The sequence below is a fragment of the Candidatus Methylomirabilota bacterium genome (genome assembly GCA_035315345.1).
Lineage (GTDB): Bacteria > Methylomirabilota > Methylomirabilia > Rokubacteriales > CSP1-6 > CAMLFJ01.
This window is the reverse complement of sequence record DATFYA010000104.1, coordinates 1-54,811: the sequence shown is the minus strand read 5'-3', so window position 1 is coordinate 54,811 and position 54,811 is coordinate 1. Positions and strand designations below refer to the sequence as shown.

Here is a 54,811-nt window from a genome sequence, read left to right as displayed (position 1 = left end):
CTCGATCGTGAAGGTTCCCGTCATCAAGAGGCCCGAGGACATCGACGACGAGACCTTGATCCTCGCCGACGTGGCCGCGAAGGCGCGGACCCAGGTCGGCGCGTTCGTGGCCGAGGTGCTGGCCAAGCACCTGCCGAAGCCGAAGGCGACCGCCCTGGCCACCACGCTGTCCGACGGGCGGTGGACGCACGATTTCCCGATCACGGTGGAGATGGCCAAGAGCCTCGGGCTGCCCGTCACCACCGACATGCCGCGGACCGTGTACGACCTCATGGATCTCTACCCGCAGGGCGGCCGCGGCCGTCCGTCGGTGCTGTACGTGCCGCTCCGGCCGAGCCTGCCCGAGCGGGGCGAATCCACGCCGCCGGCGCCGGTCAATCCGCCGTCCGGGACGAAGTAATCCGACAGGAGGCAAGGCGAGGATCATGGCGAAGCGACGCGTGGTGGTGACCGGGGCGGCCGGCTACGTCGCCCAGCGGATGTTCCCGGAGCTCGGCGAGCGGTGGGACCTCGTGCCGATCGACGTGCGGCCCACCACGCGCGACGGGCGCGCGGTGCCCGGCCTGGTGGTGTCGGATCTGACCCGGCCCGATCGCGACGCGTATCGCCGGCATTTCCGCGGCGCCGACGCGGTCATCCACTGCGGCTTCGTCAGCGCGCCCAGCCTCGACGCCACCACCTGGCAGGACAACAGCGACGCGAAGTTCTGGGCCGAGCACACCAACGTGGCCCTCTGCTACAACGTCTGCCGGGTCGCGCTCGAGGAGGGCGTGCGCCGGGTGGTGGTGTGCAGCTCGAACCACGCGGCCGACTACTACGAGCGGCTGGTGTGGGAAGGCCGGCTCGACATGGTGACCCCGGAGATGCCGCCGCGCTCCGACAACTGGTACGGCTGGGCCAAGGCGGCCTACGAGCTGCTGGCCTTCGTGTTCGCCACCGGCAAGGTGGACGGGCGCGCGCTGGAGATCGTGCAGTGGCGCATCGGCGGGCCGCGCGACGACGACATCGACCAGGTGAAGCCGGGCGACATCCCGGTGATGCACCGCGCGCTCGGCGCCTATCTCTCGCGACGCGACCAGGTGCAGCAGGCGATCCGCATGGTCGAGACCGAGGACATCCGCGACGCGCGGGGCATCCCGTTCCAGATCATCTACGGCATCAGCGGCAACAGCCACCGGTTCTGGTCGATCGCCAATGCGCGCGAGGTGATCGGCTATGCGCCGCAGGACGACAGCCAGGTGAGCTTCGCCGACAAGATCGCCACCATCGCGCGGGCGGCGAAGAAGGACCGCGCATGACCGCGGCGGAGGAGCTGCAGGAGATCGAGCGCACCCTGGCGTCGTACCGGGAATCGCTGAAGGAAGTGAACCGGCTGGGCGGCGACGGCATGGTGGCGGTGCGGGCGGAGTGGCTGCTGCGGATCAAGGAGCTGGAGCAGCAGCGGGAGCATCTCGCGCACGTCGTGCGGAAGAGTCGGTCGCGGGTCGGCTAGTCAACGGCCCGGGGGTGGGGGGCGGCGGGCGGCCTCGCTGGAACACGCTGAGTCGCGGGCGGCTGATGCGCGGCGATCGGCCACGAGATGGGACGGCGCGCCTTCGACTATCCGCAGAAGACACGGTTCCAGCGAGGCCGCCCGCCGCCCCCCACCCCCGGGCCTTCGCTCGCGGTGCCGCACGCGCCCGAGCGCGCGCCGTACACGATCGCTTCGAAGACGGAGGAGAGGGCGTGAGGGAGTGGAGGTTCGTGCAGGTGGATGTGTTCACGGAGCGGGTGTTCGGGGGGAATCCGCTGGCGGTGGTGTTCGAGGCGGAGGGACTGGCGGATGCCGAGATGCAGGGGATCGCGCGGGAGATGAATTGCTCGGAGACGACGTTCTTGCTGCCGCCGACGCGGAGCGATTGTGCGGCGCGGGTGCGGATCTTCACGCCGGCGCGCGAGATCCCGTTCGCCGGGCATCCGACGATCGGGACCGGGTGGGTGCTGGCGACCGAGAAGCTGCTGCCCGCCGGGACGACGCGGTTCAATCTCGAGGAAGGCATCGGGCCGGTGGAGGTGACGCTGGAGGGCGATCCGGCGCGCCCGAGCTTCCTCTGGATGAAGCACGGGGCGGCGAAATTCGGGCCCGAGCTGACCGATCGCGCCGGCTTCGCGCGGGCCCTCGGGCTGGCCGAGGCGGACCTGCTGGCCGGCCATCCGGTCTGCACCGGCTCGACCGGCAACGCCTTCCTCTATATTCCGCTCGAGGACCGGGCCGCGGTGGACCGCGCCCGTCTCGACGTCCCCGCGCTGATGGCCGCGCAGGGCGAGGGGCCGAACCTCGGCGTGTTCGTCTTCGCTCCCGACCGGCCGGGCGCAACCCCGGGCGCGGCCACCGTCTACGCGCGGATGTTCGCTCCGCACACCTCCGGGATCCCCGAGGATCCGGCCACCGGGTCGGCCAGCGGGCCGCTCGGCGCGTATCTGGTCGAGCGCGGGCTGGTGGCGCCGGCCGCGACGGTCGACATCGTGAGCGAGCAGGGCACGCGCATGGGCCGCCCGAGCTTCCTGCACATCCGCGTCGGCACCAGCGGCGGGCGCGTCGCCGGCATCGAGGTCGGCGGCCGCGTGGTCCCGGTCATCGACGGTCGCCTGCGCCTCCCCTGAGGCCCGGGAGGGATCATGTACGTTCCTCGCCACTTCGAGGTCACCGACACCGTCTGGTGTCACGCGCTGATGCGGGCGCAGAGCTTCGCGATGATGGTCACCGCGGATGACGCGGGCGCGCCGTTCGTCACCCACCTGCCGATGCTGGTGGACGCCGGTCGCGGCGCCCTCGGCACCCTCCGCGGCCACGTGGCGCGGGCCAATCCGCACTGGCGCTACCTGGCCGCCGGCCGTCCGACCCTCGTGGTCTTCGCCGGCGCGCACGCCTACGTCTCGCCGTCGTGGTACGCGACGCATCCGAGCGTGCCGACCTGGAACTACGTCGCGGTGCACGCCTCCGGTACGGGCTCGCTCGTCGAGGACGCGTCGCGGGTGAAGGCGCTGCTGGCCGATCTGGTCCACGTCTACGAGGGCGCGGGCGGGACGGCATGGTCGTTCGAGTCGCTCCCCGACGACTACGTGGCGGGCATGCAGCGAGGCATCGTCGCCTTCGAGATCCCGATCGATCGCCTCGAGGGCAAGGCCAAGCTCAGCCAGAACCGCGACGCGGTGGACCAGGGGCGCACGCGCGCGGCGCTGGCCGCCGCCGACGATCCGCTCGCGCGCGCGGTCGCCGCGATGATGGCGGGCGGTCCACCGCGCTAGAAGGCCCTACGATACAAGGGGGCCGTCGAGGCCCCTCCGCCCTTCTACTCGCCCCTGAACTGCGGCTTCCGCTTCTCCAGCATCGCGCGACGCCCTTCCTGGGCGTCGCCGCTCGTCCGGGCCCGGGTCGCGGCCGCGTCCAGGTCGTCGTGCCGGATACTCTCGCGCAGCGACGTGGCCCGCAGGATGCTCGCCTTGATGCCGGCGAGCGAGAACGGGGCGTTGTCGGCGATGCGCCGGGCAAGCGCCTGCACCGCCGCGTCCAGCTCGCCGGGCGTCACCACCTGGTGCACCATGCCGATCTCGTAGGCCCGGCGCGCGTCGACCGGCTGGCCGGTGAACAGCAGGTGACGGGTGTGCGCGGGGCCGATGATCTCCACCAGCTTCTGGCCCAGCGGGAACGGGATGACGAGCCCGATGCGCGCCAGCGGCATGCCGAGGCGCGCGGGCTCGGCGGCCACGCGCAGGTCGCAGTGGAGCGCCAGCTCGCAGCCGCCCGCGATGGCATCGCCGTGCAGCGCCGCGATGGTGGGATGCCGCGAGCGCTCCACCCGCTGCAGCACCTCGACCACGTTGCCCTCCGGATCGGCCTCCCCGCGCCGCTGCTGCATCTCCTTGAGGTCCATGCCCGCGCAGAACGCGGGGCCGGCGCCTTTGATCACCACCACCCGGACGTCGCGCCGCTCGTCGAGGCCGTCGAACGCGGCGCGCAGGCCCTGGAGCAGCGCGGTGCTCATCGCGTTGCGCTGATCCGGCCGGTTCAGGGTGACGGTGGCGATGCCGGCGTCGACGGTCAGCAGCACCTCATCGGCCATGTGTAGCCCCCCTGACGTCTTTTTTGTATTCGCTCGGCTGGATCGTCGTATTCGCTCGGCTCGCCGTCGGCTGCACCTCGCCCGACCGCGGCCGCACCTCGCCCTTCACTTGCGGCCGGGGGCGAGGGCGCGCAGGGCGTCGAGCATCAGGTCGCGCTTCTTCTGCGGATCGGGCTCCGAGGTCATGAGCGAGAGAAAAGCGGTGTCGATGCCGCGGTCCAGATAGCGCTGGATGTGCGCCTTGAGCTGGCTCAGATCGCCGCGCGGCATCAGGTCGCTCATCACCTGCTCGGGGATCGCGGCCACCGCGGCCTTGCGATCGCCCGCGCTCCACGCGCTCCACATCGGGCCGAGCGCCTCGCGGCGGCCGAGCCATTCCTGGAAGGCGCGGTACACCGGCACGTTCAGATAGCCGGCGATGTGACGGCGCACCACCAGGTCCGACTCCGGCCCCGGCGGATCCAGGTTGACGAAGAGCCGCGCGGTGACCTCGATCGCGTCGGCGTCGCGTCCGGCTCGCCGGGCCGCCTCGCGCACCACCCCGACCGAGCGCGGCACGTCGTCGGGGGAGAGCCAGTTCAAGATCACGCCGTCCCCTACCTGGCCCGCGACCCGCAGCATGCCCTCGCGGAGGGCCGCGACGTGGATGGGCACCGGCTCCTTCGGCACGCGGCTGAGCCGAAAGCCGTCCACCGTGATGGTCTCGCCCTTGAAGACCACCCGCTCGCCCGCCAGCGCGGCGCGCAGGAACTGGGCGGTCTCGCGCACGCGGGTGGCCGGCTTGCTGAACCGGCCGCCGTTCCACGACTCCACGATGGGCTGCGAGCCCGCGCCGATGCCGAGCACGAAGCGGCCGGGGGCCACGTCGGCGAGACCGGCCGCGGTGGAGGCCAGCGTGGCCGGGCCGCGGGTGAACACGTTCGCGATGGCGATGCCGATGCGCATGTCCGTGGCCAGTCCGATGACGGCGAGCGGGGTGAAGCCGTCGACGCCGTCCACCTCGAACGACCAGGCGTCGGTGTAGCCGAGCCGCTCCGCGTCCCGAGCGACGTCGCCCAGCTCTGGCAGGGCGAATCCCTCCATCGGGACCGACAGCGACCATCGCTTCTTCATGTCGAGCGTCTCTCCTCGGGCGTGGGGATTCGGCCCGGCCGGGCCGCCCCCGAGTGTACATGAGACCAAGGTCCCATGGACCACGGTCGGACGATCGCGCACACTGCCGCTCCACAAGGAGGAACCCATGACGAATCGGTCCGTGCTGACCATCGCGCTGTTCCTGCTGGCCCTGTCGCTGGCCGCGTGCGCCTCTTCTTCTTCCCGGGAGATTCCGCCGGCGGCACAGCAGGTGCATCCGGACTGGCTGACGGGAACCTGGCGCGGCAGCGCGGTCCAGGTCGCCACCGCCATGGAGCGGGCCAAGGAGATGGAGGTATGGATCACCTTCTCGGCGGACGGCGCCTGGAAGGCCATGACCGGTGCCACCGGCAGCAGCTGGTTCGCGGATGATCGCGTCCAGCTCGAGGGCACGTCTCCCCGCCAGTCGCGCCCGGTCCGCTACACGCTCAAGCAGCGGACGAACGCCGACGGCTCGCGCGAGCTGTGGGGCGTCGCGGACGCGGATTTCGGCGCTGCCGCGGTGAGCCTGAAGAAGGCCCAGTAGTTCCCGCGTCCAGAACTGCGGGGACGCCGCTCGGGCGGTGGCCGGGGTGGTATCATCCCCCCACCATGACGGTGTTCCCCGGCTTCACGCTTCCGGAAGAGCTGCGCCTGCTCGGCGATCAGGTCCGGCGCTTCGTCCAGGACGAGATCGTCCCGCTCGAGCAGACGCTCGATCCGGACGCGCCGGACCTGCCGCGTGAGGAGTTCCAGCGGCTGGCCGCCAAGACCAAGGCGGCGGGCCTCTGGACGCTCGCGGCTCCGGAGCAGTACGGCGGCGGCGGGCTCGATACCTTCAGCATGTGCGTGGTGCTGGAGGCGATGTCCCAGCACCGCATGGGCCTGTACAATCCCGGCGGCGGTGTCTTCGGCCGCTATCCTCCGCCCGCGATCTGGGCGGGCAGCAAGGCGCAGATCGAGAAGTACGCGGTGCCGACGCTGCGCGACGGCAACGAGACCTTCTTCGCGATCACCGAGCCCTCGGGCGGCTCCGATCCGGCCGGCGCGATCCAGACCCGCGCCGAGCGTCGCGGCGACCGGTGGGTGCTCAACGGAAGAAAGGTCTTCATCTCGCGCGCGCACGACGCGCCGTGGGGCATCGTCTTCGCGCGCACCGACAAGGGGAAGGGCCGCGGCGGCATCTCCTGCTTCATCGTGGAGCACGGCACCCCGGGGTTCCACGCCAGGCCGATCCGGGTGATCCGCACCTCGGCGATTCCCAACGACGTCTCGTTCGAGGACTGCGAGATCCCGGCCGAGAACCTGATCGGCCAGGAGGGGCAGGGGCTCGACCTCGCCTTCGACCTGCTGGTGAAGAACCGCTTCCCGTACTCGGCGTGCAACCTGGGGGTGGCGGTGGCCGCGCACCGCATGGCCATCGCCCACGCCAAGCAGCGCTCGACCTTCGGCGCCCCGCTCAGTCAGCGCCAGGCCATCCAGTGGATGCTGGCCGACGCAGAGGTGGAGTTGCGCGCGTGCCGGTGGATCATCTGGGAGGGCGCCTGGAAGGCCGACCGCGGCGAGGACGCGCGGGTGGAGGCCTCCATCGCCAAGCTCTACTCCAGCGAGGTCCTGGGCCGCGTGATCGACGCGGCGGTGCAGATCCACGGCGGCTACGGGGTGTCGAAGGAATTCCCGCTGGAGCGCTGGTATCGCGAGGCCCGCGTGCGCCGCATCGGCGAGGGGCCCTCGGAAGTGCATCGGATGGTCATCGCCCGATCTCTGTTCAGGTAGTAGCTTGGCGAGGTGCAGCCGAAGGCGAGCCGAGCGGATATAAGGAGAGGGGTCACGATCATGGCGACATTCAACTTCGAGCTGTCCACGCTGCCGCCCGAGGCGGAGGCGCTGCGCGACGAGGTGCGCACCTTCCTCAAGCAGGAGCTGGCCCAGTACCGGGGCGCCGATCGCGCGCGGTCGTGGGGCGGGTTCAATCGCGACTTCTCGCGCCGCATGGGCGAGCGCGGCTGGATCGGCATGACGTGGCCCAAGAAGTACGGCGGCCACGAGCGCTCCGCGCTGGAGCGCTACGTGGTGCTCGAGGAGACGCTGGCCGCCGGCGCGCCGGTGAGCGCGCACTGGGTGGCCGACCGCCAGAGCGGGCCGCTCCTGCTGCGCTTCGGCACCGAGGAGCAGCGTCAGCGCTTCCTGCCCCGCATCGCGCGGGGCGAGCTCGCCTTCGCCATCGGCATGAGCGAGCCGGACTCGGGCTCGGACCTGGCCTCGATCCGCACGCGGGCCGAGAAGGTGGCGGGCGGCTACCGGGTCAGCGGCACCAAGATCTGGACCAGCAACGCGCACCTGTCCGACTACGCCATCGCCCTCTTCCGCACCAAGGTGGTGCCGGACAAGAAGCACGAGGGACTCTCGCAGTTCCTGGTCGATCTGAAATCGCCCGGCATCTCGATCCGCCCGATCATCGACCTGGCCGGCGGCCACCACTTCAACGAGGTGCACTTCCAGGACTGCCTCGTGCCCGACGACATGCGGGTGGGCCAGGAGGGTGACGGCTGGAAGCAGGTGACGACCGAGCTGGGCTTCGAGCGGAGCGGACCGGAGCGCTATCTCTCGTCGCTGCAGCTCGTGATCGAGCTGATCCGCGAGGCGGGCCAGGAGCCGGGCGAGCGCGCCGCGGCCCTTATCGGCCACTTCACCGCGCACCTGGTGACGCTGCGTCAGATGTCGCTGTCGATCGCCACCATGCTGCAGGCCGGCAAGTCCACCAACCTGGAGGCCGCGGTGGTCAAGGACATCGGCACCACCTTCGAGCAGGAGATCCCGGAGGCGGTGCACGCGCTGACCGGCGCCGAGCCCCGGCTGGGCAGCGGGAGCGACTTCGAGAAGACGCTGGGCTACCTGGTCCAGCATGCGCCATCTTTCTCGCTGCGCGGCGGCACCCGCGAAGTCCTCCGCGGCATCATCGCCCGCGGGCTGGGCCTACGGTAGGGCGAGGTGCAGCCGAAGGCGAGCCGAGCGGATACAAGAGTCCGGTCGAGCGGAGCGAGACCATGAACGAGCTGCAGACGATCCTGAACGAGACGTGCACGCGCCTGTTCACCGATCACGCCACCACCGCCGTCCTCGAGGGCGCCGAGAAGGGCGAGTGGCCCGCCGCGCTCTGGCAGGCGCTGGAGGAGAACGGCCTCACCCTGCCGCAGGTGCCGGAGGCGCGCGGGGGCGCCGGCGGCTCGTGGAACGACGCCTTCGTGGTGTTGATGTCCGCCGGGCGCTTCGCGGCCCCGGTGCCGCTGGCCGAGACCATGCTGGCCGCGTCGATCCTGGCCGAGGCCGGCCTCGACGCGCCGATGGGGCCGATGACGGTGGCCCCGGTGCATGACCCAGAGCAATCAGACGAAGCGTTGAGCCTCGGCCGGCACGGCGGCGGGTGGACGCTGAGCGGCCGCGCCACGCGCGTGCCGTGGGGGGCCCGCGCCGAGCACGTGCTGGTCGTGGCCGGCGGCGGCGGGTCACCGATGGTGGCGCTGGTGGCCGGGGGCCACGCCAAGGCCGAGGCCGACGCGAGCCTCGCGCGCGAGCCGCGCGACACGCTCGTCTGGTCCGGCGCGCCGGTGGTGGCCGCGGCGCCGCTGCGCGGCCGCCTGGGTCCCCGACCGGTGTGGACGGGCGGGGCGCTGGTGCGCGCGGCGCAGATGGCGGGCGGTCTCGAGTTCCTGCTCGCCCAGTCGGTGAAGTACGTGACCGAGCGCAAGCAGTTCGGCCGGCCGCTGGCCGCCTTCCAGGCCATCCAGCAGAACCTCGCGCTGCTCGCCGGTCACACCGCGGCGGCGGCGATGGCCGCGCAACAGGCGTTCCACGTGGTCGACCGCACCGGTGAGGGCGGCGACCCGTCGTTCGAGATCGCGGTGGCCAAGGTGCGCACCGGGGAGGCGGCCGGCCTCGGCGCGGGCATCGCGCACCAGGCCCACGGGGCCATCGGCTTCACCTACGAGCACTCGCTGCACTTCGTCACCCGCCGCCTCTGGTCGTGGCGCGCGGAGTTCGGGGCCGAGAGCCACTGGTCGGTGGCCCTCGGCCGCGCGGTCGCGGCGCGCGGCCCCGACGCGCTCTGGCCGCACATGACGGCACGCTAGCCACCGCACGCCAGGAGACGGTCATGCACACGCTCACGCTCGGGGAAGTCTCGATCTCGCGCATCGTCGAGATCGGCCGGTCCGCGTTCCCCACCGCCCAGATGCTGCCGGAGTCCGACGCCGGCCGCGTCGCGCAGCACCACCGGTGGATGAAGCCGCACTTCTGGGACGACGTCACCGGCGATCTCGGCTCGCGCATCCAGACCTGGATCGTGCGCACCCCGCAGCACACCGTGCTGGTGGACACCGGGGTCGGCAACGACAAGGAGCGCCACGAGACCACGCTGTGGAACCAGCGCAGTGGCGGCTATCTCGACGATCTGGGCGCGGCCGGCGTCACCCCCGAGCAGGTGGACCTGGTCCTGTGCACGCATCTGCACGTGGACCACGTGGGCTGGAACACGCGGCTGGTGAAGGGCCGGTGGGTGCCCACGTTCCCGAAGGCGAAGTACGTCGTCCCGGGCGGCGAGTGGGAGTTCTGGAAGCACGAGCACGAAGCGGGACGCGAGAAGTCCGGCTGCATCGCGGACAGCGTGGTGCCGGTGGTGGAGGCGGGGCAGGCGGTGATGGTGAACGGGACCTACCGGATCGACCCGTGGCTCTCCTACGAGCCGTGGATCGGCCACACCCCGGAGCACGTCGGCGTGCGCGTGCACACCAGCGCGGGCGACGCGGTCTTCTCCGGCGACCTGATGCACCGGGTGGTGCAGGTGGCCGAGCCGCAGTGGAGCAGCATCTTCTGCTACGACGCCCGGCAGGCCGCCGCGACCCGCAAGGCGTTCGTCGAGCGCCACGCCGCTTCCGGCGAGCTGGTGCTGCCCTCCCACTTCCCGCATCCCGGACGGATCGTGCGCGACGGCGACGGCCATCGCTTCGAGCCGGTGATGCTCGATCCGATCGCGGCGAACGCATGAGCGCGGCGCCGATGCTGCCGCTCGAGGGCATCCGCGTCGTCGAGGTCGCGCAGAATCTGGCCGGGCCGATGGCCGCCGAGATCCTGGCCCACATGGGCGCCGACGTCATCAAGGTGGAGCGCCCGGAGGGCGACGACGCGCGGAAGTGGGGGCCGCCGTTCTGGAAGGGCGTGTCGCCCGGGTTCCTCGCGGTCAACGCCAACAAGCGCGGGATCAGCCTCGACCTGAAAGACCCCGCTGCGGTGGCCTGGCTGCTCGAGTTTCTCGGCAGCGCCGACGTGCTGGTCCAGAATCTGCGGCCGGGCTCGCTCGAGGAGATGGGCCTCGGCCCCGACACGCTGCTGGCGCGGCATCCGCGACTCATCTACTGCTCGGTGTGGGCGTTCGGACGCACCGGGCCGCTCAGGCTGAAGCCGGGATTCGAGCCGATGGTGCAGGCCTTCTCCGGCCTCATGATGATGAACGGGGACGAGGGCGGGCCGCCGACGCGGATCGGCACGTCGATCCTCGACTACGGCACCGGCATGTGGACGGCGATGGGCGCGCTCGCCGCGCTCGTGCAGCGTCAGCGCACCGGGCGCGGCTGCGTGGTCGACGCCTCGCTCTACGAGACCGGGCTCGCGTGGCTCAAGGGGCACTTCGCGAGCTATCGCGCCTCCGGCGAGGTGCCGGAGCGGCATCGCACCGGCAGCCAGCGCGTGGTGCCCTTCCAGGGCTTCGAGACCAAGACCGGCACCATGATCGTGGCCGCCGGCAACGATCGCCTGTTCGCCAAGCTGGCCGCCGTCGTCGGCCATCCCGAGTGGGCCAAGGAGGAGCGCTTCGCCACCAACGCGGCCCGGGTGGCCAACAAGCCCGCCCTGCTGGCCGAGCTGGAGGCGATCTTCCGCACGCGTACGAAGGGCGAGTGGATCGACCTGCTGGAGGCCGGCGGCGTGCCCTGTGGCCCCATCCACTCGCTGCCCGAGGCGGTGGCCCAGCCGCAGGCCGAAGCCATCGGCATCATCCAGCGCCTGCCCGGTGACGACTACGACGTGGTCGCGCTGCCGCTGTCCTTCGACGGCCAGCGCCCGCCCATCCGCCGCGCCCCTCCCCGCATCGGCGAGCACAACGCCGAGCTCGAGTAGCGGGGTCAGGTCTTGCATTACGACATTTCTTCGCCCGAGCCGAAGCGGCTGACTGCGGGGTCAGGTCTTGCATTACGACATTTCTTCGCCACAGCCGAAGCGACGCGTGAGGCGGAAATGTCGTAATGCAAGACCTGACCCCATCATCTGAATGCGGTCCAGAGCATGGTGAGGCCGGAGAGGAGCATCAGGCCGTCCATCAGCAGGCGAAAGCGGTCGGGGTGGAGGCGGAGCACGAAGCCCTTGGCGATCCAGGCGCCGACCATGAGCGCGGCGCCGGTGATGAGCCCCTGCGTGATCACCTCGAGGGGCAGGGCGCCGAAGCGGCGGAACACCGCGGCCTTGCTCAGATAGACCGCGAGCGAGCCCGCGGCCTCGGAGGCGATGAACGCGCCCTTCACGAGGCCATAGGCCAGGAAGATCGGCGCGGTGATCGGCCCGGTGGTGACGACGATGCCGGTGAGAAAGCCCACCACCGCGCCGATGATCACGAGGTGCCAGAGCCGCAGCGCGAATCCGCGGGCGGCGAGCCAGCGCCGCGCCGGGATCATCGCGAGGAAGAAGAAGCCGAGCGCGCCCTCGATGAGCCGCGGCGGCAGCACGAGCAGGGTGCGCGCGCCGAGCGCGGCCGCCGGCACGCCGGTGATGGAGTAGGCGGCCACCGCGCGCCAGTCCACCTGGCGCCACCAGATGACCACGCGCGAGCAGTTGGCCAGGATCGCCGCGATGGCCATGATCGGCACCGCGTGGAGCGGGCCGAACACGATCACGAGCACCGGCATCAGCATGATCGAGGAGCCGAAGCCCACGATGCCGCTGATGGTGCCGGCGGCGAGGCCGACGCCCAGAACGAACAGCAGCTCCACGCGGTCGCGCGCGGCGCTAGGGCAGCAGGCGGACCAGCGGGTCGAGGTTGCGGAGATCGGGCCGCAGCGCGCCCACCGCGTGCGCGTGGAAGGCGGCCACCACCGCGTCGTTGAACGGGGTGGGCACGCCGGCTCCGCGGCCCTCCGCGGCGACGAGGCCGTTCAGGTAGTCGATCTCGGTGCGCCGGCCCTTCATCACGTCCTGGAGCATCGAGGGCCGGCCGCCGGTCCGGCTCATCGCGTCGGCCGCGATGTCCTTGCCCAGGATGTCGATGGCGCCGGAGTCGGTCGCCGCCGCGAAGCGCTCGACCGCGATGCCCAGGATGGGCTCGATGCGGTGCCCGAGCGCGTGGCCCACCCGCACCACCTCGGCTCCGAGGTGCGCGGCCAGCCGCCGGGTCAGCGGCTCGGAGCGGACCTCGGCGGTGCCGAGGCCGCTGAGCCCGGCGAGCGGGTTGAGCATGCAGTTGAGCGCGAGCTTGGACCAGCGCTCGCCCCAGAGGTTGGTCGTCACCACCGCCGGCGCGACCTCGCTCATGAGCGCGGCGATGCGCCGGGCCCGCGGCGTGTCGCGGCCGTCGTGCTCGCCGATCTTGAAGGCGGCGCTGCCCCGATCGGTGCGGATGGCGTGAGCCGGCTCGTACATGCCGGCGCTGATCAGGATCACGCAGCCGAGCGTGCGGTCGCGGCCGGCCACCGCGGCCACGCGATGATCGTTGATGCCGTTCTGGAAATCCACCACCACGCCGTCGGGTCGTCGCAGGTGATCCACCGCGATCTGGGTGGCCCACTCGGTGTCGTACGACTTCACCGCCACGAGGACGACCTCGAACGGCTCGCGCACCGTGGCCAGCTCGTGCAGGTGGAGCGCGGGCATCGGCACCAGATGCTCGCCGCAGCTGCCGGAGAGCCGGAGCCCCGCCGTCTTGATCTGCTCCACGTGCTCGGGCCACGGATCAACCAGGGTCACATCGTGGCCGGCCCGCGCGAGCAATCCGCCCACCACACAGCCGATGGCGCCCGCTCCGATGATGCCGATTCGCGTCGTGTCGCTCCCCATGCGGTCTCCTTGGCGTGTGTCCTGGTGGCCGCGGGTAGGCTACCGGCGCACGCCGCGCCGCGCAAGGCGCAAGCGGCGTCGCGGGGCTCCGCCGTCGCCCCAGGTCTCAGCGCCGCCGGCGGCGCTTCATCACCCAGCGCTCCCGGGCCACCCAGCCCACGACCGCCAGTGCCCCGGCCACCACCGCGACCACGAGCCAGACGAGATCACGCACGGCGGTCCACACGTCTGGACGCGGAAGCGGTTACCGGGTCAGAACGACCAGCCGTGGCCGTCCCGCGCGGTCCTCGCGGCGCAAACCAGCCCGAATCCCCGCGAATCCCCGTGTCGAAAGCGCCCGGCATGCGCATTGCTCTTGAGCGATCCTCCGGGCATCATACGCCCACCGCACGTGCCGACTTCACGATCGAAGGCTGTCTGGTCGTACGGCGCCGCCGTCCTGGCGGTCGCCATCGCCCTCACCATCACCTTGTACGTCCTGCCGCTGGCCGAGCGCTCCCAGCTGTTCCTCCTCCTCGCCGCGGTGGTGCTCGGCGCCTGGTACGGGGGACTCGGTCCGGGCCTCGTCGCCACTGCGGTGGCCGCGGCGGGCCAGTCGGCCTTCTTCGAGCCGCCGTACCAGGACGACATCGTGCGGGTGCTGCTCTTCGCGGTGGTGGCGGTCGCGGTCGCGATGCTGGCCGCGGGTCAGCGACGCGCCGACGAGCGGGTGCGGGATCAGCGCGAGGAGCTGGCGGTCACCCTGGCCAGCATCGGCGACGGCGTCATCGTGACCGATCGGGCCGGCCGCGTCACGTTCATGAACTCGGCGGCGCAGCGTCTGACCGCCTGCGCGGAGGCGGCGGTCCGCGGGCGGGCGCTGGCCGACGTGGTCTCGCTGCTGGACGAGCAGACGCGCGAGCCGGTGGCGAGTCCGATGCGGCGGGTCGTCCGCGAGAACACGGTCGTCGCGCTGCCCGCGGGCACGGTGCTGCGCCGCCCCGACGGGCAGGACCGACTCGTGGACGGCAGCGTCGCTCCGGTGCGCCACCACGACGGCGAGACCATCGGCGCGGTGCTGGTCCTGCGCGATCTCACCGACCGGCGTGCCATCGAGCGCGAGCAGGCCCAGGTCGTGGCGAGCGAGCAGGCGGCGCGCCGCGACGCGGACGCGCTCTCCGCGGTGGGCCAGGCTCTCGTGCAGTCGCTCGACGTCGAGGGCGTCGGCCGCTACATCGTCGAGAACATCCGCGCATTGCTGGGCGGAAGGCTGGCGGTGCTGTGGGAGCGCGAGTCCTCCGGTCGACTGGTGGCGGTGGCGGCCACCGGCTCCGGCGACTCCTTCGCGCCCGGCACCAGCATCTCCGGCGACGAGTCGGTCGCCGGTCTCGCGGTGCGCGAAGGGGCCGCGGTGGCGAGCCCGGACATCCTGGCCGATCCGCGCCTCACCCTCGGGCCGGAGATGCGCGAGCGGATCCAGCGCGCCGGGCACGGCTCGGTGCTGGCGGTGCCGCTGCGGATCGGCGGCCGCATCACCGGGGTGCTCGCGGTGGGCGACGTCACCGGGCGCACCTTCCGTGAGGAGGAGATCCGGCGGCTGCAGGACTTCGGCAATCAGGCCGCCATCGCCCTGGAGAACGCGCGGCTGTTCGCGCTGGAGACGTCGCGCCGCGAGCAGCTCGAGAGCCTGTCCGCGGTCCAGCGCGATGTGAGCGCGGAGCTGGACCTCGATCGGCTGCTCGCCACGATCGTCCAGCGCGCGGGCCGCCTGTTCGGCGGGCAGGCCTTCGCGTATCTGGTCGACGAGGAGAGCCAGGCCCCGGACCATCGCGCGTGGAGCCGGACCGAGCCGGCGAGCCAGGCCCCGTTTCCCCTGGAGGGCGGGCTGGTGGCGAGCTGCGCGGCGGCGCGCCGGGGGCTCCTGGCCAACGACTATCCGCGGTCCAGCTACGCGCTCCGCCCCGTAGTGGAGATGGGCGTGCATCACGCGATGGCCCAGCCGCTCACCAGCCGCGAGCGCGTGCTCGGGGTGATCGTGGTGGTCCGCGGGGCGGACGGCGCGCCGTTCACCCTCGACGACCTGGCCGCCCTCGAGAGCCTGGCGATCCAGTCGACCGTCGCGGTGGACAACGCGGCCCTCTTCGTCGAGGCGGGCCGCCGCCGCCGCGAGGCCGAGGTGCTCGCCGAGCTGGCCCGCTCGATCAACGCGGCCAGCGACGTGTCCACCGTGCTCCAGCGCGTGGTGGACGGAGCCAAGGAGCTGTGCGGCTGTGACCTGACGGGCGTGGCCCTGCGCGAGCCGGAGAGCGGAGCCATGGTGATGCGCCACCGGGCCGGTGAATACCGCGGTGCGCCGGAGCGGATGGTCGTCGACCCGGGCAAGGGCGCGGGCGGGCTCGTGCTCGAGTCGGGCGAATCGTTCCGCAGCGAGAACATGGCCAGGGACCCGCGCAGCGTCGAGGACGCGGCGATGATCGAGACCGAGGGCCTGGTGGCGACCATGATCGTGCCGATCATGGTGGACGGCCGGGTGGAGGGGCTGCTCTACGTGCACCGCCGCACCCCGCGGCCGTTCACCGATCGCAGCGAGACCATCCTCCGCCAGCTCGCCGAGTACGTCTCGATCGCGATCCACAACATGCAGATGCTCGCCCACGAGCACCAGATGCGCGCGGAGGCCGAGGGGGCGAGCCGCATGAAGGACGAGTTCCTCGCGACCCTGTCGCACGAGCTGCGCAGCCCGCTCCAGCCCCTGCTCAACTGGGCGTACCTCCTGCGGTCGCCGAATCTCGATCCGGCCAGCGCGGAGCGCGCCCTCGACGCCATCGAGCGGTCCACCAAGACCCTCGGCCAGCTCATCGAGGATCTGCTCGACGTCTCCCGCATCGTCACCGGCAAGCTCCGCCTGCAGGCGCGACCGGTGCGGCTGCCCGGGGTGATCCGGGCCGCGATGGAGGCGGTGGAGGCGGCCGCGCTCGCCAAGGGCGTGAGCCTCGACACGCGGATCGATCCGGAGGTGGCGGCGGTGCTCGGCGATCCCGACCGGATGCAGCAGGTGCTCTGGAACCTGCTCTCCAACGCGATCAAGTTCACCCCGCGCGGGGGCCGGGTGACGGTGGGCCTGATGGCCCGGAACTCCGACGTGCTGATCACGGTGGCCGACACCGGGGTGGGCATCAAGCGCGAGTTCCTGCCGCACGTCTTCGAGCGGTTCCGCCAGGCCGAGAGCAGCACGAATCGCGGGTACGGCGGGCTCGGGCTCGGGCTGGCGATCGTGCGGCACCTGGTCGAGCTGCACGGTGGCAGCGTGGTGGTGGAGAGCGACGGTGAGGGCCAGGGCGCGACCTTCATCGTGCGCCTGCCGGTGGCGGTGGCCGCCCGCGCGCCGGTGGAGCGGCCGGTCGCGGTGCACACCGACGCTCCGGTGGACGGTAGCCTCTCCGGCCTGCGGATCCTGGTGGTCGACGACGAGGCCGACGCCCGCGAGGTCATGCGGTTCATGCTCGAGCGCGGCGGCGCGCACGTGCGCACCGCCGACTCGGCGGCCCAGGCCCTGGACGCGCTGCGCGACGAGCGGCCCGACGTGCTGATCAGCGACATCGGCATGCCGATCGAGGACGGCTACGTGATGGTGCGCCGGCTCCGCGCGATGGAGGAGAGCCTCGGCTGCCGGACCCCCGCGATCGCCTTGACCGCCTACGCCAGCGACGAGGACGCGCGGCGCGCGCACACCGCCGGCTTCGACGCGCACCTGTCCAAGCCGGTGGATCCCGCCCGCCTCATCGAGACCGCCGCCGCGCTGGCCGGCGGCCGTCGCGGCGCCGTCTGACCCGACGGGAATGCGTGATCAGCGGCGCGCGGGCGGGCGCGGGCTGACCGTCTCGACCCGCCAGATGGGGCCACCGCCGTAGAGCGGCCCGTCGATGTTCACGAAGGCGGGTACGTCGCCGGTGACGATCCAGCAGTGGTAGGGCGGGGGATTCTTGCCGATGATCCGGGCGATGGTGCCGCGCACCAGGCCGAGCTTCGGCGTCAGCACGTAGTGGGTGGCGGTGACGCGGCGCTCGCCCGCCATGACGGGCTCCTCGCCGACCGGCGCGATCTCGACCAGGACCAGGACCGGCTTCGGGGTGAAGGCGAGCACCTGCACGGTCTCGGTGGTCCCCTTGGCGACGTTCTTGACGAGCATGGTGAGCATGCCGCTGTAGACGTCGGCGGGCAGGTCGACCTCCCCGCTCGCCTGCGTCTCGTCCTCGCGCTCCTGGCGCGAGCGCACCTGGTAGCGGCCCTTCTCCCCCGCGCGGCTCAGCGAGACGTCCATCTCCATGGGAAAGCTCGGGCCCTTCTGGCGGAGCTTGTAGCCGAGCAAGGTGAAGACCCGCTGCTGCGAGAACAGCGCCGTCTCCTCGTAGGTCGAGCCGTCGCGGAAGCGGAACACCAGGCGTGACTCCACCCCCTCGGGGCGGATGACCTGCAGCAGATCGCCCTCGGCGATGACGTCGCCGGCCGGCGAGCGGACCACCAGGAAGCCGTGGGTCACGCCCTCGGCGTGGCGGACCGCGATCGGCGCCGCCGCCGACGGCGCCGCCCCGAGGACGACCAGCAGCGCCGCGATCAGGCCGAGCGGCGCGCGCCTCCGCACGGTCAGCGCCTCACCACGATCTCGGCGCCCCCGTGCCGCTCCAGGACCTCGACCGCGGCGCCCTCGCGCCCGCGCGTGACCACCACGTCGAGGCGCGACTGGCCCACGCGCAGCCCGCGCACCTCCACCCACGGCAGCCACTCGGGCAGCACCGGGTTGCGGAACGTCAGCCGATTCTGCGGCGCGTCGGGCTCGAGCCCGAGCATCTCGCCCAGCAGCTGGGACACGACGCCGGCGGCCCAGGCCTGGGGCGAGCAGGCCACCGGGTAGGGCGTGGGCCCGTAGCCGGGCACGCGGGGAAAGCCGCAGAACAGCTCGGGCAGCCGCCGGCCGTCGCAGTACTGCGCCGCCTCGAAGAGCCCGGTGGCGAGCGTCATGAACTCGTCGGTGAAGCCGTAGCGTCGCAGGCCCGCCGCCGCGATCGCGGTGTCGTGCGGCCAGACCGAGCCGTCGTGATAGCTCATGGGGTTGTAGCGACGCATGCGAACGCCGAGGGTGCGCACGCCCCAGCCCGAGAACATCGCGGTCCCGAGCAGGCGCTTGGCGACGGGCTCCGCCCGATCGGGAGGGAGCAGACCGGTCCACAGCGCGTGCGCGGGATTGGACGAGATCACCCGGCACGGCGCGCCGGCGCCGTCGAGGGCGAGGGCGCAATAGCCCTCGTCCTCCATCCAGAAGTCGCGCAGGAACTTCTCGCGCAGGCGATCCGCGGAGGCGCGGAGAGGCCGGGCGTCGTCGGCGCGGCCTTGCGTGTCGAGGACGTCGGCGATCCCGCGCAGGGCCGCGTACTTGTAGCCCTGCACCTCGACCAGCGCGATCGGACCGGTGGCGAGCTCGCCGTCCTCGTGCATGATCGCGTCGTGGGAATCCTTCCAGCCCTGGTTGACGAGCCCGCGGGCCGAGCGCGAGGCGTACGTCACGTACTCGGAGCGCTCGAGCCAGCCCAGCGCGGCGTCGATCGCCGGCTGCAGCTCGGCGATCAGGGCGCGGTCGTCCGTCCAGCGCAGGTACTCGGCCACCAGCATCAGGAAGAGCGGCGTCGCGTCCACCGACCCGTAGTAGGGGATGAACACGATCTCGCGGCAGGCCGCCATCTCCCCGCGGCGGTACTCGTGCAGGATCTTGCCCGGCTTCTGGTCGGTGAACTCGTCGTCCTCGCGCCCCTGGTACGCGGCGAGGAAGCGCAGCGTGCCGCGCGCGAGATCGGGATCGAACGGCAGGTGCTGGAGCGCGGCGATGAGGCTGTCGCGGCCGAACGGAGCCACGAACCACGGGATGCCCGCGTAGGCGATACGCCCGTACGAGGTCCGGGTGGTGAGCATGCGCAGGTCGGCCCAGGCGCGCGCCACCCACTCGTCGAAGCTGGCGCTCGCGGTGGCCACGCGCACCGGCGGGCCCGCCTCGTCCTCGGACGCGTGCCGCGCGGCCGAGGACGCGTACCGCGCGGCCGCCGGCGCATCTCCCTCCGCGGTGTCCACGGTGAGCCGGATCTCGACCGACTCCCCGGGGGGGATGAAGAGCCGATGGCGCGCGAAGCCGGCGGTCACCTTCTCCGGCCGCGGATCGAAGGTCAGGGTGGTGGTGCGCACCACCCGATCGAGTCCGCGGTAGGCGAGGCGGGCCGTCGCGCCCTCCACCGTCGGCGGCAGCAGGTCGCCGCGCTGCTCGCGCACCATCCCGCGCACCTCGAACACGTCGACGAAATCGGCCACGAAGTGCCAGGTGAGGACCAGCTCGTGCGGGTCCGGGCTGAAGCTCTCGACGGTGAGCAGCTCGCTGAGCCCGGTGGGCGCGAGGGTGAGACGGCGGGCCAGCCGGAGGAGCCGGCCTTTCAGCACGACGATCTCGCCGTGGCTCAGATCGGGATTGGTGAGATCGACCGAGACCTGGCGGCCGTCGTCCGACACCGCCGCGTTCAGGGGCAGCGGCCGCTGACCGTGCACCCACAGCTCGAGGCTGCGGAGGTAGCGGGTGCCGCCCACGTAGAAGCCGAACTCGCTGTCCGGCAGCTCCGGGAAGTCGCCGTGATGATCCGCGACGAAGAAGGCGTCGTCGCACTTGACCACCAGCCGCGGCAGGTCCGTGGCGACCGGCGAGGTGCGGATGTAGTACGGATCGCGCGCGCCTTCCTCGTCGAAGGTCTCGGACATGATGGGGTCGTGCCGAGTCGGCGCTCAGGAGAGCCGAGCGCCCGCCTCGAGGGTCTGGTAGATGGCCTCGTAGCCGTCGACCATGCGCTCGACGCTGAACCGGGCCTCGACCTCCCGCCGGCACGCGTCGCGGTCGATGCGGTCGAGATGGCGCGCCGCCTCGGCGATCTCCTCCACCGAGTCCGCGATGAAGCCGGAGCGGCCGGGCACGATGATCTCGGGCACCGAGCCGAAGGGGCGCGCGATCACCGGGGTGCCGCAGGCGAGCGCCTCGATCATCACCAGCCCGAACGGCTCCGGCCAGTCGATCGGGAAGAGCAGGCCGACCGCGTTGCCCAGGAACGCGGCCTTGTCGCGCTCGCCGATCTCGCCGAGATACTCGATCAGCGGATGGGCGAGCATCGGCTCGATCTCCTCCTTGAAGTACACGCGGTCCACCGGGTCCACCTTGGCCGCGATCTTCAGCGGCAGGCCGGCGCGCTTGGCGGCCTCGATGGCCAGGTCCGGCCGCTTCTCCGGCGAGAGACGCCCGAGGAAGGCCAGGTAGCCGCCCCGTCCGGCTCCGAGCGGATAGCCGTCGAGCGGCAACCCGTGGTGCACCGTGCCGGCCCAGGCCAGGTCGAGGTCCTCGAGGGGCCGGCGCTGCGCGTCGCTGATCGAGACGAGCGGCACCGTGTCGAAATGGCTCATCACCAGGCGCAGGTGCGGTACGTCCAGCCGGCCGTGAAGGGTGTGGACGGTGGGAGTGGACACCAGCCGCGAGAACGGGAAGGCGAGGTAGTCGACGTGGCAGTGGATCAGGTCGAACTCGTCGGCGCGCTCGAACACTTGCGCCATCTGCACGATGTGCGGCGCCAGGGGATCGGCCAGCCCGTGGTCGAGCCGGAGCGCGCGCGGCACCACCGCGGACAGCGTGCCGCTGGTGCTCGAGTCGCCGCTGGCGAACAGGGTGACCTCGTGGCCGCGGCGCACCTGCCCCTCCACGAGGTTATAGACGACGCGTTCGGTGCCGCCGTAGAGCCGCGGCGGCACACGCTCGTAGAGCGGGGAGACGTGAGCGATTCGCATGAGACCAGGGAACTGCAATCGCGTTGCCACTGCGCCCCCCACGCTCCGCCGCGATTCACCGACGAAACCGCTCGGCCGTCGCGAGGCCGGGCCACCCCCTGAACCGAAGTACCCGGTAAAGACTTCCGGCGCGTGTCGGCGTCGCGAGACAAGCCGCCGATTCACGTCGGATTTCCGTCGCGTCGCCCGGGCACAGGGGTTGCACTTCGAGCGTTGTCCATGACCGAGCCCCGATCCCGCTCGATTCGCGTGGCCGCCGTCGGCGATCTGCACTGCACGAAGACCTCGGAGGGCGCCTTCCAGCCGCTGTTCGCGAAGATCGCGGAGAGCGCCGACGTGATGGTTCTCTGCGGTGATCTCACCGACTACGGCACCGCCGAGGAGGCGCGCGTGCTGGCGCGCGAGGTGGCCACCGTGAAGCTGCCGAAGCTCGCGGTGCTCGGCAACCACGACTTCGAGTCCAGCGTGCCCGACGAGGTCGTGCACATTCTCTCCGAGACCGCCGGGGTCACCGTGCTCGACGGCACCGCCATCGAGGTGCTCGGCGTGGGCTTCGCGGGGGTCAAGGGCTTCGCGGGCGGCTTCGGGGAGCGGGCGCTGCAGTCCTGGGGCGAAGAGCCGATCAAGGCCTTCGTGCGAGCGGCGCTGGACGAGTCGCTCAAGCTCGAGTCCGCGCTGGCCCGGCTGCGCACGCCCGGGCGCGTGGCGCTCCTGCACTACGCGCCGATCGCCGCCACCGTCGAGAGCGAGCCGGTGGAGATCTATCCGTTCCTCGGCTCGAGCCGCCTCGAGGAGCCGTTGAATCGCTACGCCCCGAGCGTGGTCTTTCACGGGCACGCCCACCGCGGGCAGCCGGTCGGTGCCACCGCCGCCGGCGTGCCGGTCTACAACGTGGCGCTGCCGCTGCTGCGGCGGTGCTTCCCCGACCAGCCGCCGTTCCGCGTGGTGGAGGTGCCGGCGGCCGAGACGACCGGCACCGGCGCCACGCTGGCCAGCGCGCAGAGTGCGCCCGCGCGCCCGGTGGCGGCGGCCCCGTGAGCCCGGCGATGGCGCCCGCCCGTCGGCCCGCACTGCGCTCGCGCCGGCCTTCCGCGGCGACCCAGCGCTTCCATGCCTCGGTCCTGGCCGAGCTGAACGCGGCGGGCTGCGAGTTCCTGGTGGGGGGTGGGCACGCGCTCGAGCGCTATCTGGGGATCGGTCGGTCGGTGAAGGACCTCGACCTCTTCATGCGGGAGCGCGACGTGCCGGCCGCGCTGTCCCACGTCGAGCAGCGCCTCGGCTACGCGTGGGAGATGACGTTCCCGCACTGGCTCGCCAAGATCAAGCGGGACGACCGCGAGCACATCGACGTCATCTTCAACTCGGGCAACGCGGTGTGCGCGGTGGACGACGAATGGTTCCAGCACGCGGTGCCCTCCACCGTGATGGGCCAGTCCGCCCGCCTCTGCCCGGCCGAAGAGACCATCTGGTCGAAGGCCTTCGTGATGGAGCGCGAACGCTACGACGGCGCGGACATCGCCCATCTCATTCACGCCCGCGCGGAGGCGCTCGACTGGACCCGGCTGGCCCGGCGATTCGGCCGCCACTGGCGCGTGCTGCTGAGCCACCTGATCCTCTTCGGCTTCATCTATCCGTCCGAGCGAGCGCGGGTGCCGGAAGCGCTGATGCGGCGCTGCCTGCGCGCCCTCGAGCACGAGATGGAGCGGCCCTCCCCGCGGCGCGTCTGCCGCGGGCCGATCACCTCGCGCGCGCAGTACCTGGTGGACGTGCAGCTCTGGGGCTACGAGGACGCGCGCCTCCTGCCGCACGGGAGCATGAGCGAGGCGGATGCCTCCATCTGGACGGCGGCGATCGACCAGGGCGAGAGCCGGCCGGTCGGAGCCGAGGCCCTCGCCGACGCGACGCCGGAGCCCTGAGATGTCGGCGTCCCCGGCCGGGCTGGCGGCGGCGCGCCGGCTTCCCGTCGCGCGGCGGCGGAGCTGGTGGCCCTTCGTCGTCTTCGCCGCCTTCCTCGTGGCCGTGGTGGTGGCGAGCCGCGCCGTCGACCTCGGCCGCCACGTCGAGACCGCGCGGGCCTGGACCGCGGCGCTCGGCATCCTCGCCCCGGCCGCCTTCGTCGTCGTGTACGTCGCGGCCACCCTCATCGGTGTGCCGGGCACGCCGTTCACCCTGCTGTCTCCCCTGCTGTTCGGGCCGCTGATCGCCTTCGTGGTGATGGTGGTGGCGAGCGGCGCGTCCGCGGCCGGCGGCTTTCTGATCGCACGCTACCTGGCGCGCGACGCCTTGACCGCGCGGCTGAGCGAGACCGACGGCTTCGCCCGGCTGTCGCGACTGGTCGAGGCGCACGACTGGGTGGTGATCCCGTTCCTCCGCATCGTCCCGATCGCGCCGTTCGCGGTGGTCAACTACGGCTTCGGGCTCACCGGCATCCCGTTCTGGCGCTACGTCCTCTGGACCGAGGCGGCCATGATCCCGGTGAACGCGGTGCTGATCCTCGGCACCGACGCGTTCTACCTGGTCGCGATGCGCGGGACGGTCTCCTGGCCGCTGATCGCGGCGGCGGTGGCCGCGGCGGCGCTGGTGGCCGGGCTCGCCGCGATCGGCCTGCGGAAGCTCGGCCGGGCCTGACGCATGGAGGCGCTCGTCCTCCGGATCCAGCGCCTGGTGGACCGATGGAGCCGATGGATGCGCCTGGTGCCGCCGGCCGCGCGGCCGCCGCGCCGCCGCTTCCTGATCATCCAGATCGACGGCCTCTCGCGCGAGATGTTCGACCGGGCCCTGCAGGGCGACGGCCTGCGCAACGTCCGACGGCTCCTGGTGACGGGTCAGCTGGCCCGGCGCGACCTGTCGGTGGGGCTGCCGTCCTCCACGCCCGCATTCCAGGCCTCGCTCATGTACGGGGAGCACCCCGACATTCCCGGATTCCACTTCTACGACAAGCGGGAGCGGCGGGAGCTGCACTTTCCCAAGCACGGCGTGGCGGACCTGGTCGAGCAGCGGCACTCGCGCGGCCGGACCGGCATCCTCGAGGGCGGGTCGTGCTACGGCTGCGTCTTCACCGGCGGCGCCGCCAACGACCTGTGGACGTTCGCGCGCCTGCGCAGCCTGGCCAGCGCGGGACGAGGGCTGCGCCGCGCCGCCCTCTCGGGGCTGCTGCTGGCCTGGGTCGCGCTCAAGTGCTTCGGCCTGACCATGGTGACGCTCGGCCGGTTCGCGGCCCGCACGGCATCCGCGACCGCGGCCGGCCGCGTGGAGATTCGCCGCTCGCTGGAGGCGCTGGTGGTCGACATCGGCATCTCGATCTGGGCGCGCCAGCTCTTCACCCTGCTGGTCTCGGCCGATCTCTATCGCGGTGTGCCCGCGATCTACGTCAACTTCCTCGACTACGACGTGCTCTCACACGCGTTCGGGCCGGCCGATCGGCTGGCCTTCCGCGGGCTCGGACGGGTGGACCGCTCGATCCAGCAGCTGGCCCGCATCGTGCGCCGCCTGCCCGAGATGGGCTACGACCTCTACGTGCTGTCCGATCACGGGCAGTCGCCCACGCGGACGTTCCGGCGCGTCGCGCGCGGTGCCTCGCTGGACGACGTGGTCCGCGACGCGCTGGGCGGCGAGGCGCCGCCCGAGATGAAGATCATCGCCGCGGGCCCGAACGCCTTCGTCTACTTCACCGACCGGGAGACGCCGCTCCTCGCCGCCGAGATCGAGGCCCGCCATCCCCACGCGCTCGCCCGGCTCTCCCGGCATCCCGGAATCGGGCTGGTGCTGGCCCGCGGCGGCTCGGGGCCGGTCTGCTGGTATCGCGGCCAGCGGGTGCCGCTGACGCGGCGTCCCGCCCCGGCGGTGCGCGATCCCTTCGCGCGGCGGGCCGATCGCGAAGTGGTGGTGGCCGGCCTGCGCGACCTCATGGCGATGCCGAGCGCGGGCGACATCGTGCTGTACGGCACCGGCGCGCCCGGGGGCGACGTGAGCTTCATCGACGAGCGCGGCGCCCACGCGGGGCCGTCGTCCGCCGAGCTCCACACGTTCATCCTGCATCCGCCGTCGGTGGCGTTGCCCGCGACGCCGCTGACGCATCCGGTGCAGCTCTATCCGCACTTCATGGCCTATCAGGAGGATTCGTCATGGCGAAGCGCACTCGACGCGCCGGCTCCGCCGGGGCCCGCGGCATCCGGCTCGGCTACAAGCTATCCAGCGAAGAGCAAGGTCCGCGTGAGCTCGTCCGCCTCGCGCGTCTCGCCGAGGACGCCGGCTTCTCGTTCGCGCTGATCTCCGACCACTTCCATCCGTGGACGGATCGGCAGGGGCAGAGCCCCTTCGTGTGGAGCGTGATCGGCGCCATCGCGGCCACGACCCGTCGGCTGGAGCTGGGCACCGCGGTGACCTGTCCCACCATGCGGATCCATCCCGCGCTGGTCGCGCAGGCGGCGGCCACCTGCGCGCTCCTGATGGAGGGCCGCTTCTTCCTCGGGCTCGGCACCGGCGAGAATCTCAACGAGCACATCGTGGGGCAGGGGTGGCCGGAGACCGAGGTGCGGCAGGAGCGCCTGCTGGAGGCGGTGCAGGTGATCCGGCTCCTGTGGGAAGGCGAGAACCGGAGCCATCGCGGCCGGCACTTCACGGTGGAGAACGCGCGGCTGTATTCGCGCCCCGCCACGCCGCCCCCGCTCCTCCTCGCGGTGGGCGGCCCGGCCAGCGCCGATTTCGCCGGCCGCCTCGCCGACGGCATGATCGGCACCGATCCCTCGCGCGAGCTGGTCGGCCGCTTCGATCGCGCGGGCGGCGCGGGCAAGCCGCGCTACGCGGAGCTGACCGTGTGCTGGAACCGGAGCGAGGCGGCCGCCCGGCGCATTGCGTGCGAGGTCTGGCCGACCGCGGCGATGGAGTCGAGCCTGTCGTGGGAGCTGCCCCTGCCGAAGCATTTCGAGGCGGTCGCGGAGCTGGTCACCGAGGACCACGTGGCCGAATCGATCGTCTGCGGGCCGGATCCCGAGCGGCACCGGGCCGCCGTCGCGAAGTACGCCGACGCCGGCTACGACCACATCTGCATTCACCAGGTCGGACCCGATCAGGCCGGATTCATGCGGTTCTACGAGCGGGAGATCCTGCCGAAGATCGGCGCGAGCGCCGCGGCCTGACGCGCCGACCTTACCGGGTAAACCGTTCCGCTGCGCCGCAGGTACCGGGGGCGCATCCGGCGCGGCGACAGGAGAGACGGCCGTCTTGCCACGCGTCAGGCCGGGCACAGAAGTTGCTGCCTTGACACGCAGGGAGGCAGGGACATGGCAACTGGCGTGCGAGTGGAGGAAGTCACCACCGTGACCTACGGGGACGGAACCATGACGAACCATCCGTGGCCGGTCTCGTGGAGCGCGGTGTGGGTCGGCACATTGTCGGCCATCGCGCTGGCGCTGATCTTCGGTCTGGTCGGCACGGCGGTCGGCGCGCATCGGGTCGGCCATCCCTTCGCGACGTGGAAGGACGTCGGTTTCTGGACGCTCGTCTGGAGCGTCTTCGGCGCGTTCCTGTCGTTCGCGCTGGGCGGCTGGGTGGCGGCGAAAGTGGGCGGCTTCCGCCGGTCGGAGAGCGCGATGCTGCACGGTGCGATCGTCTGGCTGGTCGCGGTACCTCTCCTGCTCGCCTTGCTGTCGCTGGGCGCGGCCACCGCGCTCGGCGGCTGGTACGGGGGGCTTTCCGGCACGCCCGCGTGGGTGGTGCCGCCGCCCGCCGCCGCTCAGGATCCGATCGCGGCGGCCAACGCGGCGCGCAACACTGCGACCGCCGCGGTGACCGCGCTGCTGCTGGGGCTGGTGGGCGGCGTGATCGGCGGCTGGATGGGATCGGGCGAACCGATGACGTTCACGCACTACCGGACGCGGCCAATCCGCTCCGGAACGGGAGGCTGGTGATGGCGCTGATTCTGCTCTGGCTACTGGGTCTTCCGCTGAGCTTGATCATCATTCTGTTCCTGCTGGGCGTCGGGCGCTGAGCCCCCCGCCACGGAAGCGACGTCGAGGATGACCGATCTGGCCGGCGACGTGGTGAGGCTCGGCCTGCTCCTCACCCTGCTGGCGTTCGGTCTCTGGATCGGCGGCGCCTCCGTGGCGGCCTGGGTGGGCTGGGAGAAGGGCCGTGATCCGATCGCCTGGTTCGTCGTGGCCTTCTTCCTGTCCCCGCTGGTGGCGCTGATCGCTCTCGGCGCGGTGCCGGCCCGCCGGCCCGCGAGGGCGGCGCGCGGGGCGTCGCGCTCGACGGCGGCCGCGGCCCCAGTCGAGGATCCCGGGGTCGCGGCGGCCCGGCTGGTGAATCAAGCACGACACGACATTCCTCGACACGACGATCGATGGGGGGAGGCCACGCGATGGGACGTTGCGACGTTTGCGGCAACGAGTACGAGAAGACCATGGTGATCACGGCCGCCGGGCGACAGGGCACCTTCGATTCATTCGAGTGCGCGCTGCACGCAATGGCGCCCAGCTGCGGACACTGTGGCTGCCGCATCGTCGGCCATGGCGTCGAGGCGTCGGACGGCCGCTACTTCTGCTGCGCCCACTGCGCGGAGATGGCGGGCGTGCCCGCCCGCCAGATCAACGCGTAGCGATGCGCGGCGCGACCGGGCCGTGGGCGATCGTGCTCTCCGGCGGCGAAGGTGGCGCCCTGCGGCCGTTCGTCCGGCGGGTCCTCGGCCTGGACCGGCCGACGCAGTACGTCCCGCTGCTCGGATCGCGTAGCCCCCTCCGGCAAACGCTCGATCGGCTGGCCCTCGCGGTCTCGGCCGACCGCACGGTGGTGTCGACGGTGCGCTCGCACACCGCATACATCACCGAGGCGCTCCAGGGCTGCGCCTCGCCGCCCTACGTGCTGGTCCAGCCGGAGGATCGCGGCACCGCCGCCGGCGCGCTTCATCCGGCGCACTGGATCGGGCGCCGCGATCCGGGCGCCACCGTGGTGATCGTGCCGTCGGACCACTTCATCCTGGGCGAGGCCACGCTCATGGCCCAGGTGCTCGACGCGGCGCGCGCGCTCGATCAGCATCCCGGACGGGTCATCCTGCTCGGCGCGCCCGCCACCGCGCCCGAGGGCGAGGACGGATGGCTGGAGCCGGGCGCCCCGCTCGACGACGACGGCGTGCTCACCACGGTGCGTCGGCTGTGGCCCCGGCCACCGGATGCGCCGGTCCTGGCCCCGGACGGGCTGTGGAACACCGCGATCGTGGTGGCGCGCGTGGCCGCGCTCGTGCGGCTCGGCGAGATCGCGCAGCCCGAGATGAGCGCCCGGCTGGCCCGGGTCGGCGGCTTCGCCGGCTCCGACGACGAGCCGGCCGCCGTCCACCAGGCCTACGCGCTGATGCCCCGCGCCCGCCTCTTCGACGACCTGCTGGCCCGGCATCCGGAGCATCTCGCGGTGTGGCCGCTGCAGCGCGTGACGTGGTCCGGACTGGGCACCGCCCGCCGCGTGGCCGATGTGCTCACCCGCCTGCGCGTCCGCCCGGCCTGGTCGGAGCCGGTGGACCCGTCGGCGATCGCGGTCTGAAGGAGCCACGATGGCCTCCCGACTCTGGACCGGCAGTATCTCGTTCGGCCTCGTCAACATCCCGGTCTCGCTGGTGACCGCCGAGGCGCACGACGAGCTGGACTTCACCCTGCTCGACGAGCGCGACGATTCCCCCATCGGCTATCAGAAGATCAACAAGCGTACCGGCAAGCCGGTGCCGAGCGACCGCATCGTGCGGGGCTTCGAGTACCAGGACGGCCGCTACGTCATCGTGAGCGACGCCGATCTCAAGCGGGCGAGCCCGGAGCGCACCCAGCGGATCGACATCCTCTCGTTCGTGGAAGCCGGTGAGATTCCGCCCACGTACTTCGACCGGCCGTACTACCTCGAGCCGGGACGCGGCGGCGATCGCGGCTATGCGCTGTTCCGGGAGGCGCTGCGGCGGAGCGGGAAAGTGGCGGTCGCCAGCGTGGTGGTGAAGACACGCCAGCACCTGGCCGCGGTGGTCGCGCAGGACGACGTGCTGGTCCTCGATCTCCTCCGCTACGCCGCGGAGCTGCGCGAGCCATCGAAGCTGCGGGTGCCCGGCGGGCTGAAGTCGCTGAAGATCACCGACCGCGAGGTCTCGATGGCCGAGCGGCTGATCGCGGAGATGACGGAGCCCTGGAAGCCCGAGCGTTACCACGACGAGTACCGGGACGAGCTGCTCGCCTTCATCAAGAAGCGCGGGCGGGCCGGCCAGCTCGCCGCCTCGCCCGAGCCCGAGGAGGAGGCCGCGCCCCGCGCCCGCCGCGCCGAGGTGATCGACATCGCGGACCTGCTCCAGAAGAGTCTGGCCAAAGCGGAGCCGCGCCGGAAGCGCGAGGAGCACCACCGGTCGCGCCGCAAGAAGACCGCCTGACCCGTGAGCCTCGCGACCTATCGTCGCAAGCGGGACTTCGCGGCCACGCCCGAGCCGCGCGGCGGGCGGCGCCGCGCGGCGCGGCGACTCTCCTTCGTCATCCAGCGGCACGCGGCCACCCGCCTGCACTACGATTTCCGCCTGGAGCTGGACGGGGTGCTCAAGAGCTGGGCGGTGCCCAAGGAGCCCAGGCCGGTGCCGGGCGAGAAGCGGCTCGCGGTGCACGTCGAGGATCATCCGCTCGAGTACGGACGCTTCCAGGGGGTGATCCCGGAAGGCCACTACGGGGCCGGGCGCGTCGCGATCTGGGACCGCGGCTGGTGGGAGGCCGACGGCGACCCGCGCGCCGGCTACCGGAAGGGCTCGCTGAAGTTCACCCTGCACGGCCGCCGGCTGCGCGGCGGCTGGGCGCTGGTCCGCATGCGGCCGCGCGACGAGGAGCCTCGCGCGAAGGAGAACTGGCTCCTGATCAAGGAGCGCGACGCGGGCACGACGCCCCCCACCCGGAAGCCTCCGTCCCGGAAGCGCGCCTCACGCCCCGCGCGATGACCCTGCCCGCGTGGGTCGCGCCGCAGCTGGCCACGCTGGTGTCGGCGCCGCCGGTGGGGGACGAGTGGGTGCACGAGGTCAAGCTCGACGGCTATCGCATGCTCACGCGGATCGACCGCGGGCGTGCCCGGCTCCTGACCCGCAACCGCCAGGACTGGACCGATCACTTCACCTCGGTCGCCGAGGCGGCCGCCGCGCTCCCGGTGAAGGAGGCCCTGCTCGACGGCGAGATCGTGGTGTTCGACGCGGCGGGCGTCTCGAGCTTCCAGGCGCTGCAGCAGGCCGCCGAGTCCGGCCGCGCGCTGACCTACGTGGCCTTCGACCTGCTCTTCGTCGACGGCCGCGACCTGCGCGGCGAGCCACTCATCGCGCGGAAGAAGGCCCTGGCCCGTCTCCTCCGGGGCCGCCGTGGGCGCCTGCGTTACTCGGAGCACTTCGACGCCCCGGGGCAGTCGGTCTACGAGCGCGCGTGCAAGATGGCGCTCGAAGGCATCGTGTGCAAGCGCAAGGACGCGCCCTACGTCTCCGGGCGCGGGTCATCGTGGCTCAAGGTCAAGTGCATGGCCCGGCAGGAGTTCGTCATCGGCGGCTTCACGGATCCCGAGGGGGCGCGCGCCGACTTCGGCTCGCTGCTGCTGGGCGTGCACGAACCGGACGGCCGACTGGTCTACGCCGGCAAGGTCGGCACCGGGTTCACCAACGCCACCCTCGCCACGCTCGGTCAGCGGCTGCGCCGGCTCGAGCAGCGGACCTCTCCGTTCGCCCCGGACGGGCCGCGGCCGCCCGCGCGCGGCGCCCACTGGGTGAAGCCCACGCTGGTCGGGGAGGTGACCTTCACCGAATGGACCCGCGACGGCCTGCTGCGCCATCCCTCGTTCCAGGGCTTGCGGGACGACAAGCCCGCGGGGCAGGTGGTGCGCGAGCGCAGCCATGCGCCGAGTCCGCCTGCCGGGCGACGGATCGCGGGCGGCAGCGACGCGCCGGTCCAGGTGGCGGGCGTGCGCCTCACCCATCCCGATCGGGTGCTCTACCCCGAGCAGGCCGTCACCAAGCTGGCGCTGGCCCGCTACTACGAGGCCATCGCGGATTGGATCCTGCCCCACGTGACCGGCCGGCCCCTGAGCCTGGTGCGCTGTCCGGAAGGCCAGCGCGGGCAGTGCTTCTACCAGAAGCACGTCGGGGCCGGCATGCCGGAGGACGTCGCGCGCGTCCGGATCCGCGAGGGCGGCGGCGCCACCGCGTGGTACCCCTACGTGGAGGATCTGGCCGGGCTGGTCGCGCTGAGCCAGATCGGCGTGCTCGAGATCCATCCGTGGGGCGCACGGGTGGGCCGTCTGGAGCGTCCCGATCGTCTCGTGCTCGATCTCGATCCGGCGCCGGGGGTGGCCTGGGCGCGGGTGGTGGAGGGCGCGCTGGCGGTGCGCGCGCTGCTCGGCGACCTGGGGCTGGTCTCGTTCGTGAAGACCACCGGCGGCAAGGGCCTGCACGTCGTGGCGCCGCTGCGCCCGGCGGCGGGCTGGGACGCGCTACGGAGGCTGGGCGAGCGCATCGGGGCCGAGCTGGTCCGCCGCGCACCGGATCGCTACACGATCAACCCGCTGAAGGCCGCGCGGCGCGGGCGCATCTTCGTCGACTACCTCCGGAACCTCCGCGGGGCGACCGCGGTGGCCACCTACTCGCCCCGCGCCCGGCCGGACGCGCCCGTCTCGATGCCGCTCGGCTGGAGCGACGTCACGGGCAAGGTCCGGCCCGAGGATTTCACGCTGGTGACGGTGCCGAAGCAGCTGCGCGCGGTGCGGAAGGATCCCTGGAGCGACTTCTTCTCGGTGGATCAGGCGATCACGGCTCGGACGGCCGCGGCGCTCAGCCCTGCGGCCGGGCCGTCACCAGCTCTTCCACGGCGTGGCCGTGCACCGTCCCGTCCTGGGCGCAGCGGATCACGTGCTGGCCGCACGTGATCGTCTGCCAGTCGACGAAGGCCTCGTGCAGCTCGCCCGCGGTGAAATATTCCACGACCTCTCCCTTTTCCTCGTGCACCAGGTCGTTGGTGAACACGAGATGCGCCTGGTGGCCGTCGGGCCGCGTGGCGGTCTTGAGCCGCGCGAATAACGCGCCGCGGTCGGCCCGCGGCACGTAGTGGATGCTGCCGCACGAGTAGATCAGATCGAAGGGACCGGACGGGAGCATGCCGGTGATGGAGCCCTGCCACCAGCCCACCCGCACCCCGCGCATCCGGGCCAGGCGCCTCGCCTTGGCGAGGCCCTCCGCGGAGACGTCCACCCCGGTGACGATGGCGCCGAGGCTCGCGAAGAACACGCTGTCACGGCCCTCGCCACACCCGAGATCGAGCGCGTAGTCGCCCGGCCTGATCAGCCGGGCGACCTCGAGCGCGAAGTCCGATGGGGCCGTGCCAAACACGTAGCGCTCGGGAGTGCGCGCATACTCGCGCGCCCAAGGACTCCAGGTCGGCTTCGACCGTTGCGATGTGCTTGGCACTGCCGGACGCATGACGCAAGGCCGGTGCCAGCGCTCCCTACCGGTCGAGCCGCCACGGAAACGCGTGCTTGGGTAACGATTCGCGGCTCCGCGTCCGCTCGGCGGCCCGGCTCCGCGTAATCGTTACCCGGTCATTGCGGACATCGAACGCGGTGGCTAGGCTACCCCGAGGGAGGAACGACCCGTGGCCCTGATCGACAAGAGCGAGTTCGTCGGACTCGATGGCGTGGCGCACCTCTGCACCGGCGGCGAGGCCCCGTGGCTTCGCTCGCACGACGGCGCGTGCGCCCGCTTCGGCGCGCTCAAGAGCGCGGGCATGGCCGGCCGCGAGCAGATGTTCGTCACCGCCGAGCGGGTGCGCGGCCGCGCGGCCCGGCTGCTGGGCGTCACCACCGCCGAGGTGGCGCTCCTGGCCCACGCCTCGGAGGGCCTCAACCAGGCGGTGCGCTCGGTGGACTGGCGGGCCGGGGACAACGTGGTCTTCGCCGACCTCGAGTACCCGTCGCTGATCTACCCGGCCGCCCTGCTGCGGGAGCGTGGCGTCGAGCCGCGCGTGGTCCGCACCCGCGACCACTACCTGGGGCTCGACGACCTGGCCGCCCGGGTCGATCGGCGAACCCGGCTCGTGCTGGTGAGCCAGGTGAGCTATCTCACCGGTCAGCGCCTCGACCTGGCGCGCTGCGCGGACATCGCCCGCGGCGCCGGCGCCTGGCTTGCGGTGGACGCGACGCACGCCGCCGGGGTGGTGCCGGTGCCGGGCGCGATCTGCGACTTCGTGGTGTCGAGCTGCTACAAGTGGCTGCTCGCGACCCACGGCGTCGGGCTGTTCGCCTACAGCGCGCGCCGCGTCGGCACGCTCGCCCCGCACACCGTGGGCTGGCACAGCGTCGGCCATCGGGGCGGGACGTCGGACCCGCTGGCGATGCCCTGGCGCGCCGACGCCTCGCGCCTCGAGGCCGGCAACCCGAGCCTGCTGGGCCTCGCGGTCCTGGACAATGCGCTGCAGCGCCTCGAGGCGCTCGTACCCGCCGACGTCGAGCGTCACGCCCGGGATCTGGGCCGCCCGCTCATCGAGGGCCTGCGGCGCCGCGGGTTCCCGGTCATCACGCCGGAGCCGGTGGCGGAGCGGGCCGGGAACATCTGTTTCCTGGCCGACGATGCCGCCGGCCTGGCCGCGCGGCTCGCCGAGCGGGGCGTGCTCGTGTGGGGCGGGGAAGGCCGCATCCGGGTCTCGCCGCACGTGCACTGCGACGCGGCCGACATCGACCGCTTCTTCGACGCGCTCGACCACGTCGGCGCGGCCCGCCGCCCGCAGATCGCCGCGCGCTGAGCCGGCAGCGGGGCCCGTCCGGCCTCCGCCCGGCCTGGCCATTCGGCGGATACCCGCCGGATCTCGCCTCCGGCATGCTGGGGCCAGACTCACCCGTGAGGAGGACGCGAATGGACGCTCTGCTGTCGCTCTCCAACGACCTGGCCGCCGCCGTCGCCCGGACGGCGCCGTCGATCCTGGCCGTGCACGGCCGCCATCGGCTGCCGTCGACCGGCATCCACTGGCGCCCGGGCATCGTCGTCACCGCCGAGCACACCGTGCGCGCCGAGGACGGCATCACCGTGACCGACGCGGACGGCCGCTCCCTCGCGGCCATCCTGGCCGGCCGCGATCGCGGCACCGACCTGGCGGTGCTCCGCGTGCCCGAGCTGGGCAACGCCGCCGCGGCGCTCGGCGACGACTCGACGCTGCGGGTCGGCCACATGGTATTGGCGCTCGGCCACGGGCCGCGCGCGAGCTGGGGCGTGGTCAGCGTGCTCGGGCCGCGCTGGCGGAGCTGGAGCGGCGGCGACGTGGATCGCCTCATCCGCCTGGATCTCGTCATGTATCCCGGCTTCTCCGGCGGGCCGCTGGTGGATGCCTCGGGCCGCGTGGTCGGGCTCAACACGTCCGGACTCGCGCGCGAGAGCCGGCTGACCGTGCCGGTCACGACGGTGGCCCGCGTGACCGACGACCTGCTGCGCCAGGGGCACGTGTCGCGCGGCTACCTGGGGCTCGGCATGCAGACGGTGGGGCTTCCGGAGGCGCTGCGCACCCGGCTCGGCCTGCCCGGCGAGATGGGGCTGATCGTGGTGACGGTGCAGGCGGGCGGCCCGGCGGAGCAGGCCGGGATCCTGCTGGGCGACGTGCTGGTCGCGCTCGACGGCGCGCCGGTGGCCGAGCTGGAGGACGTGCAGGAACGGCTCGGCGGAGACCGGATCGGCACGACGGTGACCGCGCTCGTGATCCGCGCGGGCGCGCGCGTCGAGGCGCGCATCACGGTGGGCGAGCAGCCGCGGCGGCGGGCATGAGCGCGGTCCCGGCCGCCGAGGCGGCCGCGGCGTCGCTCGACATGGCCGCGGCGGCGACCGCGGCGGCGCTGGCACGGGTCACGGTGGAGGTGCGGAGCGGGCCGCGCGCGGTGGCCCGGGGGGGCGCCGCGGGAGTGCCGGTGGGCGCGGGCGTCATCTGGCATCCCGACGGGCTGATCCTCACCAACGCGCACGTGGCGCGGGGCGACGTCCCGGTCGTGCTGTGGGACGGCCGCGCGCGCCCGGCCCGGCTGGTGGCGCGCGATCCGGAGCGCGATCTGGCCGCGCTGGTCGTGGAGGCCAGCGGGCTCCCCGCGGCCGAGATCGGCGCGTCCGCCGCCCTGCGGGTGGGCGAGGTGGTGCTCGCGGTCGGCAACCCGTTCGGGCTGGCGCGCGCGCTCTCGGCCGGCCTCGTGCACGCCGTCGACGGCCGCGTCATCCGCGCGGACCTGCGGCTGGCGCCCGGCAACTCGGGCGGCCCGCTGGCCGACGCGCGCGGCCGGGTGGTGGGCCTCAACGCCATGATCGTGGGCGGCCTGGCCCTCGCGGTGCCGAGCGAGGTGGCGCGCGCCTTCGTCATGGACGTGGTGCGGGCGCGCGAGCCTCGGCGCGGGTGACCGCGTGATCGCGGTGCTGCTGGTGTCGCGCGATCCCGCGATGCGGGCGCGCCTCGAGGGCGTGGTGGCCGGCGCCCGCGGGCGGCTGCGGCTCGTCGCGGGCCCGTCCGGCGCATCGCTGGCCCGACAGGTGGCGGCGGCGCAGCCCGACGTGGCGCTGCTGGACCTCGGGGCCGGGCGCGTGACGGCGGTCATCGACGCGCTGGCCGACGCTGCCCGCGCGGCCCTGATCGTGCTGACCGAGGCCCCGGCCCGCGTCCTGCGCGAGGCGGCCGCCGCGCGCGAGCTCGTGCGCGCGGTGCTGCCCCGCGACGCCACGGCGGGGGAGATCCGCGCCGCCATCGACGCGGTGGTGGCCGGACTGCTCGCGCTCCATCCGGATGCGCTCGGCGACGCGCACCCCACGCGGCGGCCCGCGGCGGCCCGCGTGGCGCCGGATCAGCCGCTGACCGGTCGCGAGATCGAGGTGCTCGGGATGATGGCCGACGGGCTCGGCAACAAGATCATCGCGGCGCGGCTCGGCATCTCGACCCACACCGCCAAGTTCCACGTGGCGTCCATCCTGGACAAGCTGGGCGCGGGCAGCCGCACCGAGGCGGTGGCCATCGGCCTGCGCCGGGGGCTCGTGGCGATCTAGCCGAGCGGGCCACCGCCGGCATCACGGCGCCGGCGCTACCCCCGACAGCCCGCCGGCCTGTGCACGCGCACGGTGGAGGCCGGATACTTCGCGAGCTTGTCGGCGGGCCGGCGCGGGCGCGGCTGAAGCTCGCCGCCGCAGTTCGGGCAGCGCCCGCGCAGCACCGTCTCGGCGCACGCGCGGCAGAACGTGCACTCGAACGAGCACACCCGCGCCTCGTCGGAATCGGGCGGCAGATCGCGGTCGCAGCACTCGCAGCCCGGACGCAGCTCCAGCATCAGATGGCTCCTCCCTGGCGCGACAGCGTATCATCGGGAGCGCGAGGAGGACACCAATGGCCAGCAGCGTCGTGAATGCGGACCGATTCGACAAGGGCATGACGTTCGAGCAGTACGCGGCGTACGCGGGCAGCCCAGAGAACCTCGCGCGCGAGGCGTTCGGCAGCTACTACCCGGACGGGGGCGCGATCGGGATCGCGCGCAAGGACAACAGCGGCGTCCTGCGGGATCGGTACGCGCGGGCACGGCTCGCCGACTACCAGGTGGCGGCCATCAAGTGGCTCGCCGCCCAGTCCGGAGGGCCCGCCAACATCCTGGTCCTCTCCGAGGACTGGTCGTCGGACTGCCGGCGCGACGTCCCGATGATGGCGCGCCTGGCCGAGGCGGGCGGGCTGACCTTGCGCATCTTCAACCGCGACGGCCAGAAGATCCTCGGCAAGCGCCGTCCGGACCCGGCCGCCTATCCCGGCGGCAACCACGACATCATGCTCGAGTTCCTCAACGCCAAGGACGGGGCCGAGTGGGCCTCGGTGCCGGTGGTGGTCGTCTACACCAAGGACTTCGCGGAGCTGCACCGCTACATCGAGTACCCGGCCATCTACCACAAGGACCGCATCCGCGGCCACCAGCAGGCCGCCCGGTCCGGCGAGAGCGCCGACCAGGCGAGGGACCGCGGGATGCGCGAGTTCGCCGCGATGCAGGCCTCGCCCTTCTTCGACGTGTGGGCGAGCGCGGCGGTGGACGAGATCCTCAGCGCGCTCTACGAGAAGCGGGTGGTGTCATGACCGGAGGTGCCGGCGCAGGAAGCCGATGACGCGCTCGCGATAGCCGTCGGGATCCTTGGCGAGGAAGTCCTGATGGTGCGCGCCGGCGACGATCCACAGCTCCTTCGGGGCCGCGGCGGCCGCGAAGAGGGCGTTCGACTCGGCGAGCGTCGTATGTCGGTCCAGCTCTCCCGCCACCACCAGAACCGGCGCGCCGAGGCGGGCGATGCCGTCGATCGGGCGGAGATCCTCGGGTCCGGCGCCGAGCCTGGGGCGCAGCTGTGCGACCAGGAGTGGAGCGAGGACCGGCGCGAGCGGGCCGAGGCGGAGGCGGACGCGGTTCTGGAGCGCGATCCGGATGTCGGGGTAGACCGCCTCGACGACGACCGCGTCGACGCCGACCGGCTGCGGCCCCAGCAGCACCGCCGCGCCGCCGAGTGACGTGCCGATCACGCCGACGCGAACGTTCGGCCGCCGATGCTTCAACCAGGCGAGCGCGGCGCGGGCGTTGCCCGACTCGCGGAAGCCCAGGGTGATCCGCTCGCCCGGGCTCTCGCCGTGCGCCTGCAGGTCGACCAGGAGTACCGAGAGCCCTTCGCGCAGCAGCAGGCGGGCGCGCGGCAGCATGCTGCGCCGATCGACCCGGATCGAGTGCAGCAGGACCACCGCGCCGCGCTCGGGATTCGCTTCCATCCACCACGCGGCCAGTCCGGCCGCGCTCGCCTCGGGAATACGCACCGACTCGACCGCGAGGTCGGCGGGCACCGGCACCGGTCGGTTCGCGGGCGCGGTGAGACGAGTGCCCATCCACCACGAGCCCGCGGCGACTACCACCACGCCCAGCAGCCCGGCCGCGGCGAGCCATCGCGCCGGCGTGCTCAGCGAGGCGTGTCTCCGAGCCGACGCACGATCTCGGCCACGAAGTCGTCCTTGCCCGCGGTGTAGGCCTCGCGGCCGTCGTGCGAGACCGACGTCAGGGCCGCGGCTCCATCAGCTCGAGGCGGTTGCCGAAGGGGTCGTTGACGTACACGCGCTGGTAGCCGGCCAGCGGCTCGTCGTCGAGGACCGCGTGGCCGGCCGCCCGCAGGCGCTCGACGAGGGCGTCGAGCCCGCTGACCAGGAGGCCCGCGTGCGCCTTCCGGGCCGGGCGGAAGTCGCGGTCCACGCCCAGATGGATCTTGAGCGTCCCGCGCTCGAACCAGGCCCCGCCCCGCGCGGCGAGCGCCGGCGGCTTCGGGATCTCGGGGATCCCGAGCAAATCGCCGTAGAAGGCGCGGGCCTCGGCCTCGCCCCCGGCCGGCATCGCGATCTGCACGTGGTCGACGCCGACCACCGGCATCAGCGGGCCGCCCTCACGTGGAGTCCGCGGCGGACAGGCGGTCCGCGAGGCTGCGCGCGGTCTCGGCCGAGGTGCGCACCGGGATGATCTCGAAGTGGCAGAGATCGGCCCACGCTTTCGTCCACGTGTCGAAGAGCGAGCGGTCCTCGGTGCGCATCAGCTGGAAGCAGCGGACGTAGTCGAGGTCGACCCAGCTGTCCACGTACTCGAGGCCGGGCGGCAGCTGGCGGCCCAGGTCGCGCGCCCGCCGGTAGATGTCGGGCGCCGCGCCGGCGTTGAAGTACTCGATCACCATGTAGAGCATCACTCGTCTCCCGGGCGGCCGTCCCGCACCATGCCCGTGCTTGGCTTCATCACAGATCGATTCGCCGGCAAGACTCGCCGGCCAGGCGGTGGGCCTCGGCGTCCCAGTCGATCACGAAGATGGCCGAGCGCTCCGAGCGCAGCGACAGGAGCTTCCGCCCGCCCGCGACGACCACGCTCTCCGCCGCGGCGAAGCTCATGGTCTGGTCGGGGCCGGTGCGGTTGCAGACCACGAGCGGCAGGCCGGTGTCGAGCGTGCAGTGCTCCCACTCCCCGTTGGGACCGTGCATCCCGGGTGCCCACGCGGCGGAGGAGACGAGCAGCCGCGCTCCCTGGGCCGCGAGGCTCTTGGCGATCCAGGGCGAGCAGGCGTCGGCGCAGACCAGCACGCCCACGCGTCCCAGCGGCGCCGCCTCGATCGCGGCCACCTCGTCGCCCGGCGTCGACCAGGCCTCGGAGCCGACGCGCAGCGTGTTGATCTTCCGGTGGGTGCCGAGGATCGCGCCGTCGGGCCCGATCACGAAGACCGAGTTGTGCAGCGCGCCGGTCCGCGCGTCGCGCTCCGGATGGGAGAGGAACACGGTCACGCCGAGGTCGGCCACGCGGCGGCGGAAGCCGGCCATCCACGGATCCGGCTGCTCGCGGATCCACTCGGTGCCGATCCGGTCCGCGAACGTGAAGCCGCTCACGCAGAACTCGGGGGTGATGATGCACTGCGCGCCGTCGCCCGCGGCGGCGACCAGCGCGGTCTCGACGAGTCGCCGGTTGTGCGCGACATCCCCCGGAATCGGCGCGAGATGGAGCAGGGCGACCCGCAAGATCACCCGCCTACCTTCCCATCCCGGCCCGCTCTCGACAAGGCGGACGCCCCGCGCTCAGCGCCCGCCCGCCTGCTGGAGCAGGCGGATCATGGATCCGTAGCCGCGCGCGCGGGCCAGCGCGAGCGGGGTCTGACCGCTCCGGTCCGCCAGGTTCGGGTTCGCCCCCGCCTCGACCAGCGCCCGCAGGGTGTCGGTGTGGCGAGGGCCGCCGTCGCCGAGCACGATCGACTCGATCAGCGCAGTCCAGCCCAGGTTGTTGACGTGATCGAGCGGGGCGCCGGCGCGGATGAGGGTGCGCACGACCTCGGCGTGGCCCAGATGCGCGGCCGCGATCAGGGCGGTCCCGTCGTAGCGGCTGGTCACGTTCTTCGCGCTCGTCCCGAGGGCCAGGGCCGCCTCGAGCGTCGGCGCGTCGTTGGCCACCGCCGCGATCGTGACGATGTCGTACCGGTCGTGCTCGAGCGCGTTGGGATTCGCGCCGGCCGCGACCAGCGCGCGCATCGCCTCCTGATGGCGGTGGTAGGCGGCCACGTGCAGCGGCGTCCGCTGGTAGCCGTCGCGGACGTCGGGGCTCGCGCCGCCCGCGGTCAGCGCGCGGATCTCCGCCGCGTCGCCCCGCGCGGCCGCGGCGAGCAGGCCGGTGTAGCGCGACTGCTCGCCCGGCGAGGGCGGCACCTGGGCGGTGGCGGTGGCGACCGCGCTCGCGATGAGAAGGACCGCGAGCCCGACGGAGCGCCCGCTCATCGCGCGCGCCCCGGCGTGATGGTCAGGTGGGTGAACTCCGCCACGAAGCCGGCGCCCTTCGGGCTGCACGCGTACGCTCCCGCGGCGACCGGCGCGCCCTCGCGATCCTCCAGCAGCCGCGCCATGCGGATCTGCTCCCACGCCCGGCCGTCGCGAGACGCGTCGACGAGGTAGTCCGTTCCCTCGCGTCGCACGCGCAGCCAGACCGCGCGGTCCGACGCGGGGAACGACTGGGTGGACCAGTCGGAATAGCCCTGATTGGTGACCACGACCCCCAGCCGGCCCGGCTCCCCCGGCTCGTGCTCGACCGACGTCTTGAGCCAGCAGGCCGCCGACACCCGGATCATCAGCCCGGCCTGGTCGTACCGGTGCACCGGCTGGAAGCGCACGCCAGTCGAGAGCACGAGATCGCCGGCCATGTCGAGATGGAGGAAGTGCCCGTTGTCGGCCGCGAAGCCGTAGTGCGTCTTCTGCCAGAAATCGGTGGCGGCCTCCGGCGCCACGCGAAGCACGCCGGCCTCCGCGTCGATCGACCAGACGCGCGGCGCCCCGTGCCGACGGAGCCGGTCCGGGACGGCCAGGAAGCTCACGGCCGGCGCGGAAGGCGGAGCGGTCATGGCTTCTCCGAGAGAATGCGCGGCGCGGCCGGGTCGTCGTAGTCGACGACCAGCGTGGCGTGACGCTCCGGGTCGCATGCCCGGAGATAGAGCCGCTGGCCCTCCACGTACCGGCGGTTCGCCGGGGCGAGCGGATCGGGCGATCCCTCGCCGCGCTGCGCCCCGCGTGGGATCGAGACCTCGAACCGCACGGCCAGGAAGACCGAGAAGTCCCAGTACTCCCGCAGCTCCGGCCGGTGGAGGAAGATGCCGTCGACGATCAGGACAGAGCCGGCGGGTGCCTGCTGCTCGGGGGCGTCCACGTGGCGGTCCGCGCGGGCGTCGAACACCGCGGTACGATAGCGCAGGCTACCGCCCGGGCTCAGCGGATCGAGCAGGCGGCGCCGCAACGCGAGGTAGTCGTAGGAGTCGCGAAAGAAGCCCTCCGGCGATTCCCGGCCGAGCCGATAGCGGACCGCGCGCGGGTGGTGGAAGCCGTCCACCGAGGCCCGGATCACCGCGATCCCCGCGGCTTCGAGCGCATCGGCCAGCGTGTCGGCCAGCGTGGTCTTGCCCGCGCCGTCGACGCCGTCGATGCCGACACGGAGCACGTCCGGGCCCCGTCGGCGGACGATCTCGCGCGCGAGCCGGTCGAGCAGGGTCGGGCAGTCCGGCGCGCCCGTGCGCGATCACTCCACCACGCGATCCGCTCGCGCGAGGATCGCGGCGGGGATCGTCAGGCCCAGCGCCCGGGCGGTCTTGAGATGGACGACGAGCTCCGCCGCGAGCGACGCGAGCCGGTCGGCTGCCCCATCGGCGAACCGGGCCTCGATCGTGAAATGCTGACCTTCGACCCAGCCGAGCTCGCGGAGTCCCTGGCGGAACGCGGCCAGATTCGAGTCGTCGGCCTCGGCGGACAGCGGAGACAGGCGCCCGATTCGCGCCGGCTTCGTCGGCTGGGCACGACCGCGGGCGGGGGCGGCGAGGCCGCCGATGGCGATTCCCGCGAGCAGGCGGCGTCTCGTGATCACGGGCGCGGCACGCTCGGCGTCACGTCAGCTCGGGGCGTTCGGGTCCGACGGGCGGAAGCGGAGAGCGGTGCGGGCGCGCGCCTTCGAGGCCTCGACGGTGCGGTCGCGGGGCGGCGCGCTCGTCACGAGCGAATCGAGCAAGGCGCGCGCGATGTGCGTGACGTCGTCGACCGCCCGGTTGAACACCGGCTCATTGGCCCGCGAGGGCTTCGTGAAGCCGCTCAGCTTGCGGACGAACTGCAGGGCGGAGGCGCGGATCTCCTCGTCGGTCGCCGGCGGTCTGAAGTTGTGCAGGGTCTTGATGTTGCGGCACATGGTGACCTCGAATCCTCGGTGATGAGCCGCCTTCATCGGGCGGCGTGGGCGCGCAGGAAACCCCCGACCGCCGCGTTGTACTCCTCGGGCTGCAAGGCGGGAGCGAAGTGACCGCCGGTCGGCAGCACCACGAGCTTCGCCCCGGGGATCCGGGACGCCAGCTCCTCCGAGTAGAACGGCGGGGTCAGCGCGTCGTCGCCGGCCACGACCACCAGGGTGGGGCAGCGGATCTCACCCAGCCGCGCGCGCCGGTCGAAGCGCACGATGGCGTCGATCCGGCTGGCCAGCACCTCGGCGGGCGGGGCCGCGGCGCGCAGGCGCGCGATCTCCTCCTCGAGGGCGGCGTCGTGCTCGCTGACCCACTTCGGCGGGCGCAGCATGACCACCGAGGCGCGCCAGTAGCTCTCGAAGCCGCGGTGGAGCAGCAGCTCCTTGCGTGTCTCGAAGCAGCGGCGGAAGTAGGCGTCGGGGCCGGGCCACGTGGCGCTGAGCACGAGGCTCAGCAGCCGATCCGGATGATCCTGGGCGATGGTCTGGCCGATCGCGCCGCCGGTGGAGTGGCCGACGTAGTGGGCGCGCTCGACCCCGAGCCGGTCCATGAGCGTCAGGGTGTCGGCCGCCATCTGGTCCACCGAGTACCGGATGCGCGAGTGGGTGCTCTGCCCCGCGCCGCGATGATCGTGCACGATCACCCGGAAGTCATGGGAGAAGTCGCGCACCTGCGGGGCCCAGAACGCGCCCTGGCCGCCGAGGCCGGGCACCAGCATGAGCGCCGGGCCGCGGCCCTGCTCCTCGTAATAGATCTGGGCGTCGCCGATCGAGACGTGGGGCATGCGACGGCTACTGCGTGTCGTTCATGCCCATGCGCCGCTCGATCGCGATCACGTCGGTGGGGCGCTCGAACGGGGTGGGCGCGGGCTGCCCGGCCTCCCGCGGCCGGCCGATGGCCTTGAAGAAATCTTCGAGGCCGGGCGGGGTGATCACCCAGAGCATGACCAGGTCCTCGTCGGGGCTCTCGTTGATCAGCTCGTGCTTGACGTCGTAGCCGAGGAAGCAGGAGGTGCCCGGCACCAGCGGATGGCTCACCCCGTCCACCACCGCGCGCCCGCGGCCGCGGAAGCAGATCTGCAGCTCGACCTGGTCGCCGTGCGAGTGCTCGCGCACGCGGCCGCCCGGGGCGATGGACTGAAAGCCCATGGCGTGGCCCGCGAAGCCGGTGCGGGCCGGATAGAGCTTCGGGTCGGCGTGGCCGTTGGCGGGCACGGGCTGCCAGTACGAGGGGCCGTCCTGCGGCTGCATCACCACCGCGCGCCCGCGCACGGTATCGGTCTGGCTCTGGCTCATGTCGCTCCTCCTGGGTCGGGACGTAGGCCGTCAGTGTAACCCGGCCCGGGGTCAGGCCCGGGGTCAGGTCTTACATTGCGACATTTTCGTCGGGTGCCACGATGTCGCCTCGAGAGGCCAAAATGTCGCAATGTAAGACCTGACCCCATCTGCTTCACGCCGGGCGCAGCACGCGGCCCGGCAAAGCACCGGTGTGCTCGCCGCCGGCGATGACCACGCGGCCGTTGACGATCACGTCGCCGATGCCGGCGGCGTAGCGGTGCGGGTCCTCGTAGGTCGCGCGGTCGGCCACCGTCGCGGGATCGAACACCACCACGTCGGCCCTGGCCCCCGCCGCGAGCACTCCGCGGTCTCGCAGGCCGAGCCGCCGCGCGGGCAGGCCGGTCATCTTCCACACCGCGGTCTCGAGCGAGAGCACGCGCTCGTCGCGCGCGTAGCGGCCGAGCACCCGCGGGAAGGTGCCGTAGCTGCGCGGATGCGGCTTGCCGCTGGCGAGCGGACCCTGCGCCGCGAGGGCGGAGCCGTCCGAGCCCACCATGACGTGCGGATGCACGAGCGCGCGCCGCAGGTCGGCCTCGTCGAGCTGGAACAGGATCATGTAGCCCTTGCCCTGCTCGGAGACGATCAGCTCGATGGCGGCGTCGAGCGGGTCGTCCCGCCGCGCGGCCGCGATCTCGGCGATGCGCCGGCCCTGCGCCTCTGGGCGTGACGGCGAGTAGGCCACCATGATGTCGGCCCAGTCGAGCCCGCGCAGCAGCGTCTCGGCGCCGCCGGTCAGCTCGCGGCGGATGCGGTCGCGGGCTCCGGGATCGGCGAGGCGCTTCAGCATCGCGTCGATGCCGCCCTCGAGCGCCCAGTCCGGCAGGAGCGTGCGCAGCGTGGTGCTGGAGGCGGTGTAGGGGTAGACGTCGCCCAGCACGTCGAGCCCTTCGCGCCGCGCGTCGTCGACGAGGGCCAGCGCGTCGGCCACCTTGCCCCAGTTGGGCCGTCCCGCCGCCTTCACGTGGCTCACCTGCACGGGCAGGCCGCCCTCGCGTCCCACCCGGATCGCCTCGGCCACCGCGTCGAGCAGGGTCGCGCCCTCGCCGCGGATGTAGCTGGCGTAGAACCCACGCCGTCCGCCCGCCCGGCGCGCGACGCCGATGATCTCCTCGGTGGCCGCGTAGGAGCCGGGCGCGTAGATGAGGCCGGTGGCGAGGCCGTAGGCGCCGTCGGCCATCGCCTCGTCCATCATGCGCTCCATGTGCGCCTGCTCGGTCGCCGTCGGCGGCCGGCGCGCGAAGCCCATGGCGGCGAGGCGGAGCGTGCCGTGGCCGATCAGCTGCGCGACGTTGAGCGCGACGCCCTCGCTCTCGTAGCGCGCGAGGTATTCGCCGACCGTGTGCCAGGAGAAGTCCATGCCCGCGGGCAGGTAGAGGGCGAAGCCCCGCATCTCGTCGCGGAATTGATCCGAGACCGGGGCCGGCGAGAAGCCGCAGTTGCCGACCACCTCGGTGGTCACGCCCTGGCGGATCTTGGACTCGGCGCGCCGGTTGTCCCAGAGCCGCCAGTCCGAGTGCGAGTGCATGTCGATGAAGCCGGGCGCCACCGTGCGGCCGCTCGCATCGATGGTGCGGCCGGCCGGCTCGCGGGAGAGATCGCCCACCGCGGTGATGGCGTCGCCGATCACCCCCACGTCGCCGGGGCGCGCGGGCGCGCCGGTGCCGTCGATGAGCCGGCCGCCCGTGATCTTCAGGTCGAGCACGGGCTAGTAGCGCCGGTCGTCGAGGTCGAGCAGCGGGAACGCGCTGGTGACGTGCGGGATCGTGACCGGCGTGGCCGGATGCAGGTAGGACGGCTCGAGCATGTCGAGGCTGTGGACGCCGAGCAGCCCCAGGCAGATGCGGATCTCGTCCTCCAGCAGCTCGAGCGCGCGCACGAGGCCCTCCTCGCCGGCCGCGGCCAGCCCGAGGCAGGAGAGACGCCCGAGCCCGACCACCTGCGCGCCCAGCGCGATGGCCTTGACCACGTCGGTGCCGCGCATGAAGCCGCCGTCCACGATGACGGTGGAGCGGCCGGCCACCGCCTTCACCACCTCGGGCAGCACCTCGATCGAGCCGCGGCCGTGGTCGAGCTGACGCCCGCCGTGGTTGGAGACGTAGACGCCGTCGACGCCCAGGTCGCAGGCGATCAGGGCGTCCTCCGCGGTGGCGATGCCCTTCAAGACGAGCGGGAGATCGTGCCGGTCCTTGAAGCGCTTGACCTGGTCCCACGAGAGCGCGGCCTGGAAGTCCTGCCCGGTGGCGCGCACCCGCCACGGCTTGACGAAGCGCCGGGCCAGGTCGCGCTCGCGCCGGCTGTACATCGCGGTGTCGACGGTCATGCAGAAGACCGCGTAGCCGTGATCCTTCGCGCGCTTGACGTGGTCGTCCACGAAGGCGTCGTCGCCGCGCACGTAGAGCTGGAAGATGCGGAAATTGTCGGCGGCGGCCGCGGTGGCCTCGAGCCCGGGGTTGCATGCCGAGCTGAGCATCTGGGGCACCCCGAAGGCGGCGGAGGCCTTCGCCGCGGTGGCGCCGCCGCCCGGGGTGAAGGACTCGATGGAGCCGATCGGGGCCAGCATCACCGGAATACGCAGCCGCCGCTTGAACAAGCTGGTGCCCGTGTCGATGCGCGAGACGTCGCGGAGCACGCGCGGGCGGAAGGCGAGGCTGTCGATGCCGAGACGGTTGCGGCGCAGGGTGGTCTCGGTCTCGGTGCCGCCCACCAGGTAGTCCCACGGGCCGGGGGCCAGGTTCATGCGGGCGGCGCGGACGATCTCGTGCAGCGTCTGGAACCTGTCTTCGAGTCCGGAGGTCATGGGCGCTCCCGATCTGGACGGAGGGTCAGGCGTGACGGTGCGCCTCGGGCAGGCCGAAGCGCTCGGCGGTGGTGCGCTCGGTGTCGAACTCGATCAGCACCGCCGGGTTCTTGCCGACCACCCACGCGTCGTGGCCGGGCTCGATCACGATCGCGCGTGGGGCGGCGACGTCGAAGGAGCAGCCGTCCGCGTACTGGCCGCGCACGCGGCCCCGGGCCAGGAACCCCACGTGCGCGTGCATGCACAGGGGCGAGTTCACGATGTGCTTCAGGTGCACCGACCAGCGGAAGCCGGGCGGGTAGCACACGCGCTTGACTCGGCCGTTGGCCGCCGGCGCGGTATCGATGACCACGCCGCCGATCTCCCGGCGCTCGGCGCCGCGCATCGGAGCGAGCAGCGGATCGCGCGAGGCCCGCGCGGCGGCGCGCGGACGCCGGGACGCGGGGCGCTTGGAGCGGGCCGGTTTCCGCGAGCGCTTCGTCTTCATGGCGGGCTCCTCCTGGCACGGGCTCGGACGACCGAGACACTGACCCCCGGCGTCGGACTTGTCAAGCCCGGTACAATCGGGAGGCCATGTCGGCGCTGCTCGATGCGCGCGGTCTGGTCAAGCACCTCGGCGGCCGACGCGTGGTCGACAGGGTGGACCTCGTCTGCGAGACGCGGCAGATCGTGGGTCTGCTGGGGCCGAACGGCGCGGGCAAGACCACGACTCTCCGCATGCTCTACGGGTTCCTGCGTCCCGACGACGGTCGGATCCTGGTGGACGGCGTCGAGCTGGGCCGCGACCTGGTGCGGGCCAAGCGCTCGATCGGCGTGTGCACGCAGGACGACACGTTCGACGGCGACTTCACCGTCGAGCAGAACCTGACGGTGGCCGCCGGCTACTTTCGCCCCCGGCCGTCCGGTCTCGCCGGGCGCGTCGCCGAGCTGCTGGAGCGGTTCGACCTGGCCGGCTACGCGCGCCAGAAGCCGGAGACGCTGTCCGGCGGCTACCGGCGCCGCCTCATGATCGCCCGCGCCCTCGTGCACCGCCCGCGCCTGCTCTTCCTCGACGAGCCGACCACCGGCCTCGATCCGCAGGCGCGCATGGGGGTGTGGGATCTCGTCGACGGCCTGCGGGCCGAGGGCCTCGGCGTCATCCTCACCACGCACTACATGGACGAGGCGGAGCGGCTCAGCGACGCGCTCACCGTGCTGGCCCACGGCCGGGTGGTGGCGCGCGGAAGCGCCAAGGGCGTGCTGGGCGACCTGGTCGGCGAGCACGTGGTGGTGGTGGCCGCGACGAACCGCGACGCGATCGCGGTGTGGCTCGGCGCGCACGGCCGCGGCGAGCCGGCGAGCGTGCTGGGCGCCCTGCACGTGCCGGTCTCGGGCGAGGAGCTGGCCGAGTTCGCGCGCGCCTTCCCGTCGCTGCGCTACGAGGTGCGCGTGCCCACGCTCGACGACCTCTTCCTCAAGCTCTCGCTCTCCCCGTGAGCTGGCTGGTCGCCGCGGTGGAGTGGCAGAGCCGTGCGGTGGTCTCCCGCCACCTGCGCGTCTACCTGCGCAACTGGCACACCGCGTTCCTGCCGCCCGCGCTCGAGCCGGTGACCATGCTGGTGGCGTTCGGCGTCGGGCTCGGCGGCTACGTGGCGAGCCTGACCTGGCAGGGCCGCCCGATCGAGTACATGACCTACATCGCGCCCGGCCTGCTCGCCTACGCCACGTTCATGACCGCGGTCTTCCAGTCGCTGTTCGCCGCCTTCATCCGCATGCGCTATCAGCGCACGTGGGAGGGACAGCTCACCACCCAGGTGGAGCTGCGGCACGTGGTCTGGGGCGAGGTGCTGTGGGCCGGCCTGCTCGCCACCATGTACGTGGTGATCGTGGCCGCGGTGCTGGCCGGCTTCGACCTGACCGGCCTGCTCCACATGCGGGTGGGGCGTCTGCCGCTGCTGCTGCCGCTCGTGTTCGTGGCCGGGTGCGGGTTCGCCGCGCTCGGGCTCTGCTTCACCGCGCTGATGCCGACGATCGACCACATGAATCTGCCCGTGTTCCTGCTCGTGCTGCCGATGGGGCTGCTGTCGTCGACCTACTTCCCGCTCGAGCATCCGGTGCTGGTCGCGCTCAACGCAGTCAATCCGCTCTACCATCTGGCCCAGTGCTTCCGGGGGATCCTCATCGGCGGCCCGGTGCTCGGCCACCTGGGCGCGGTGGTCGGGCTGTCGGTGCTGCTGCTGGCCACGCTGGTGCCGCTCAACCTGCGCCTGCTCCGTCGCCGCGTGCTGGGCGACTAGGGCCCTACGGGCTCTCCACCCGCACCGGCGGCGCCGGCCGCACGAACGCGGCGCGAATGCGGTCGAAGCGCTTGAGGATCTCGCCGCGGAGCTGGCGGCGGCCGATCAGCTTCTTCATGTCGGCGCCGAGGCCGGTGACCTGCTCGGTGGCGACACGATTGCTCGACAGGATCACCACTCCGTCCTCGTAGGGCACCGCCACGCAGAGGATCTGGCTCGCGTCGTAGGTGTGGCCGACGTAGATCTGCCGCTCCACGTAGAGGGCCCGGGCGCCGGTCACGTCGGTCAGGTGATGGATGACGATCGGGTCGGGGCGGCTCTGGACCTGGCGCCTCACCCAGTAGAAGTGGCTGGTCGCGGTGGGACTCTGATCGGCCGGAAACACAAGCAGCTCGGCGCCGAGCCGCGGGGCCACCGACGTGGCGATGCGGGCATCGTCCGCGGCGGCTCGCAGGAGTGCGGCCGGATCGGCGCTGCCGCCGCGGCGCGCGTAGGGGGCGACGCCCTCGAGCCCGCGCGCGCGGAAGGCCTGCGCGCGCTGCAGCAGGACGACGCGCCACTGGCTCGCCGCCGCCTCGAGGACCGAGCCGCGATCTCCCGGGCGCACGCGGGCGCGCGCGGCGTGGAACGCCTCGATCTCGGCAGTGGACAGGTTGAAGCGGGGGCCCGGCGACGCCTCCAGCACCTCCTGGGCTTCGCCGATCTCGCCGCCCCCGAGGGTGAAGCCGCGCAGCGCGAGGGGCGTGGCGTCGGCGGGAATCGGCCCGGAGGCGGTGATGCTGGAATCGCGCAGCACCAGGTCGGGACTGGTCAGCATCTCGGCGACGCGGGCGAGGGCCACCGGCAGGTACATGGCGACGCCGGCGCCCAGCTGCACGTCGGTCGTCTCGGGCACCGCGTAGATGACGGTCTCGCCGGCCAGCAGCCGGCGGCGCTGGTCCGGGCTGAGCCGTCGGATGTCGAGGGTCTGGCCTTCGTCGGCGTCGGCGGCCAGGGAGACGGCCGGGATGACCAGCAGGCCGGCGAGCAGGGCCGCCCCGCCGAGTCGAGCGAGCATGCCGCTATCTTAGGTGACTTCGTCCGGAATATGGATGAGGCGACGCAGCCACGAGCCCGGGATCCGGGCGAGCAGGCTCCGGATCTTGCGCCGCGTGCTCTCGGCGAGGCGGCGCTCGAGGCGGTTCACCGCGCGACGGACCCGCTCGCTGGCCAGACCGAGGAACACGAGCCCGATCGCGTAGAACGGCAGGCCGGTGACCACCGGGATCAGCCAGCCGACCACGCCGGCCGCGAAGCACAGCACGGCGGCGGCCAGGAAGAGGATCCGGAGCCAGAGGGGGTGGCGCCGATCCGGCTCCCGGAACAGATCGGGGAGCGTGCGATGAGCAGTCATGATTGCGGCGTCCGATCGAGAGTGGCTCGAATTCAGCGTACCACGCGAGTCACGACGCGGCGGGCCGGGACGCAGCGCTTTCGCGCGGCGGCGTCCTGTGGCAGACTCTCCGCCTGTCCGGCGGCTCAGCCGCTCAATCCAGGAGGAGGTCGCGATGCCCGAGTCGGTTCCGTCGTCGCTCATCATCGACGCGTTCAAGGAGATCTTCCAGGCGGAGCGCCGGGGCAACGCCCGGCAGGATCCGCTCGGCTGGATCATCAGCGTCCCGGACACGCACCAGAAGACGGTGCTCGCCGCGCTCGACAAGGAGCGCAGCCTGCGGGTCATCACCTGCTCGACCGAGGACGACGCCAACGCGGTGGCGGCGGGGCTGTACATGACCGGCGAGCCGGTGATCGTGATGATCCAGCACGCCGGCCTCTACGCGAGCGTGAACACCATCCGCGGCATCTCGATGGACGGCAAGGTGCCGATCTTCTACATGATCGGCCTGCTCCAGCGCGAGAAGGACCGCGATCCGAAGGATTCGCGCCACTCCATGGTCCGCTTCGCCGAGCCGCTGCTCGACGTCTTCGGCATCCCCCACGCGCGGATGGAGGGCCCCGACGACGTCAAGCTGATCCCCGAGTACTACCGGAAGAGCCGCGAGCGGAGCGGGCCCGCCGCGGTGCTGGTCGGGCTGGAGACCGCGTGATGATGAAGCCGGAGGAGGTGCTCGCGGCGATCGCGGCGGCGCGCGGCGGCGCCATCTGCGTCCCCACCATGACCACCGGGCCGGCGTGGCGCAAGCTCGCCCCCGGCGATCTCTCGGTCGGGTGCGTGGGCTTCATGGGCGGCGCCGCCGCCATGGGCCTCGGGCTGGCCCTGGGCGCGCCCGATCGGCGGGTGATCGTCTTCGACGGCGACGGCTCGCTGCTGATGCAGCTGGGCTCGCTCGCCACCATCGCGGGCGCGGCCCCGCGCAACTTCACGCACCTGCTGTTCAAGAACGGGGTGTACCACACCTCGGGCTCGCAGGAGACGCCGGGCGGGCCGGGGGTGGACTTCGCGGCGATGGCGAAGGCGGCGGGCTACCGCAACGCTTACACGATCACCAGCCTCGACGAATTCACGAAACGGCTGCCCGGCTTCCTTGGCGAGGACGGCCCGATCATGGTGCAGCTCATCACCGGTCTCGCCGAGAGCACGCCGATGACCGCGGGGCCGAGCACCCCGTTCCACCAGCAGGTCGCCGACCTCCGCGCCAGGATTACCGGCGCGCGATAGCCGCGCGATCGAGCGCCGGCTTCGCCGGCACAATCTCTTTCGAAGGGAGAGGTTCGGAGGGGGCCTCGACGGCCCCCTCCGAATGCTACTACGCGTACACGATGCTCAGCGTCTCCGCGACCATCGCCGGCCGCGCGTTGCCCTCGACCTCCATGGTCATCTCGCTGGTGACGCGGAAGCCGTTGTCCTCCACCGGCTCCACCTTCACCAGCTTTTGCTTCAGCCGGATGCGCGCGCCCGCGGGCACCGGCGCGGTGAACCGGATCCGGTTCGACCCGTAGTTCAGCCCGCGCCGCCGCTTCTCGACGGACATGAGGGTGGGCGCCAGCCGGGGGAGGAGCGATAGCGTCAGGTAGCCGTGGGCGATGGTCTTGCCGCCGGGCAGCTCCTTCTTGGCCCGCTCCACGTCCACGTGGATCCACTGGTGATCGCCGGTGGCGTCGGCGAACTTGTCGATCATCTCCTGCGTGACGGTGAGCCACTCGGACGGGCCAAGCTCCTTGCCCACGTGCTGCAGCAAGTCCTGCGGCTTCTCGACCTTGAGCATGACGTTCCTCCCTCGGGTATGATCGGCGGGCGCCATTATCACCCAGCCCGCGTCCCGGAGGAAAGCAGCCGATGAGCTACGACGCGCCGTTCGCCGGACTCAAGGTGGTGGACCTGAGCCAGGGCATCGCGGGGCCGTACTCGGCCATGCTGCTCGCGCAGTACGGCGCCGATGTCATCAAGGTCGAGCCGCCCGAGGGCGACTGGTCCCGCGGCCTTGGCAAGCGCTACGGCGACCTGACCGCCTTCGCCATAGCGGCGAACCTCGGCAAGCGCTCGATCGTGCTCGATCTGAAGGCCGAGGAGGACCGCGGCATCCTCCGCCGCCTCGTGTCCGCCGCGGACGTGTTCCTCGAATCGTTTCGTCCCGGGGTCGCGGCGCGGCTGGGCGTCGGCTATCCGGACGTCGAGGCGATCAATCCGCGCATCATCTATCTCTCCGTGTCGGGCTTCGGGCAGACCGGCCCCGACGCGGAGCGGCCCGCGGTGGACACCGTGTTCCAGGCCTACACCGGGCTCATGTCGATGAACCGCGGCCCCGACGGCATCCCGCATCGCGTGCCGGTGATCGTGATGGACATGGCCACCGCGCTCGCCGGCTTCCAGGCGATGGCGGTGGCCCTCTACGCGCGGCGCGACGAGCCGCGCGGCCGCTACATCGAGTCGAGCCTGCTGCGCGGGGGCGCGACGATCCAGACCGTGTCGATGATCCAGCACCGCCTGGAAGGCGGTAAGCCGCAGCCCGGCCTCACCCCGTCCGGCACCTTCCGGGCCAGCGACGGGTGGATCAACCTGACGATCCTGCGCGACGTCGACTTCCCGGTGCTCTGCGACGCGCTGGAAATTCCCGCCGCCAAGGGCGACCCCCGCTTCGCCACCAACGACCTGCGCTTCGCCAACGTGGCCGCCCTCAACGCGCTACTCGAGCCCGCCTTCGCCCGCCGCCCCGTGGCCGATCTCTCCGCGCGGCTGCGGGCCGCGCGGCTCATGCACCAGCGCGTGAACACCTACCTCGAGTTCCTCGACGACCCTCACGTGAAAGCCACCGGCGCGGTGACCTGGATCGAGCAGCCGGGCATCGGCCGCGTGCCCGTGCCGAGCGTGCCCGGCCTGCCGCCGCTTTCCGCGGGCACCCCGCGCGCGATCGCGCCCTCGCTCGACCAGCACCGCAAGGAGATCCTGGCCGAGCTGGGATTGGGCTCGGTGGGGTAGCCCGGATGCGCCGGCACGGAATCGTGGGCCGGGAGGCAGATTTCGAGAAGTATACCGGTCTATGTAGCAGTGAGAGCCCGAGAGCGGTGATACCAAACTCCGCGTTGAACAGGTCAAGTCCCGCCGGAGCGCCCGGCGACTCCGCCGAGTTAGACTGACCAGCCCGCAATGTTCGTTCGCTATCCAGATCTGGATACTTCACGTTCGCAGGCCGACCAGGCTAATGGAGGCCACGCGCGAATCGTGCGCTCCGATCTGAGAGGAACATGAGGATGCCGATTCGGTCCAAAGTCCATTTGTTTATCATCGCCGGTGCGATCCTTACCAGTTCGCTCGTTGCCGAGGCTCAGTCGGGTAAGGTGCCGAGGATCGGTGTACTTCTGTATGCGGCCGAGCCGAAGCCCGGACAAACCAGCCAGGTTCTCGAAGCCTTCCGCAGAGGGCTACGCGATCTCGGGTACGTCGAGGGACGGAACATAATCCTGGAATACCGCTGGGCCGGCGGGAGCAATCAACGGGCCGCCGAGCTTGCTGCCGACCTCGTGCGCCTGGACGTGGCGCTGATCATGTCCGCTGGCACTCCGGCTACCCAGGTGGCCAAGGCTGCGACTACCACGATCCCCATCGTCATGACTGCTGTCGGCGATCCCATTGGGAGTGGCATCGTGACAAGCTTGGCTCGACCGGACGGCAATGTTACAGGGCTTAGCCTTCTCGATACGGATCTGGATGGTAAGCGGATTGAGCTACTGAAAGAGGCGGTTCCGGGGCTCACGCGCATTGCCATGCTGTGGAGTCCGAACGACCCCGGCATGAGTCTCGCCTTCGGCCGCGTCGAGGTTGCGAGCCGTACGCTTCGACTTGTCCTCCTAAGCTTGGCCGTTCGGGATCCGGCCGAGGTCCCGGGGACCCTTCAGGCCGCCGAGACGGGGCGAGCCCAGGCACTCATTGTGACGGCTCAGCCCTTCACGATCCGTCATCAGACCGAGATTCTGAACGTCGCTACCAAGCTGCGGCTTCCGGCGATGTACACTGACAGACGCTTCGTGGACGCCGGGGGACTGATGGCGTACGGGCCGAGCCTGGTCGACGTATATCGCCGCGCGGCGATGTATGCGGATCGGATCCTCAAGGGCGCCAAGCCGGCGGACTTACCCGTTGAGCAACCGACGAAGTTTGAGTTCGTCATCAACCGCAGAACCGCCGAAACCCTTGGGCTCGCGATCCCGCCAGCTCTGATCGCGCGAGCGGACCAGGTAATTGAATGATCCCCGGAGAGTTCGGCCTTCGAACTACCTGCTCCAGCGGACCACGGCTCGCGTTGCTCGCCTTTGGCCGCTGAGCATTGCGTTAGAACGACACAGAGGCCAGATAGTGGAGCCGGGACTCATCGGTGGGCTAGTTGGCACGGTGCTGGGGGTGTTGGGCGGTGCCGTCGGGACCTATTTCAGTATCAAGAATACCTCTGGGCCGCGCGAACACACTTTCATGATTCGGGTGGCGGTTGTGGCGTGGGTCGCGGTATCTGCGTTCGTGCTGGGCCTGCTGATGTTGCCGA

At 72.2% G+C, this 54,811-nt stretch carries 61 protein-coding genes (1 of these 61 cut by a window edge); 35 read left to right on the top strand and 26 right to left on the bottom strand.

Annotated elements, in window-relative coordinates; translation table 11 throughout:
- The 5 genes from VKN16_13860 to VKN16_13840 form a co-directional block, all read left to right on the top strand.
- A protein-coding gene (locus VKN16_13860; protein HME95288.1) for a hypothetical protein crosses the window boundary here: on the top strand, positions 1–400 show its final stretch. 494 nt of this gene lie to the left of the window's left edge; the window shows 400 of its 894 coding nt (coding positions 495–894); its start codon lies off the left edge, out of view; it ends in the stop codon at positions 398–400.
- 25 nt (positions 401–425) lie between these two features.
- A complete protein-coding gene (locus tag VKN16_13855) occupies positions 426–1,298 on the top strand; it encodes an NAD(P)-dependent oxidoreductase (protein HME95287.1) in 873 nt (290 codons plus the stop codon).
- Complete coding sequence (locus tag VKN16_13850; protein ID HME95286.1) at positions 1,295–1,492, top strand: hypothetical protein; 198 nt, start codon at positions 1,295–1,297, stop codon at positions 1,490–1,492. The genes VKN16_13855 and VKN16_13850 overlap by 4 nt, the downstream gene beginning before the upstream one ends.
- A gap of 233 nt (positions 1,493–1,725) precedes the next feature.
- A complete protein-coding gene (locus VKN16_13845) occupies positions 1,726–2,643 on the top strand; it encodes a PhzF family phenazine biosynthesis protein (GenBank protein ID HME95285.1) in 918 nt (305 codons plus the stop codon).
- 15 nt (positions 2,644–2,658) lie between these two features.
- Positions 2,659–3,288, top strand: a complete 630-nt coding sequence (locus tag VKN16_13840) for an FMN-binding negative transcriptional regulator (protein HME95284.1) — start codon at positions 2,659–2,661, stop codon at positions 3,286–3,288.
- A 44-nt stretch (positions 3,289–3,332) separates the two neighbouring features.
- Here the strand turns inward: VKN16_13840 and VKN16_13835 are convergent, their stop codons facing one another.
- Positions 3,333–4,103 carry an enoyl-CoA hydratase/isomerase family protein gene (locus VKN16_13835; GenBank protein ID HME95283.1) on the bottom strand — a complete coding sequence of 257 codons (771 nt, stop codon included), beginning with the start codon at positions 4,101–4,103 and terminating at the stop codon, positions 3,333–3,335.
- A 105-nt stretch (positions 4,104–4,208) separates the two neighbouring features.
- Positions 4,209–5,216, bottom strand: a complete 1,008-nt coding sequence (locus VKN16_13830; GenBank protein HME95282.1) for an LLM class F420-dependent oxidoreductase — start codon at positions 5,214–5,216, stop codon at positions 4,209–4,211.
- A 127-nt stretch (positions 5,217–5,343) separates the two neighbouring features.
- On the opposite strand from VKN16_13830, the gene VKN16_13825 reads away from it, so the two are divergent.
- The 6 genes from VKN16_13825 to VKN16_13800 all read left to right on the top strand — a co-directional run bounded on the left by VKN16_13825 (position 5,344) and on the right by VKN16_13800 (position 11,387).
- Positions 5,344–5,763 (top strand): hypothetical protein, encoded by a 420-nt coding sequence (locus VKN16_13825; protein HME95281.1) that lies wholly within the window; start codon positions 5,344–5,346, stop codon positions 5,761–5,763.
- Between the two features lie 65 nt (positions 5,764–5,828).
- Positions 5,829–6,992: an acyl-CoA dehydrogenase family protein gene (locus tag VKN16_13820; GenBank protein HME95280.1), complete on the top strand. Its 1,164-nt coding sequence runs from the start codon at positions 5,829–5,831 to the stop codon at positions 6,990–6,992.
- A 60-nt stretch (positions 6,993–7,052) separates the two neighbouring features.
- Positions 7,053–8,201, top strand: coding sequence for an acyl-CoA dehydrogenase family protein (locus VKN16_13815; GenBank protein ID HME95279.1), 1,149 nt, complete (start codon positions 7,053–7,055; stop codon positions 8,199–8,201).
- A gap of 62 nt (positions 8,202–8,263) precedes the next feature.
- Positions 8,264–9,346, top strand: a complete 1,083-nt coding sequence (locus tag VKN16_13810) for an acyl-CoA dehydrogenase family protein (GenBank protein HME95278.1) — start codon at positions 8,264–8,266, stop codon at positions 9,344–9,346.
- A gap of 23 nt (positions 9,347–9,369) precedes the next feature.
- Complete coding sequence (locus VKN16_13805) at positions 9,370–10,260, top strand: MBL fold metallo-hydrolase (GenBank protein ID HME95277.1); 891 nt, start codon at positions 9,370–9,372, stop codon at positions 10,258–10,260.
- Positions 10,257–11,387, top strand: a complete 1,131-nt coding sequence (locus VKN16_13800) for a CoA transferase (GenBank protein ID HME95276.1) — start codon at positions 10,257–10,259, stop codon at positions 11,385–11,387. The genes VKN16_13805 and VKN16_13800 overlap by 4 nt, the downstream gene beginning before the upstream one ends.
- Positions 11,388–11,530: 143 nt before the next feature.
- Here VKN16_13800 and VKN16_13795 read toward each other — a convergent pair whose 3' ends face one another.
- Together VKN16_13795 and VKN16_13790 are read right to left on the bottom strand one after the other, a co-directional pair.
- Positions 11,531–12,253: a sulfite exporter TauE/SafE family protein gene (locus VKN16_13795; GenBank protein ID HME95275.1), complete on the bottom strand. Its 723-nt coding sequence runs from the start codon at positions 12,251–12,253 to the stop codon at positions 11,531–11,533.
- 16 nt (positions 12,254–12,269) lie between these two features.
- On the bottom strand, positions 12,270–13,313 hold the full coding sequence (locus VKN16_13790) for a 2-dehydropantoate 2-reductase (GenBank protein ID HME95274.1): 1,044 nt from the start codon (positions 13,311–13,313) through the stop codon (positions 12,270–12,272).
- Between the two features lie 391 nt (positions 13,314–13,704).
- On the opposite strand from VKN16_13790, the gene VKN16_13785 reads away from it, so the two are divergent.
- Positions 13,705–17,121, top strand: a complete 3,417-nt coding sequence (locus tag VKN16_13785; protein HME95273.1) for a GAF domain-containing protein — start codon at positions 13,705–13,707, stop codon at positions 17,119–17,121.
- Between the two features lie 18 nt (positions 17,122–17,139).
- On the opposite strand, the gene VKN16_13780 is transcribed toward VKN16_13785, so the two are convergent.
- From VKN16_13780 to VKN16_13770, 3 genes are read right to left on the bottom strand one after another with little or no spacing between them, the layout of a single operon-like run.
- A complete protein-coding gene (locus VKN16_13780; protein HME95272.1) occupies positions 17,140–17,934 on the bottom strand; it encodes a hypothetical protein in 795 nt (264 codons plus the stop codon).
- Positions 17,935–17,936: 2 nt separating this feature from the next.
- Positions 17,937–20,084, bottom strand: coding sequence for an amylo-alpha-1,6-glucosidase (locus VKN16_13775; GenBank protein ID HME95271.1), 2,148 nt, complete (start codon positions 20,082–20,084; stop codon positions 17,937–17,939).
- Between the two features lie 24 nt (positions 20,085–20,108).
- Entirely contained in the window at positions 20,109–21,152 is a 1,044-nt protein-coding gene (locus VKN16_13770; protein HME95270.1) for a glycosyltransferase family 4 protein, read from the bottom strand.
- A 219-nt stretch (positions 21,153–21,371) separates the two neighbouring features.
- Here VKN16_13770 and VKN16_13765 point away from each other — a divergent pair, with 219 nt between their 5' ends.
- The 12 genes from VKN16_13765 (at position 21,372) to ligD (ending at position 32,054) form a co-directional block, all read left to right on the top strand.
- Positions 21,372–22,190, top strand: coding sequence for a metallophosphoesterase (locus VKN16_13765; GenBank protein HME95269.1), 819 nt, complete (start codon positions 21,372–21,374; stop codon positions 22,188–22,190).
- A gap of 8 nt (positions 22,191–22,198) precedes the next feature.
- A complete protein-coding gene (locus VKN16_13760; protein HME95268.1) occupies positions 22,199–23,068 on the top strand; it encodes a nucleotidyltransferase in 870 nt (289 codons plus the stop codon).
- Position 23,069: 1 nt separating this feature from the next.
- Complete coding sequence (locus VKN16_13755; GenBank protein ID HME95267.1) at positions 23,070–23,780, top strand: VTT domain-containing protein; 711 nt, start codon at positions 23,070–23,072, stop codon at positions 23,778–23,780.
- Positions 23,781–23,783: 3 nt separating this feature from the next.
- Complete coding sequence (locus tag VKN16_13750) at positions 23,784–25,421, top strand: alkaline phosphatase family protein (GenBank protein HME95266.1); 1,638 nt, start codon at positions 23,784–23,786, stop codon at positions 25,419–25,421.
- Positions 25,322–26,290: a TIGR03557 family F420-dependent LLM class oxidoreductase gene (locus tag VKN16_13745; GenBank protein ID HME95265.1), complete on the top strand. Its 969-nt coding sequence runs from the start codon at positions 25,322–25,324 to the stop codon at positions 26,288–26,290. Before VKN16_13750 ends, VKN16_13745 begins: the two co-directional genes overlap by 100 nt.
- A gap of 144 nt (positions 26,291–26,434) precedes the next feature.
- The gene (locus tag VKN16_13740) at positions 26,435–27,061 is read left to right on the top strand and encodes a hypothetical protein (GenBank protein HME95264.1); all 627 of its coding nucleotides are present in this window, start codon (positions 26,435–26,437) and stop codon (positions 27,059–27,061) included.
- A 108-nt stretch (positions 27,062–27,169) separates the two neighbouring features.
- On the top strand, positions 27,170–27,562 hold the full coding sequence (locus tag VKN16_13735) for a hypothetical protein (protein ID HME95263.1): 393 nt from the start codon (positions 27,170–27,172) through the stop codon (positions 27,560–27,562).
- On the top strand, positions 27,514–27,750 hold the full coding sequence (locus VKN16_13730; protein HME95262.1) for a hypothetical protein: 237 nt from the start codon (positions 27,514–27,516) through the stop codon (positions 27,748–27,750). Before VKN16_13735 ends, VKN16_13730 begins: the two co-directional genes overlap by 49 nt.
- 2 nt (positions 27,751–27,752) lie before the next feature.
- Positions 27,753–28,685: a sugar phosphate nucleotidyltransferase gene (locus tag VKN16_13725; protein ID HME95261.1), complete on the top strand. Its 933-nt coding sequence runs from the start codon at positions 27,753–27,755 to the stop codon at positions 28,683–28,685.
- A gap of 10 nt (positions 28,686–28,695) precedes the next feature.
- Positions 28,696–29,547 (top strand): Ku protein, encoded by an 852-nt coding sequence (locus VKN16_13720; GenBank protein ID HME95260.1) that lies wholly within the window; start codon positions 28,696–28,698, stop codon positions 29,545–29,547.
- Between the two features lie 3 nt (positions 29,548–29,550).
- The gene (locus VKN16_13715; protein ID HME95259.1) at positions 29,551–30,096 is read left to right on the top strand and encodes a DNA polymerase ligase N-terminal domain-containing protein; all 546 of its coding nucleotides are present in this window, start codon (positions 29,551–29,553) and stop codon (positions 30,094–30,096) included.
- Positions 30,093–32,054 (top strand): DNA ligase D, encoded by a 1,962-nt coding sequence (gene ligD, locus VKN16_13710; protein HME95258.1) that lies wholly within the window; start codon positions 30,093–30,095, stop codon positions 32,052–32,054. The genes VKN16_13715 and ligD overlap by 4 nt, the downstream gene beginning before the upstream one ends.
- Here the strand turns inward: ligD and VKN16_13705 are convergent.
- The gene (locus tag VKN16_13705; GenBank protein HME95257.1) at positions 31,960–32,514 is read right to left on the bottom strand and encodes a class I SAM-dependent methyltransferase; all 555 of its coding nucleotides are present in this window, start codon (positions 32,512–32,514) and stop codon (positions 31,960–31,962) included. The two genes, ligD and VKN16_13705, sit on opposite strands and share 95 nt — an antisense overlap.
- 262 nt (positions 32,515–32,776) lie before the next feature.
- Here VKN16_13705 and VKN16_13700 point away from each other — a divergent pair, with 262 nt between their 5' ends.
- The 4 genes from VKN16_13700 (at position 32,777) to VKN16_13685 (ending at position 36,186) form a co-directional block, all read left to right on the top strand.
- Positions 32,777–33,922 (top strand): aminotransferase class V-fold PLP-dependent enzyme, encoded by a 1,146-nt coding sequence (locus VKN16_13700; protein HME95256.1) that lies wholly within the window; start codon positions 32,777–32,779, stop codon positions 33,920–33,922.
- A gap of 110 nt (positions 33,923–34,032) precedes the next feature.
- On the top strand, positions 34,033–34,932 hold the full coding sequence (locus tag VKN16_13695) for a S1C family serine protease (protein ID HME95255.1): 900 nt from the start codon (positions 34,033–34,035) through the stop codon (positions 34,930–34,932).
- A complete protein-coding gene (locus VKN16_13690) occupies positions 34,929–35,549 on the top strand; it encodes a trypsin-like peptidase domain-containing protein (protein HME95254.1) in 621 nt (206 codons plus the stop codon). Before VKN16_13695 ends, VKN16_13690 begins: the two co-directional genes overlap by 4 nt.
- A gap of 4 nt (positions 35,550–35,553) precedes the next feature.
- Positions 35,554–36,186, top strand: coding sequence for a response regulator transcription factor (locus tag VKN16_13685; GenBank protein ID HME95253.1), 633 nt, complete (start codon positions 35,554–35,556; stop codon positions 36,184–36,186).
- A gap of 35 nt (positions 36,187–36,221) precedes the next feature.
- Here the strand turns inward: VKN16_13685 and VKN16_13680 are convergent, their stop codons facing one another.
- Positions 36,222–36,464: a DUF1272 domain-containing protein gene (locus tag VKN16_13680; GenBank protein ID HME95252.1), complete on the bottom strand. Its 243-nt coding sequence runs from the start codon at positions 36,462–36,464 to the stop codon at positions 36,222–36,224.
- Between the two features lie 56 nt (positions 36,465–36,520).
- On the opposite strand from VKN16_13680, the gene VKN16_13675 reads away from it, so the two are divergent.
- Positions 36,521–37,249, top strand: a complete 729-nt coding sequence (locus tag VKN16_13675; GenBank protein ID HME95251.1) for a thioredoxin family protein — start codon at positions 36,521–36,523, stop codon at positions 37,247–37,249.
- On the opposite strand, the gene VKN16_13670 is transcribed toward VKN16_13675, so the two are convergent.
- The 14 genes from VKN16_13670 to VKN16_13605 form a co-directional block, all read right to left on the bottom strand.
- Positions 37,244–38,035 carry an alpha/beta hydrolase gene (locus VKN16_13670; GenBank protein ID HME95250.1) on the bottom strand — a complete coding sequence of 264 codons (792 nt, stop codon included), beginning with the start codon at positions 38,033–38,035 and terminating at the stop codon, positions 37,244–37,246. The two genes, VKN16_13675 and VKN16_13670, sit on opposite strands and share 6 nt — an antisense overlap.
- A 166-nt stretch (positions 38,036–38,201) precedes the next feature.
- Complete coding sequence (locus VKN16_13665) at positions 38,202–38,567, bottom strand: VOC family protein (protein ID HME95249.1); 366 nt, start codon at positions 38,565–38,567, stop codon at positions 38,202–38,204.
- A gap of 13 nt (positions 38,568–38,580) precedes the next feature.
- Positions 38,581–38,871: a DUF3303 family protein gene (locus VKN16_13660; GenBank protein HME95248.1), complete on the bottom strand. Its 291-nt coding sequence runs from the start codon at positions 38,869–38,871 to the stop codon at positions 38,581–38,583.
- Positions 38,872–38,920: 49 nt separating this feature from the next.
- Positions 38,921–39,694: a carbon-nitrogen hydrolase family protein gene (locus VKN16_13655; protein HME95247.1), complete on the bottom strand. Its 774-nt coding sequence runs from the start codon at positions 39,692–39,694 to the stop codon at positions 38,921–38,923.
- Between the two features lie 51 nt (positions 39,695–39,745).
- On the bottom strand, positions 39,746–40,435 hold the full coding sequence (locus tag VKN16_13650; protein HME95246.1) for an ankyrin repeat domain-containing protein: 690 nt from the start codon (positions 40,433–40,435) through the stop codon (positions 39,746–39,748).
- Complete coding sequence (locus tag VKN16_13645) at positions 40,432–41,052, bottom strand: DUF1349 domain-containing protein (protein ID HME95245.1); 621 nt, start codon at positions 41,050–41,052, stop codon at positions 40,432–40,434. Before VKN16_13645 ends, VKN16_13650 begins: the two co-directional genes overlap by 4 nt.
- Positions 41,049–41,642 carry a uridine kinase gene (locus VKN16_13640; protein HME95244.1) on the bottom strand — a complete coding sequence of 198 codons (594 nt, stop codon included), beginning with the start codon at positions 41,640–41,642 and terminating at the stop codon, positions 41,049–41,051. The genes VKN16_13645 and VKN16_13640 overlap by 4 nt, the downstream gene beginning before the upstream one ends.
- Before the next feature lie 78 nt (positions 41,643–41,720).
- Positions 41,721–42,062: a hypothetical protein gene (locus tag VKN16_13635; GenBank protein HME95243.1), complete on the bottom strand. Its 342-nt coding sequence runs from the start codon at positions 42,060–42,062 to the stop codon at positions 41,721–41,723.
- A gap of 24 nt (positions 42,063–42,086) precedes the next feature.
- Positions 42,087–42,377: a DUF2277 domain-containing protein gene (locus VKN16_13630; GenBank protein HME95242.1), complete on the bottom strand. Its 291-nt coding sequence runs from the start codon at positions 42,375–42,377 to the stop codon at positions 42,087–42,089.
- 32 nt (positions 42,378–42,409) lie between these two features.
- Positions 42,410–43,210 carry an alpha/beta fold hydrolase gene (locus VKN16_13625; protein ID HME95241.1) on the bottom strand — a complete coding sequence of 267 codons (801 nt, stop codon included), beginning with the start codon at positions 43,208–43,210 and terminating at the stop codon, positions 42,410–42,412.
- Positions 43,211–43,217: 7 nt separating this feature from the next.
- Positions 43,218–43,721, bottom strand: coding sequence for a cupin domain-containing protein (locus VKN16_13620; protein HME95240.1), 504 nt, complete (start codon positions 43,719–43,721; stop codon positions 43,218–43,220).
- A 154-nt stretch (positions 43,722–43,875) separates the two neighbouring features.
- Positions 43,876–45,465: a D-aminoacylase gene (locus VKN16_13615; protein HME95239.1), complete on the bottom strand. Its 1,590-nt coding sequence runs from the start codon at positions 45,463–45,465 to the stop codon at positions 43,876–43,878.
- 3 nt (positions 45,466–45,468) lie between these two features.
- The gene (locus VKN16_13610) at positions 45,469–46,560 is read right to left on the bottom strand and encodes an alpha-hydroxy acid oxidase (GenBank protein ID HME95238.1); all 1,092 of its coding nucleotides are present in this window, start codon (positions 46,558–46,560) and stop codon (positions 45,469–45,471) included.
- Between the two features lie 25 nt (positions 46,561–46,585).
- A complete protein-coding gene (locus VKN16_13605; GenBank protein HME95237.1) occupies positions 46,586–47,047 on the bottom strand; it encodes a hypothetical protein in 462 nt (153 codons plus the stop codon).
- 86 nt (positions 47,048–47,133) lie between these two features.
- Here VKN16_13605 and VKN16_13600 point away from each other — a divergent pair, with 86 nt between their 5' ends.
- Together VKN16_13600 and VKN16_13595 are read left to right on the top strand one after the other, a co-directional pair.
- A complete protein-coding gene (locus tag VKN16_13600) occupies positions 47,134–48,036 on the top strand; it encodes an ABC transporter ATP-binding protein (protein HME95236.1) in 903 nt (300 codons plus the stop codon).
- Complete coding sequence (locus VKN16_13595; protein HME95235.1) at positions 48,033–48,836, top strand: ABC transporter permease; 804 nt, start codon at positions 48,033–48,035, stop codon at positions 48,834–48,836. The genes VKN16_13600 and VKN16_13595 overlap by 4 nt, the downstream gene beginning before the upstream one ends.
- Positions 48,837–48,840: 4 nt before the next feature.
- Here the strand turns inward: VKN16_13595 and VKN16_13590 are convergent, their stop codons facing one another.
- Both VKN16_13590 and VKN16_13585 read right to left on the bottom strand, forming a co-directional pair.
- A complete protein-coding gene (locus tag VKN16_13590) occupies positions 48,841–49,893 on the bottom strand; it encodes a hypothetical protein (GenBank protein HME95234.1) in 1,053 nt (350 codons plus the stop codon).
- Between the two features lie 9 nt (positions 49,894–49,902).
- Positions 49,903–50,229, bottom strand: a complete 327-nt coding sequence (locus VKN16_13585; protein HME95233.1) for a hypothetical protein — start codon at positions 50,227–50,229, stop codon at positions 49,903–49,905.
- Between the two features lie 154 nt (positions 50,230–50,383).
- Here VKN16_13585 and VKN16_13580 point away from each other — a divergent pair, with 154 nt between their 5' ends.
- A complete protein-coding gene (locus VKN16_13580; GenBank protein HME95232.1) occupies positions 50,384–50,923 on the top strand; it encodes a hypothetical protein in 540 nt (179 codons plus the stop codon).
- Positions 50,923–51,495, top strand: coding sequence for a thiamine pyrophosphate-dependent enzyme (locus tag VKN16_13575; GenBank protein ID HME95231.1), 573 nt, complete (start codon positions 50,923–50,925; stop codon positions 51,493–51,495). The genes VKN16_13580 and VKN16_13575 overlap by 1 nt, the downstream gene beginning before the upstream one ends.
- Positions 51,496–51,583: 88 nt before the next feature.
- Here VKN16_13575 and VKN16_13570 read toward each other — a convergent pair whose 3' ends face one another.
- The gene (locus VKN16_13570; protein HME95230.1) at positions 51,584–52,042 is read right to left on the bottom strand and encodes a MaoC family dehydratase; all 459 of its coding nucleotides are present in this window, start codon (positions 52,040–52,042) and stop codon (positions 51,584–51,586) included.
- 71 nt (positions 52,043–52,113) lie between these two features.
- On the opposite strand from VKN16_13570, the gene VKN16_13565 reads away from it, so the two are divergent.
- Positions 52,114–53,253: a CoA transferase gene (locus VKN16_13565; protein ID HME95229.1), complete on the top strand. Its 1,140-nt coding sequence runs from the start codon at positions 52,114–52,116 to the stop codon at positions 53,251–53,253.
- A 266-nt stretch (positions 53,254–53,519) separates the two neighbouring features.
- On the top strand, positions 53,520–54,521 hold the full coding sequence (locus VKN16_13560; GenBank protein HME95228.1) for an ABC transporter substrate-binding protein: 1,002 nt from the start codon (positions 53,520–53,522) through the stop codon (positions 54,519–54,521).
- Positions 54,522–54,811: the final 290 nt, after the last annotated feature.

Excerpts from the sequence above, each read along its gene's own strand:
- VKN16_13855 (HME95287.1), top strand. The coding sequence starts at position 426 with ATGGCGAAGCGACGCGTGGTGGTGACCGGGGCGGCCGGCTACGTCGCC.
- VKN16_13850 (HME95286.1), top strand. The coding sequence starts at position 1,295 with ATGACCGCGGCGGAGGAGCTGCAGGAGATCGAGCGCACCCTGGCGTCG.
- VKN16_13840 (HME95284.1), top strand. The coding sequence starts at position 2,659 with ATGTACGTTCCTCGCCACTTCGAGGTCACCGACACCGTCTGGTGTCAC.
- VKN16_13835 (HME95283.1), bottom strand. The coding sequence starts at position 4,103 with ATGGCCGATGAGGTGCTGCTGACCGTCGACGCCGGCATCGCCACCGTC.
- VKN16_13830 (HME95282.1), bottom strand. The coding sequence starts at position 5,216 with ATGAAGAAGCGATGGTCGCTGTCGGTCCCGATGGAGGGATTCGCCCTG.
- VKN16_13825 (HME95281.1), top strand. The coding sequence starts at position 5,344 with ATGACGAATCGGTCCGTGCTGACCATCGCGCTGTTCCTGCTGGCCCTG.
- VKN16_13820 (HME95280.1), top strand. The coding sequence starts at position 5,829 with ATGACGGTGTTCCCCGGCTTCACGCTTCCGGAAGAGCTGCGCCTGCTC.
- VKN16_13815 (HME95279.1), top strand. The coding sequence starts at position 7,053 with ATGGCGACATTCAACTTCGAGCTGTCCACGCTGCCGCCCGAGGCGGAG.
- VKN16_13810 (HME95278.1), top strand. The coding sequence starts at position 8,264 with ATGAACGAGCTGCAGACGATCCTGAACGAGACGTGCACGCGCCTGTTC.
- VKN16_13805 (HME95277.1), top strand. The coding sequence starts at position 9,370 with ATGCACACGCTCACGCTCGGGGAAGTCTCGATCTCGCGCATCGTCGAG.
- VKN16_13800 (HME95276.1), top strand. The coding sequence starts at position 10,257 with ATGAGCGCGGCGCCGATGCTGCCGCTCGAGGGCATCCGCGTCGTCGAG.
- VKN16_13790 (HME95274.1), bottom strand. The coding sequence starts at position 13,313 with ATGGGGAGCGACACGACGCGAATCGGCATCATCGGAGCGGGCGCCATC.
- VKN16_13775 (HME95271.1), bottom strand. The coding sequence starts at position 20,084 with ATGTCCGAGACCTTCGACGAGGAAGGCGCGCGCGATCCGTACTACATC.
- VKN16_13770 (HME95270.1), bottom strand. The coding sequence starts at position 21,152 with ATGCGAATCGCTCACGTCTCCCCGCTCTACGAGCGTGTGCCGCCGCGG.
- VKN16_13765 (HME95269.1), top strand. The coding sequence starts at position 21,372 with ATGACCGAGCCCCGATCCCGCTCGATTCGCGTGGCCGCCGTCGGCGAT.
- VKN16_13760 (HME95268.1), top strand. The coding sequence starts at position 22,199 with ATGGCGCCCGCCCGTCGGCCCGCACTGCGCTCGCGCCGGCCTTCCGCG.
- VKN16_13755 (HME95267.1), top strand. The coding sequence starts at position 23,070 with ATGTCGGCGTCCCCGGCCGGGCTGGCGGCGGCGCGCCGGCTTCCCGTC.
- VKN16_13750 (HME95266.1), top strand. The coding sequence starts at position 23,784 with ATGGAGGCGCTCGTCCTCCGGATCCAGCGCCTGGTGGACCGATGGAGC.
- VKN16_13740 (HME95264.1), top strand. The coding sequence starts at position 26,435 with ATGGCAACTGGCGTGCGAGTGGAGGAAGTCACCACCGTGACCTACGGG.
- VKN16_13735 (HME95263.1), top strand. The coding sequence starts at position 27,170 with ATGACCGATCTGGCCGGCGACGTGGTGAGGCTCGGCCTGCTCCTCACC.
- VKN16_13730 (HME95262.1), top strand. The coding sequence starts at position 27,514 with ATGGGACGTTGCGACGTTTGCGGCAACGAGTACGAGAAGACCATGGTG.
- VKN16_13725 (HME95261.1), top strand. The coding sequence starts at position 27,753 with ATGCGCGGCGCGACCGGGCCGTGGGCGATCGTGCTCTCCGGCGGCGAA.
- VKN16_13720 (HME95260.1), top strand. The coding sequence starts at position 28,696 with ATGGCCTCCCGACTCTGGACCGGCAGTATCTCGTTCGGCCTCGTCAAC.
- ligD (HME95258.1), top strand. The coding sequence starts at position 30,093 with ATGACCCTGCCCGCGTGGGTCGCGCCGCAGCTGGCCACGCTGGTGTCG.
- VKN16_13695 (HME95255.1), top strand. The coding sequence starts at position 34,033 with ATGGACGCTCTGCTGTCGCTCTCCAACGACCTGGCCGCCGCCGTCGCC.
- VKN16_13690 (HME95254.1), top strand. The coding sequence starts at position 34,929 with ATGAGCGCGGTCCCGGCCGCCGAGGCGGCCGCGGCGTCGCTCGACATG.
- VKN16_13680 (HME95252.1), bottom strand. The coding sequence starts at position 36,464 with ATGCTGGAGCTGCGTCCGGGCTGCGAGTGCTGCGACCGCGATCTGCCG.
- VKN16_13675 (HME95251.1), top strand. The coding sequence starts at position 36,521 with ATGGCCAGCAGCGTCGTGAATGCGGACCGATTCGACAAGGGCATGACG.
- VKN16_13670 (HME95250.1), bottom strand. The coding sequence starts at position 38,035 with ATGGGCACTCGTCTCACCGCGCCCGCGAACCGACCGGTGCCGGTGCCC.
- VKN16_13665 (HME95249.1), bottom strand. The coding sequence starts at position 38,567 with ATGCCGGTGGTCGGCGTCGACCACGTGCAGATCGCGATGCCGGCCGGG.
- VKN16_13660 (HME95248.1), bottom strand. The coding sequence starts at position 38,871 with ATGCTCTACATGGTGATCGAGTACTTCAACGCCGGCGCGGCGCCCGAC.
- VKN16_13650 (HME95246.1), bottom strand. The coding sequence starts at position 40,435 with ATGAGCGGGCGCTCCGTCGGGCTCGCGGTCCTTCTCATCGCGAGCGCG.
- VKN16_13645 (HME95245.1), bottom strand. The coding sequence starts at position 41,052 with ATGACCGCTCCGCCTTCCGCGCCGGCCGTGAGCTTCCTGGCCGTCCCG.
- VKN16_13630 (HME95242.1), bottom strand. The coding sequence starts at position 42,377 with ATGTGCCGCAACATCAAGACCCTGCACAACTTCAGACCGCCGGCGACC.
- VKN16_13625 (HME95241.1), bottom strand. The coding sequence starts at position 43,210 with ATGCCCCACGTCTCGATCGGCGACGCCCAGATCTATTACGAGGAGCAG.
- VKN16_13620 (HME95240.1), bottom strand. The coding sequence starts at position 43,721 with ATGAGCCAGAGCCAGACCGATACCGTGCGCGGGCGCGCGGTGGTGATG.
- VKN16_13610 (HME95238.1), bottom strand. The coding sequence starts at position 46,560 with ATGACCTCCGGACTCGAAGACAGGTTCCAGACGCTGCACGAGATCGTC.
- VKN16_13605 (HME95237.1), bottom strand. The coding sequence starts at position 47,047 with ATGAAGACGAAGCGCTCGCGGAAACCGGCCCGCTCCAAGCGCCCCGCG.
- VKN16_13600 (HME95236.1), top strand. The coding sequence starts at position 47,134 with ATGTCGGCGCTGCTCGATGCGCGCGGTCTGGTCAAGCACCTCGGCGGC.
- VKN16_13590 (HME95234.1), bottom strand. The coding sequence starts at position 49,893 with ATGCTCGCTCGACTCGGCGGGGCGGCCCTGCTCGCCGGCCTGCTGGTC.
- VKN16_13585 (HME95233.1), bottom strand. The coding sequence starts at position 50,229 with ATGACTGCTCATCGCACGCTCCCCGATCTGTTCCGGGAGCCGGATCGG.
- VKN16_13580 (HME95232.1), top strand. The coding sequence starts at position 50,384 with ATGCCCGAGTCGGTTCCGTCGTCGCTCATCATCGACGCGTTCAAGGAG.
- VKN16_13575 (HME95231.1), top strand. The coding sequence starts at position 50,923 with ATGATGAAGCCGGAGGAGGTGCTCGCGGCGATCGCGGCGGCGCGCGGC.
- VKN16_13570 (HME95230.1), bottom strand. The coding sequence starts at position 52,042 with ATGCTCAAGGTCGAGAAGCCGCAGGACTTGCTGCAGCACGTGGGCAAG.
- VKN16_13565 (HME95229.1), top strand. The coding sequence starts at position 52,114 with ATGAGCTACGACGCGCCGTTCGCCGGACTCAAGGTGGTGGACCTGAGC.
- VKN16_13560 (HME95228.1), top strand. The coding sequence starts at position 53,520 with ATGAGGATGCCGATTCGGTCCAAAGTCCATTTGTTTATCATCGCCGGT.